This window comes from Lentzea xinjiangensis (assembly GCF_900110955.1).
Classification (GTDB): domain Bacteria; phylum Actinomycetota; class Actinomycetes; order Mycobacteriales; family Pseudonocardiaceae; genus Lentzea; species Lentzea xinjiangensis.
The window spans coordinates 337722-394005 of sequence record NZ_FOFR01000003.1 but is presented as its reverse complement, the minus strand read 5'-3'; the positions used below and the strand labels follow the sequence as shown (position 1 = coordinate 394005).

Sequence of the window (56284 nt, the reverse complement as noted above, 5' to 3'; positions counted from 1 at the left end):
AGTTGCGCGTCAGCTTGCTGGGCGCGCTCGCCGCGACGGTGGACGGTGAGGAGCTCACGCTCGGTCCGCCGCGGCAGAGGGCTGTGCTCGCGGTCCTCGCCCTGCGGGCCAACCACGTCGTGTCGCGCAGTGAGCTGATCGACGCGGTCTGGGGCGATGAGCCGCCGGCCAGCGCGGACAACGGCATCCACACCTACGTCGCCGGTCTGCGGCGGCTCTTCGAACCGGGCAGGGCCTCGCGCGCGCCCAGTTCCGTGCTGCTGTCCACGGACGCCGGCTACCTGTTGAAGCTCCCGCCGGACAGCTCGGACGTGGCGCTGTTCCGCACGTACCTCGACGAGGCCGGCCGGGTGCGCGACCGGCCCGCGGAGGCCGTCGCCGCGTTCGACCGGGCGTTGGGGCTGTGGCGGGGCGTCGCGCTGGACGGCGTGCCCGGCCCGTTCGCGGCGGTGGAACGCGCGCGCTTGGCCGAGTTGCGGCTCACGGCGGTGGAGCAACGTGCCGCGTTGATGTTGTCCTTGGGGCGTGAGGCGGAGGTGGCGGCCGAGCTCACGACGTTGGTGAGCGCGCATCCGTTGCGGGAGAGGCTGTACGGCCTGCTGATGTCCGCGCTCTACCGCGGCGGCAGGCAGGCGGAGGCTCTCGCGGTGTACGCGGACCTGCGGCGGCTGCTGGTCGAGGAGCTCGGCATCGAGCCCGGCCCCGAGCTGCGCGGGCTGCACGAGCAGCTCCTCGTCGGCCTGCCGGACCCGCAGCCGGAACCCGTCGCGCCCGCGCTGGTCCCGGTCCAGCTTCCGCACGAGGTCCGCGACTTCACCGGCCGGGAGAAGGAGCTCGCGCGGCTGGCGGACGCGGTGCCGGTGGACCACTCGCCGGTGCTGGTCGCCATCACGGGCACCGGCGGTGTCGGCAAGACCGCGCTGGCCGTCCGGTTCGCGCACCAGGTGGCTTCGCGGTTCCCCGACGGGCAGCTGCACGTCGACCTGCGCGGGTTCGACGCCTCAGCACCGCCGGTGCGGCCCGCGGCCGCGTTGCACCAGCTCCTGCAGAGCCTCGGCGTGCCGGCCGAACGCGTGCCGGAGGACCTGCCGGCGAAGTCCGCGCTGTACCGGAGCGTCCTGGCGAACAAGCGCGTGCTCGTGCTGCTGGACAACGCCCGGCTGGCGGACCAGGTCCGCCCGCTGCTGCCGGGGCGCTCGGCGTCGATGGTGCTGGTGACCTCGCGCAACCACCTCGGCGGTCTCGTCGCACGCGACGGCGCGCACTCGATGACGTTGTCGACCCTGACGCGCGACGAGGGGCTGGCGCTGCTCACCGCCGCGGTGGGCGCCGACCGCGTCGCCGCCGAGCCCGCCGCCGCGGCGAAACTCGTGGAGCTGTGCGGGCATCTGCCGCTGGCGATCCGGATCGCGGCGGAACGGGTGGTGACCCGGCCGCACCTGACCCTGGCCGACCTGGCCGGTGATCTCGCCGACGAACGCGACAGGCTGAACGTGCTGGCGACGGGCGATGACGAGGACACGGCCGTGCGCGCGGCGTTCTCGTGGTCGTACCTGGCGCTCAAACCCGATGCGGCCCGCACGTTCCGGCTGATCGGCCTGCACCCCGGCGCGGAGATCGGCCTGGCCGCCGTCGCCGCGCTGACCGGTGTGCCGGTGCCGCGGGCGCGGGCGCTGCTCGACGTGCTGGCGAGCGGGCACATGGTGGAGGAGGTCGCGCGCGGCCGGTTCCGCCTGCACGACCTGCTGCGCCTGTACGCGACCGAGCTCAGCGCCACCGAGGAGTCGTTCACGAGCCGGGACGAGGCCGTGGAACGCCTGCTGCGGTGGTACTTCGACAAGGCGAACGCGGCGGGCACCGTCATCGGGCCGCCGGACCACCCGGCCTTCCTGCTGCCGCCACTGTCCACACAGGACTTCGCCTCGCACGACGAGGCCTTCACCTGGTGCCGCGCGGAGTCCGCGAACCTGGCGGCGGTGGCGAAGCTCGCCGAGGACCAGCACTCGCCCACGGCGTGGCAGATCCCGGTGGCGTTGTGGAACTACTTCATCGTCTCCAGCGCGCTGGACGAGTGGACGGACACCTACCGCGTCGCCGAGCGTGCCGCCGCCCGTGACGGCAACCAGGCCGCACGCGCGTGGGCGATCCACGGTCAGGGGCTCGCGGCGTTCCGCGGCCAGCGCTTCGCCGACGCGCTGGAGCTCTTCGACCGCGCGCTGGCCATCCGGCGCGAGATCGGCGACCGCGTCGGCGCGGCGTGGAGCCTCACCGGCCTCGGCATGGCCTACGGCGGGCTGCGCCGGTTCGACCTCGCCGCCGACAGGTTCGGCGAGGCGCTGGAGCGGCACGCCGAGGTCGGCTCCTGGTTCGGCGAAGGCGGCACCCGGTTGTTCCTGAGCGACATCCTGCGGTCGGCCGGCCAGCACGAGGAGTCGCTGGCGTCCGCGCGCAGGGCTTTCGAGGTGATGGACTCGCACGGCGCGGTGCACGGCAAGGCGATGGCGTTGGTCAGCATCGGCTGGGCGCAGGCCAAGCTGGGGCACCGCGTCGAGGCGCGCGACTCGTTCCGGGACGCCCTGGGCTTCCTGCGCGTGCTCGGCGACCGCAAGAGCCTCGCGGAGGCGCTGCACGGCCTGGGGGAGATGAGCACGGGGCAGCCGGAGGTCGCGCGGACGCACCTGCTGGAAGCGCTGACGATCTACGAGGACTACGACCACCCCCTCACGCCCGAGGTGCGGGCGCGGCTGCACGAGCTCGCCTGAGCGGGAGATCGACCGCGCGGCCCACCGCGTTGCGCACCACGAGGCCTGCCATGGTGCTGGGCACCATGAGCCTGGAAAGCAGGCCGACGCGTCGCTGCCGCGGTCGCACCTCGCGGCGGAGCCGCGACTCGTAGGTGGCGAAGGCGCGGGTGTGATCGCCGTGGTGGGAGGCGAGTTCCTCCGCGAGGGCGTGCGCTCCTGCCATCGCCATGCTGGACCCGTCGCCCAGCAGGGCTGTGGCCGCCGCCGCGTCCCCGAGCAGTACGACCCGCCCGCGGGACCACGAGGGCATCCGGACGGTCGTCAGGGGGTCGAAGTACGGGGCCGGGTGGTCGAGGTACGCCGCCACGAGCTCCGGTGTCCGCCACCGCATGCCGGCGTACGCGTCGGCCACGGTTCGCTTGTGGAGAGCGGTGTTCTTGCGGTCGTGGGGCGCCGGCCGCGCGACCCGGAAGGTGAAGATCGCGAGCGGCGTGGTGCGCGAGGGGTGGATGACCAGCATCCGGTTCGGCGCGGTCAGCATGGTCAGCTCGCTCGGGTCGTCGACGGCATCGGGGTGCAGCGGGACGGTGGCGCCGTGGAGGCCCAGGTCGCTCACGAACTGCCGCTCGGGCCCGAACACCAGGCGCCTCGTGGTGGAGTGCATCCCGTCGGCACCGACCACCAAGTCGAAACGCCGTGGCGCGGACCGCCGGAAGGTGACGTCGACCCCGCCTTCGTCCTGGTCGAGCGCGGTGACCGTGTCGTCGAACACGAACTCGGCCTCGCCCCGCGCCGACCGGTGGAGCACCTCGGACAGGTCGGCCCGGGTCACCTCGACCGCCGGCGAGCCTTCCGGCGAGGTGGGAAGTCGCAGCACTCGTTCGCCGTCCGGGTCGAGCAGGGTCAGCGACCGGTTGCGGGTGGCGAGCTCGCGCAACCCCGGAAGGATGCCCATGCGCTCGGCGACCGGTATCGCGGGCCCCTTCACGACCACCGCGCTGCCACCCGAGCGCAGCTCGCGGGCGTGCTCGACGACGGTCGGCCGGTACCCGCTCCGGGCGAGCCAGTACGCGAGCGCGGGCCCGGCGACTCCGGCGCCGACCACCAGCACCTCGGGCTTCTTCATGACAGGACCTCTCAGCGCAGCGGTGACCGCGTTCCCGGTCGCCTAGGTACGATCGATTTCGTACTCGAGTAGAGCACGGCCCTCAGGTACGATGCAATACGTACCTGAGGGAGGTGCCCGTGGCCGGGAGGAACCTGGTCGGCCCAGAGGCCGACGCGCTCGAACTGGGCGTGGTGCTTCGCGCTCTCGCCGACGAGCACCGTCGTTCGGTGATGACGGAGTTGGCCGCCGATCGCACCGACAGCGAGCGGGGCTGCAACTCGTTCGCTCTCCCGATCTCGAAGCAGACCCAGACCCACCACTTCCGGGTCCTGCGCGAGGCGGGCCTCATCACCGAGATCGACTACGGCAACCGCAAGGGCATCCGCCTGCGGCGCACGGACGTGGAGAGCAGGTTCCCCGGCCTGCTCGCGCTCCTGGAAGCCGAACACCGGAACAGCACTGCTCCTCGGTGAACAGAGCCCTCGTCTCGCGGCCGGTGCCGGCCTAAGGGGAAATCCCCGATGTGCGCCGCGTGATACGTAGGCAAGCTACATGTCATGCAGAAGCGCGCTCGGACCCTGTTGGTGTGGTTGCACGTCGTCACGTCCGTCGGCTGGATGAGCCAGGCCGTGGCGCTGCTCGCCCTGCTGCTGTACGGCATGAAGACCGGTGACGTGAACGCGTTCAAGATGGCGCGGTTCCTCGACCACCGGGTGCTCGCGGTCATGGCGAACATCAGCGCGTTCAGCGGCATGATGCTGAGCGCGACGACTCCGTGGGGCTACTTCCGGCACTGGTGGGTGCTCGTGAAGTTCGTGATCACCGTCGTCCAGCTCTACGTCGGGATCTTCATCCTGAGCGGCAACCTCGAAGCGGCCGCCGACGGCCACGTCACGGCGTGGATGCCGGTGGGCACCGCGCTCATGATCAGCGCCATCGCCTTCCAGGCGTGGCTGAGCGTGGCCAAGCCGTGGGGGCGCACGCCGTGGGCGGACCCGAAGGTGAAACTGCCGACGGCGAGCGCGGTGACCTTCGTCGTCGCACTCGCCGTTCCCGCGATCGATGTGGCGATCAGTCTTCACACGGGCGGCCCGAGGCCGTTGTTCATGCTCGTCACGGTGATCGTGCACGCGATCACGCGGGCCGCCAGGGGGAGGAGCCGGTCGTCGGCCGCGTCGGGTCGTGGAACCGCGGCAGGTCCGGCTCGTCGAGACGCAGGGGCACCAAGCCCTCGGTGATGGCGCGCATGATCCGCTCGTGCGCGCGCCGGGCGTCGCCCATCGTCTCGCCGGACAGGTCCGACAGCTCGACCGGCTTGCCGAAGTGGACCTTGAACGTCGGCCGCCTGCGGACCGCGGACAGCCACGACGTCAGGTACGGCAGAAGATCCCGCCAGCCACCGACGCTGAGGTTGCCCCAGTACACGGCCTCGTGGGCGCCCCACTGGCTGATCGGGACCACCGGGATGCCGCCGCCCAGCGCCATGCGCGCGACACCGGTCTTCCCGCGCTCCGGCCACATGCCGGGGTCCAGGGTGATCTTGCCCTCGGGGTAGACGGCGATCGGGTCGCCGCCCTTGCGCAACGCCTCGACGGCGCGGTGCATCGCCTCGCCGACGTTCGCCGACCTGCGGTCGACGCGCAGGTGGCCGCACGCCTTGAGGATCGGGCCGAGCACGGGAGCGTCGAGCAGTCCGCCGGCGAGCATGAAGCGCGGGGTGACGCCGATCCGGTGGCAGGCCGCGATGAGCACCATCGGGTCGAGGTTGCCGATGTGGTTCGACGCGAGCAGCAACGGCTTGCCGAGCAGCTCCGGCGGGATGTCACCGGACACCTCGAGCTTGCCGGTCAGCGCGATGAAGCCCCGGTCGATCGCCATGAGCACGCGCCAGAAGAGCGGTGAGGACACGCGGGGCAGCGTACGGCGTGTCGGAACGACACTTTGCCCGATTGAGTGAACCATGGGGTTTCGCACGCGTCCCAGTTGCCAGCGGGGCTGGTGAGACGCGAGGGACTACCTTATACACATGGCCGGGCGCACAGGGACTTCGAGAAAGACCACGTCACGCGGCAAAGCACCAGCCAAGCCGCGGGCGCGGTCCACCGCGTCCAGAAAGCCCGCTCCGCGCAAGAGCGGTGGCGCTGTCAGCGCCGTGTGGGGAGCTTTGGGACGCGGTGTCGGCGGCCTCGTGCGCACCGTCAGCCGCACCAAGGACCTCGATCCCGAGCACCGCCGCGACGGGCTGGGACTGCTGCTGATCGCGCTCGCGTTCATCACCGGCACCGGTGTGTGGTGGCAGGCGGGCGGACCGGTCGGCCGGTGGGTCGACATCGCGGTGCGCAGCTCCGTCGGGTTCCCCGCGGTGATCGTGCCGGTCGTGCTGCTCGCCATCGGCATCGCTTTGATGCGCACGGACCCGCAGCCGGAAGCGCGGCCGCGGCTCATCATCGGCTCGCTGCTGATGATGATCGGTGTGCTCGGCATGTTCCACCTCATCGGCGGCCTGCCGATGGACCCGCTCCTCCGCCGCGACGCCGGTGGCGCGCTGGGCTACCTGGCCGGTGGGTTCCTCGCCCAGGGGCTCACGCCGTGGGTCGCCGGGCCGTTGCTGTTCCTGATCTTCGCGTACGGCCTGCTGGTCGTGACGCACACACCGATCCGCCAAGCGCCGGAACGGATCCGCTCGCTGCTGCACCCCGGCACGAGCCGGGACGAACAGCCGTCCGGCGAGGCGGAGGAGACTCCCGAGGAGCCGAAGCCCGTCCGGCTGCGCCGCCCGTCGCGCCGCCGCCAGGCCGCCGCGCCCGCCGAGCTCCCGCTGGAGGAGCCGCCCGCCGAGCTCCCGCTGGAGGAGCCGGAACCGGCGCCCGCCAAGCCCGCGGCCAAGGAGCCCAAGAAGGCCCCGGACATGGCCGTGCGCGCGGTCGAGGGCGACTACCGGCTACCGCCGCCGAACATCCTCAAGGACGGCGACGCGCCGAAGGCCCGCAGCAAGGCCAACGACCAGATGATCGAGGCCATCACCGGCGTGCTGGACCAGTTCTCGATCGACGCCCAGGTCACCGGCTTCACCCGCGGCCCGACGGTCACGCGCTACGAGGTCGAGCTCGGCCCCGGCGTGAAGGTCGAGAAGATCACCGCGCTGACCAAGAACATCGCCTACGCGGTCGCGACCGACAACGTCCGGTTGCTCGCGCCGATCCCCGGCAAGTCCGCGGTGGGCATCGAGGTCCCGAACAGCGACCGCGAGATGGTGCGCCTCGGCGACGTGCTGCGCGCGCCGTCGACGCTGAAGGACACGCACCCGATGGTGATCGGCCTCGGCAAGGACATCGAGGGTCACATGGTCACCGCGAACCTGACGAAGATGCCGCACCTGCTGGTCGCGGGCTCCACCGGTTCCGGCAAGTCGTCGTTCGTGAACTCGATGCTGGTGTCGCTGCTGACCCGCGCCACGCCGGACGAGGTCCGGATGATCCTCATCGACCCGAAGATGGTCGAGCTGACGCCGTACGAGGGCATCCCGCACCTGATCACGCCGATCATCACGCAGCCGAAGAAGGCGGCGGCCGCCCTGGCGTGGCTCGTGGAGGAGATGGAGCAGCGCTACCAGGACATGCAGGTCAACCGGGTGCGCCACATCGACGACTTCAACCGCAAGGTCAAGTCCGGCGAGATCACCGCGCCGCCGGGGTCCGAGCGCGTCTACCGGCCGTACCCGTACATCATGGCGATCGTCGACGAGCTCGCCGACCTGATGATGACGGCGCCGCGTGACGTCGAGGACGCCATCGTCCGCATCACGCAGAAGGCGCGTGCGGCGGGCATCCACCTGGTGCTCGCGACCCAGCGGCCGTCCGTCGACGTCGTCACGGGCCTGATCAAGACGAACGTGCCGTCGCGCCTGGCGTTCGCCACGTCCTCGCTGACGGACTCGCGGGTCATCCTGGACCAGCCGGGCGCCGAGAAGCTGATCGGCATGGGCGACGGGCTCTACCTGCCGATGGGCGCCGGGAAGCCGGTGCGCATCCAGGGCGCGTTCGTCGGCGACGAGGAGATCTCGCAGATCGTCGACTTCGCCAAGAACCAGGCGCAGCCCGAGTACACCGACGGCGTCACGTCGCAGAAGGCCGGCGAGAAGAAGGAGATCGACGCCGACATCGGCGACGACCTGGAACTGCTGGTGCAGGCGACCGAGCTGATCGTGACGTCGCAGTTCGGCTCGACGTCGATGCTGCAGCGCAAGCTCCGCGTCGGGTTCGCGAAGGCGGGGCGCCTCATGGACCTGCTGGAGACCCGCGGGGTGGTCGGGCCGTCCGAGGGCTCGAAGGCGCGCGAGGTGCTGATCAAGCCGGACGAACTCGACTCGGTGATCCACCTGATGCGTGGCGGCGCCCCCACCGACGATTCCTGAGGGAACGCGGGGGCCCCGCGTTCCCCTGGAGGAAACGCGGGGCCCCCGCGTTCCCTCCGTCAGGCGGGATCAGAGGCCGGCCTGGTGGAGGGTGGCGGCGGTGGAGGAGCCGCTGCCGCCGAACTCGCGCACCGCGGCGTAGTACAGGTCGGCGGTGCGCTTGCACGCCCAGTTGCCGCCGCACTGGTGGTACATGTCGGACTTGAAGTTGTCGTCGATGCGCAGCCGGTTCTCCTCGGTGAACCGGCTTTGGCGCTTGTAGTTGCGGTAGCCGAAGTCGTGCCGGTGGCAGGTGGGCAGGAACTTGAACCCGAAGGGGTTGTCCGGCGAGTACGAGCAGCCGTCGGAGGACCAGTCGAGCTCGGCGGCGTGGGGCTGCTGCGCGCGCAGTGCCGTGAACTCGCCGATGGACTTGGCGTACAGGTACTCGTCGGTCACCGCGACGATGTCCACGGCGTGCGCCGGGGCGCCGGTGAAGATCAGAGCCGCGGACGCGGCAGCACCCACGAACGCCGAGCGCAGGGTCTTCAACATGGCGAGCTCCTCGGGTTGTGAGCAGAGTCCCGCTCCCGTTGTAGCCGGTGATCGACTGTCGCCGGTAGACACGATCCGGTGAACGTCAGGTGATGATGTGCCCGCACGCGATCGCCGTCGCCACGCGCAGCTCCCGCGGCAGGCCGAGCGAGCGCAGCACCGCGTCGTCGGCCACGCCGCCGAGCAGGTGGCCGCCGAGCCCCTGCTCCGCCAGGCGCAGGCAGATGCTCTGCGCCGCGGCGCCGGCCTCGACCAGGCCGAAGCGGCCCGCGCGTTCGCCGTACTTCTCGAACGCCTCGTCGTCCTTCAGCACGAGCACAATGGCGAGCGGCGGCACCCCGGCCGTGCCGAGGACCTCCGCGAGGTTCGCCGGTGCCGCGGCGATGTCCTGCACCGCGTGCCGCCGGATGTCGTAGCGGACCGCGCGCCCGTTCGTGAACGCGTAGCAGCGCACCAGCCCCAGCCCGCCGGCCGACGGGAAGCTGTTGTCCTGCAACGCGCCCAGGACGGCGCCGAGTTGCTTGTCCGTCACCGGTTCGTCGGTGAACTCCCTGGTGCTCTTCCGCGCCCGGAACAGCTTCTGCAGCCGGTCCTGAGGCCTGGGCAGCGGCCGGGGTGGTGCGGGCAGTTCCAGCGGGTCGACCAGCACCGGCCGCGGCCGGTGGTCGCGCAGCCGTTCGCCGAGCCGGCGCCGGTGCAGCGGTGAGAAGCGGCTGGCGGCCCAGAAGTCGTCGAACATCGGCGTCACCCCAGCGGATGCGGTGCGGGATTGGGGAACACGCCCGGCGAGGCGTGCGGGTAGCGCCAGCCGAGCTCGCGGGCGCGCCCGCCGAGGTGCGGCCAGCGGTGGTCCGCGTGCAGCGGCGCGAGGTCGGGGGACAGCACGCGGACGCAGTGCAGGCCGACCGCGGCCAGCTCCGGCGTGGTCAGCTCCCGGTAGGCGAGCCGGAGGCCGGCCCTGTCCAGCGCGTGCACCAGTTCGGTCAGCTCCCCGCTCGTGCCGCGGGACTCGGCGTCGCGAGGAGGAGCGGCCTCGACCCCGCCGAACCACGGCAGCGAGTCCCACTCCGCCGGGTGCGTCGCGTAGTGGACCGCGTGCTCGTCGAAGCAGGTGACCTCCTCGACGGGCCGGTCGCCGTTGCGCGCCAGCCACACCTCGATGAACACCGTGCCCTGGGCCCACTCCTCGTAGGCCTTCCGCAGCGCCTCGGCGACCGTTGCCCGGCAGGCGAGGCCCAGCGTCGGCCGCGGCCGGCCGGCGATCGGCAGCGATCCCGCGACCGCGACCACCGGGTGCGGGCTGTAGGCGGGTGTCAGGTCGAAGGCCAGGGCGCCGTGCGGCAGGTCCGCCGCGAAGCGCGGGGGTGCGAGGGAATGCAGCCAGGTCGTCGTGAACGCGTCGCGCTCCACGAGTTCCTGGGTGGCCCGCAGCAGGGCGCTGGTCGTCGACGGACCGGCTGCGAGTCCCGACGAGGTCGAGGGCAGCCCGTGGGAAGCGTCGAGGCTGACGAGTCCGGCGGGGACGCGGATCGGTTCGTTGCCGGGCAACGTCCAGGCCCGCGTGTACCGGGTGTCGACGTATCCCTTGCGGTAGCGGTATTTCGGGTGCACGCGTTGCTCGACCGTGTGCAGGCTGAAGTGTTCCAACGGCCAGCACGGTCCGTCGGTGACGATCTCCAGCGGCGCCCGTGCGGCGGCGTGGCGTTCCAGCGCTTCGGCGATCGCCGCGACCTTCGACGTGCCACCGGAAGTGCCACCCGTCGCGAACGGCTCCGGCACCGCGGCCCAGCCCTCGACGTCCACATCGGACAGACTGCGCGGCACGGGGTGCAGCTGTGCCACCACACCCTGCCGCCAGCCGACCGCGCGCTCGGCCAGCGCCTCCGCGACGGTCCTCACCGCTCGCCCCGGTGGCGCCGGAAGAGCCAGCACCCGAACGCCACCGCGCCACCGAGGTAGACCACCGCGACGACGGAGATGTGCGTGTACTCGGCGACCACGCCCAGCGGGAGCAGCACGACGAACGGCTCGGCGCACCACAGCACCGCCCAGCCGAGCAGCCGGACCGCGCTCCTCCACGGCTTCGGCGACCGCGCGAGGAACCCGGCCACGACGGCCCAGCCCAGCGCGAGGGCGAAGCCGCCGGCCCACCAGCCCCAGTGCAGGCCGAAGACCTGGCCCATCGTGAGGAATGGCAGCACCAAGACGAGCAACGGGAAGATGGCGGAGGGCAGGACGAGTGCGCTGCGCGGTACGGGCAGCTCCTGGGTGTCCCGGTACAGCGCTTCCGGGATGTGCACGGCCGCGCCGATCGAGGAAACCGCGCAGCAGCAACAACAACAGCAACAGGTGGGCGTCGCGGCGTTCGCCGCGGCCGCGCCGGGCGAGAACTGGTCAGGTAACCGGACTGCCGTCGCTCTCATGGTCCCCCCAAGGAAGTGGCACGCGCCCGAACTCGGCCTTCGGGCAGACCTCGCAGCCGGCGGCGGGCAGCACGCTCTCGCGCGTCGTCGTGAACTCGTCGAGGTCGACGGTCACGACCGCGTCCAGCAGTGCCAGCGAGCCGGTGCGGATGTTCTGGAGCGCTTGCAGCGCGAGCGAGATCGGGAAGTCGCGGGTGAGCGCCGCCGGTCGCGGAGGGGGCGGCGGATCCCCCCACCGCCGCCCCGTCCGCACCGCGAGGCAGGCCAGGCACGCGCCGGAGCCGGGCACCACGAAGGGCCCGATCGCGGCGGTGTGGTGGTACGCGAGGTCCAGCAGCAGGTGCGGGACCTCCGTCTCGCGCGCCACCTCGACCAGGTCGGTCAGCGTGCCGGTGGTCCGCACCACGAGCAGCAGCTCCGGGTCGTCGTCGTGCGGCAACCGCTCCACCAGCCCGGCGGGTGCCTCGCCGACGACGCGCGTGCCGGCCCTCGCCGGCGTGACGTCGTCGACGGGCAACCCCGCCGGGCGGAGAGCGCCCAGGGTCCTCAGCTGGGCCAGGTGCCGGCGAACCGGTTCGGCCAACCGGTTCTCGTCGACCGTCCGAGCCGGCCCCCTCGACTCCGGCTCGAACAGGTCCGCCAGCGCCGCGGCCACCGCCCCGGGCAGGTCGGGTACCAGGTAGGCGAGGTCGGCCCCCGCGTACACGACGAGGCCTTCGTCCCGCACCTGGGCGCGCCAGGCGGGATCAGCGACCAGGCTCATCGTCGTCCCCCCGCTTCAGGAAGTTCTCGATCTCCTGCTCGCTCGGCAGGTCCCCGGCCGGGTCCACGAGGTTCTCGGCGATCGGCGGCAGCGGCTGCTCGGCCCACGCGGGCTGGTAGTCGTCGCTGGGCAGCAGCCCGTGCCGGGCCGCGAACTCCTCCGCCGCGTCCCGGATCGACTCCCGCAGCGTCCCCACCACCGCGGTCTCCGCCGTGTACGTCAGCTCGACCAGCAACGCCCGCACGTTCTCGAGCTGGTTCTCGTCACCGGCCTTCCTGGCGAGTTCGGGCCAGAACTGCCGCTCGAACAACCGCACGAAGTCCGCCGCCACCGCGTCGGTCGCCGTGCGCAGGCGCGTGAAGCTGTCCATGACGTCGTCGCTGGGCACCCGCAGACCGGCGAGCCTGCCGCCTGCCTCGAGCGCCCAGCGACGCGCGTGCGGCCAGCCGTACTTCCACCGCACCAAGCCCAACCGCATAGCCCGGAGGAGGAGTCGCGGTTGGACGTCTCCCATCGGGATCAGGTGCTTGATGTCGCGCACCTTGATCCGCACCCAGTCGTCGGGTCCCTCGGCCTCGCCCATGCCGAGGACGGCGGCGACCGACTCGCCCTTCTCCCGCGCCGCGATCAGCTCGGCGATCGCCGGCAGCGAGAACCCCCGCTGCTGCAACCGCTGCACCAGCGTCAACCGCTCGACGTGCGAGGCGTCGTAGTACGCCACGCGCCCCTGCCGTCGCGGCGCGTGCAGCACACCCTTCGTCTGGTACATGCGAATGGTGCTGCTGGGCAGGCCGGTCCGGGCGGCGAGCTCGTCGACGGTGAGCGATTCGGGCACGAACCGATCCTGGCGCGCACCGTTAGTCGAGTCAAGACTCTTCGAGTTTTCACTCGAAGAGTTACAGCTCCAGGAGCATCCGGCTGTTGCCGAGCGTGTTGGGCTTCACGTAGCTCAGGTCGAGGAACTCGGCGACGCCCTCGTCCACCGACCGCATGATCTCCTCGTACACCTCGGGGCTCACCGGCGTGCCCTCGATCTCGACGAAACCGTGCTTGGCGAAGAACTGGGTCTCGAACGTGAGCACGAAGATCCGCGCGAGCTGCAGCTCCCTGGCCGTGGCGATGAGCTGCGCCACGATCCGGTGCCCCACGCCCCGGCCGAGCGCGAGGGGGGAGACGGCGACGCTGCGGATCTCGGCGAGGTCCTCCCACATGACGTGCAGGGCCCCGCAGCCGAGCAGCTCGCCACCCTGTTCGGCCACCCAGAACTCCTGGACCGCCTCGTACAGCGTGACCAGCGGTTTGGCCAGCAGGACCTTCCCCGCGTACCCGTCGATCAACGCCTTCATGGCGCGCACGTCGCTGGTGCGGGCGCGCCGCACGACTACCCCACTGGTCACAACGGTCAAGTATGAGCGGCGCCCTCGTGCGGCCCGGCGGCGGTGGTCGTGGTGGCTCGAGAGCGCGATTCCAGGTGTGGGAGCTGGGCCGGTTACCCTGAGCGCCGTGTCTTCTCCCACCACTCCGCGACGCGTGTCGCTGCTGACCCTGGGCTGCGCCCGCAACGAGGTCGACTCCGAAGAGCTCGCCGGACGCCTCGGCGAGGGCGGCTGGGAGCTGGTGGACGAGGGCGCGGACGTCGTCGTCGTCAACACGTGCGGCTTCGTCGAGCAGGCCAAGAAGGACTCCGTCGACACCCTGCTCGCCGCGTCCGACACCGGGGCCAAGGTGGTCGCGGTCGGGTGCATGGCCGAGCGGTACGGCAAGGAGCTCGCCGAGAGCCTGCCGGAGGCGGCCGCCGTGCTGGGCTTCGACCAGTACAACGACCTGGCCGAGCGGCTCCAGGACGTGCTGCACGGCAAGCCCGTCGAGTCACACGTGCCGGTCGACCGCCGCACGCTGCTGCCGATCACGCCCGTGCAGCGCCAGGACGCCAAGAACGACGTCCAGGTGCCCGGGCACGGCTGGGGCCCCACCAAGACGCCCCGCAAGCGCCTCGACGACGCCCCCGTGGCCCCGTTGAAGATCGCCTCCGGGTGCGACCGCCGGTGCAGCTTCTGCGCCATCCCGAGCTTCCGCGGCGCGTTCGTGTCCCGCCACCCGGACGAGGTGGTGGCCGAGGCGATGTGGCTCGCCGAGAACGGCGTCAAGGAGCTGTTCCTCGTCAGCGAGAACTCGACGAGCTACGGCAAGGACCTGCCCCGCGAGCAGGGCGCCCTGGAGCAGCTGCTGCCGCGCCTCGCGAGCATCCCCGGCGTCGAGCGCGTGCGGGTCAGCTACCTGCAGCCGGCCGAGACCAAGCCGTCGCTGGTGGCCGCCATCGCGAAGACCGAGAAGGTCGCGAACTACTTCGACATGTCGTTCCAGCACTCCAGCGAGAAGGTGCTGCGGCGGATGCGCCGGTTCGGCGACACCGACAGCTTCCTCAAGCTCGTGTGGCAGATCCGCGAGCACGCGCCGGAGGCGGGCATCCGCAGCAACTTCATCGTGGGCTTCCCCGGCGAGACCGAGGACGACCTGCGGGAGCTGGAGCGGTTCCTCACCGAGGCGCGCCTCGACGCGGTCGGCATCTTCGGCTACTCCGACGAGGACGGCACCGAGGCCGAGGAGCTCGACGGCAAGCTCGACGCGGACACCATCGCCGAACGCGTCCAGCGGATCGGCAACCTCGTCGAGGAGCTCACGAGCCAGCGCGCCGAGGACCGGGTCGGCAGCGAGGTCGTGGTGCTGGTCGAGCACGAGGAGGACGACGAGAGCGACTGCGTCGGCAGGGCCGAGCACCAGGCGCCCGAGGTCGACGGCGAGTGCATCGTGCTCGACGCCGGCGAGCTCAGGCGCGGTGACCTGGTCCGCTGCCGCGTCGTCGACTCCGAGGGCGTCGACCTGGTCGTCGAGGTCGTCGAGGTGCTGGGGACATGACCGAGGCCAGGAAGGTCCCGCTGCTCAACGTCGCCAACGTCCTCACCATGGCGAGGCTGGCTCTGGTCCCGGTCTTCCTGTTCTCCCTGTTCGAAGCGGGCGGCTTCGACACCACGTGGCGGCTCATCGCGTTCGGGATCTTCGCCGTCGCGAGCTTCACCGACCACATCGACGGCACGCTCGCCCGCAAGCACGGCCTGATCACCGACTTCGGCAAGATCGCCGACCCGATCGCCGACAAGGCCCTGACCGGCTCGGCGCTGGTCGGGCTGAGCATCCTCGACGTGCTGCCGTGGTGGATCACGATCGTCATCGCCGTGCGCGAGGTCGGCATCACGCTGCTGCGGTTCTGGGTGATCCGCTACAGCGTCATCCCCGCGAGCCGCGGCGGCAAGGCCAAGACGCTGGCGCAGGTCATCGCCATCGGGCTGTTCGTGCTCCCGCAGAACGACGTGCTGGAGCTCTTCGCGTGGGCGAGCATGCTCGTCGCGCTGGTCCTCACGGTCGTGACGGGAATCGACTACGTCGTCCGAGCGTTCAAGATGAAGGCGAGAGCGGATCGGGCCGTCGCATGACGAACGTGGTCGAGCTGCTCAGAGCGAGGAAGGAAACCGTCGCCACGGCCGAGTCGCTGACCGCGGGTCTGCTGTGCGCGACGATCGTCGACACACCGGGGGCGAGTGCCGTGGTCCGCGGTGGGTTGATCGTCTACGCGACCGAGCTCAAGCACGAGCTCGCGGGCGTGGACCGGCAGTTGCTCGACGAGCACGGAGCCGTGCACCCCGAGGTGGCGATCCAGCTCGCCGAGGGTGCCAGGAACCGGTGCGGAGCGGACTGGGGAATCGGGCTGACGGGAGTCGCCGGACCCGATCCACAGGACGGAGCCGCTCCAGGGACCGTCCACATCGGCTTGAGCGGGCCTGGAGTGTCCACAGTGCGGACCGTCACTCTCAGTGGCGACCGGAAAGCGGTGCGTTTCACAGCCGTGGAAAAAGCGCTGGTCCTGCTGTCGGATTACCTGCTGGTGACCGGGGACGGGAACAAACGATGACCAACCGTTCGTTCGCCCTTGGCGGACGTGTTCGGAAGTCACTGCCCGTTGTCGGTGTCGATCGGTAACGTAGGGACACGGCCGGCCGGAAGGAGGCGCGCGATGACCGTGCTGCTGCGCGAGGCGATCGGTGATCGGCTTCGCCATGCCCGCACCAACCAACGCCGCACGCTGCGCGAGGTCTCTCGGACCGCCCGCGTGAGCCTGGGGTACCTGTCCGAGGTGGAGCGCGGCCGCAAAGAGGCGTCCAGCGAACTCCTCGCGGCCATCTGTGACGCGTTGGAACTGCCCTTGTCCGAGCTGCTGCACCACGTCGCCTCCGACATCGGCGCCGTCCAGCAGACGCCGGACACGGTGCCGGACACCGTCCCCGACGGTCGTGCGGAGCGCGGGAAGCTGGAGGGTGGCCGCCTGCTGCCGTCCACGCTGTCGGACGACCTGTCCGACCTGCGCCTGCAGCCGATGCTCAGCCACCGCCTCACGAGCAAGATCGGCGAGACGCCCAAGGCAGTCGTCGCGGCTTAGCACACCCATGTCGATCACGACCCCGCTCGCCGTACGACGAGCGGGGTCGCTTGCATTGCCTGGCCCTCCTGCCGGGGAACGCGGGGGCCCCGCGTTCCCCACAAGGAAACGCGGGGCCCCCGCGTTCCCGGCGGGAGGAGGGGTTGTGGCCGCCGCCACGTGACGGTCTGCAACAACACCGTGCCCTCGTACGTTCAACTGACAACGACGGCAGCGTGCCGGGCGACAGGCAACGGCTTGGCCACAGCACGCTGGGTCACCGCGTCCCGGGGCGCGGGTGCGGGCAGGATTGGCACGTCGTCAGGCGTGTACTCCAAAGTCCCGGGGTAGGTCGGGGTCTTCCCGGATATCTCCCCAGGTTGGTGGAACCGCCGACGCACAATTGAGACGATGGATCCAACACCGGCACCGAGAAGGCAGGCGTAGGAGATGGCCAGTCCGTTCGTGAAGTTCTGGAAGTACCTGATGGCATCGTTCTCGTCCAAGATCGACGAGCACGCTGACCCGAAGGTGCAGATCCAGCAGGCCATCGAGGAGGCGCAGCGTCAGCACCAGGCGCTCTCTCAGCAGGCCGCGGCCGTGATCGGCAACCAGCGGCAGTTGGAGATGAAGCTGAACCGGCAGCTCGGCGACGTCGAGAAGCTGCAGGCCTCGGCCCGCCAGGCGCTCGTGCTCGCCGACGAGGCCCGGTCGAAGGGTGACGAGCAGAAGGCCGCGCAGTTCGAGAACGCCGCGCAGGGCTTCGCCACCCAGCTCGTCACGGCCGAGCAGGGCATCGAGGACCTCAAGACGCTGCACGACCAGTCGCTGCAGGCGGCCGCGCAGGCCAAGCAGGCCGTCGAGCGCAACTCGATGATGTTGCAGCAGAAGCTCGCGGAGCGCACCAAGCTCCTCAGCCAGCTCGAGCAGGCCAAGATGCAGGAGCAGGTCTCCGCGTCGCTCACCCAGATGAGCGAGCTGGCCGCGCCGGGCAACGTGCCATCGCTCGAAGAGGTCCGCGACAAGATCGAGAAGCGCTACGCGACCGCGATCGGTTCCGCCGAGCTCGCCCAGAACTCGGTGCAGGGCCGCATGCTCGAGGTGCAGGCCTCGACCACCCAGCTCGCCGGCTCGTCGCGGCTCGAGCAGATCCGCGCGTCCATGCACGGCGGGCAGGCGAACACGCCGCCGCAGGTGACGGCGGGCAACAGCGCCGCGGCGCAGATCCAGGCCGAGATCGCGCAGCGCGTCCAGCAGGAGCAGAAGACCCAGCAGCAGCAAGTTCCGCCCGCCCAGAACTGACGTTCGCCGCGGGGGGAGCAGGAGGAGTCAGCAGGTGATCATGGAGCCCTGGAGAAACCGCCCCAACAACGAGATCGTCCGCAAGGTCGTCAACGAGTTGGGTGTGTCGCTCCAGGGCCACCCGCTGGCCGAGCAGGCGCGGTACCGCCTGCAGAAGTGGAACGACCCGGTCGCCAAGCTCGAGCGCAAGCGCAAGCGCACCAACGCGGTGCTCACGTTCTGGCTGGCGCTGATCACGATCTTCGGCACGCTCGCCGTCTTCGGCTACACCGGCGTGCTCGGCACGTGGGCCGCTGTCGGCGGCACCATCGGCGCGGCCGTGCCCGGCCTGCTCGCCGTCCGCAGCGGCTTCAAGCTGCGCGAGCTGGGTGCCGCCCGGCAGCGGCTGGCGTTGTCGCCGCCGCCCCCGCCCCGGCCGCCGCTGCCCGCGCACATCTCCGCCGCGCGCGTCCCGATGGAGCAGCTGCACAGGGCCGAGGACGCGATGAGGGACCTCCTCGTCCAGCTCGACTCGCCCGCGCTCACCACGATGCCGACCGAGTCCGTCCAGCACGCCCGGCAGACCGCCCAGGAAGCCGCCACGGCCATCCGCGCGGTGTCGGCACAGCTCCAGGCGGTCGAGCGCGCCCGGGACACTGCGCCGCCCCTGGAGCGCGCGCCGTTGGTCGAGGGCGTGCGGGCGCTCAGGGTCCAACTGGCGGACGGCGTGGACCGCTACTGTGCGTTGGTGGCGGAGGCGGGCAAGGCGCTCGCGGCCAGCACCCAGTTCCAGGATCCGCGCGCGGTCCTGGACGACGCCACGGACCACATGGCCGGTCTCGCATCCGCGATGCGCGACGTATCAGGCTATTCGGCGCACTGATTGTCACACGCTGTAATCGCGTGTGTCTATTCGGCGGTTCTCTCTGGGATCTTTACGGCGATCGTGTGATTATCAGACCGTTATCTAGCCGTGGCCACTACATGGCGTGGCAGGATTCCGGGGTCGGTCCGCGGGAAGACCGGCTGAATTGCCGGGAGGCAGTGCGTTGGCGTTGTGGACCGTGCACGGGGACGGTCGGATCACCGACAGTGAAACCGTCGCACCCCAGGAACGGGTGAGCTGGCCGCTCACCATCGGGTTCGGAGTGCAGCACCTGGTCGCCATGTTCGGCGCGACGGTGCTGGTCCCCACCGCCACCGGCCTTCCCGTCGCCACCACGCTGCTGTTCTCCGGCCTCGGCACGCTGCTGTTCCTCGTGATCACCAAGAACCGCGTCCCGAGCTACCTGGGCTCCTCCTTCGCCTTCGTGGCGCCGCTGGTGGCGGCCCGCGAGCAGGGCGTCTCCGCGCAGCTCGGCGGCGTCGTCGCCGCGGGCCTGCTGGTGATCGTCGTCGGCATCGCGGTCAAGGCGCTCGGCGTGCGGCTGCTGGAGTCGGTCATGCCGCCGGTCGTCACCGGCGCGGTCGTGATCATCATCGGCCTGAACCTCTCGCACCAGTCCACCTCGAACTTCGCCGAGCAGCCGCTGCTGGCCGCCGGCACGACCGCCGTGATCCTGCTGGCCGGCGTCCTCGGCCGCGGCCTGCTGTTCCGGTTCTCGGTCCTGGTGGGCTTCGCCGGCGTCTGGGCGGGTGGACTGCTGTTCGGCGCCGTGCCGTCCGACCGGATCACCGCGCTGCGCGACGCGGCGTGGGTGGGCCTGCCGCAACTGCACCAGCCGGAGCTCCGGCCGTCCGTCGTGCTGCTCATGCTGCCGGTGGTGATCGTGCTGGTGGCGGAGGTCGTCGGGCACGTCAAGGCGGTCGCCGCGCTGACCGGGCGCAACCTCGACGGCAGCGCGGGGGACGCGATCATCGCGAACGGCCTGTCGACCGCGCTGTCGGGCCTGGGCGGCGGCGTCGGGACCACGACGTACTCCGAGAACATCGGCGTGATGGCCGTGACGCGCATCTACACCACGGCGGCGTTCGCGTTCGCCGGTGTGTTCGCCGCGGCGCTCGCGTTCTCCCCGAAGGCCATCGCGCTGTTCGGCACCATCCCGCCGGGCGTGCTGGGCGGTTGTACGCTGGTGCTCTACGGCCTGATCGTGCTGATCGGCGTCCGCATCTGGATGGACCGCGGGGTCGACCTCGCGAACCCGGCGAACGCGATGGTCGGCGGCGCGGCGCTGGTGGCCGGCGTCGGCGACCTGACCATCGAGATCGGCGACCTGGAGATGGGCGGCATGGTGTGGGGCTCGCTGCTCGTCGTGATCCTCCACCCGGTGATGCGGTGGCTGCGCGCCGCGCGGCACAACTGACCGCACTCCACTCGGGACCGGACGCTGTTCCCGTTCCACGGAGCGGGTTTCCTGGTCCGCCTTGGACAGTCCTCCCCGGACCGGCTCACCGCAGCGCGCGGTTGATCCTCGACACGAGCCCCGGTCCCTCGTAGATGAACCCGGTGTAGATCTGCACCAGGCTCGCGCCCGCGTCGACCATGCGCTTGGCGTCGTCGGCGGTCGCGATGCCACCGACGCCGATGACCGGCAGCTCGCTGTGCCGGGTGATGAACCGGACCACGTCGTTGGCCCGCCGGGTGAGCGGCTTGCCGCTCAGACCGCCGGTCTCGCCCCGATGAACGCTCCTGAGGCCCTCACGGCTGAGCGTGGTGTTCGTGGCGATCAGCCCTTTGATGCCGTTGTCGACGCACACCTGGATGACCTCGGCGACGGCGTCGTCGGTGAGGTCCGGCGCGATTTTGACCAGCATCGGCTTGTCCGTGGCCCGCGTGAGCGCCTGGACGAGCTCGGTCAGCGCCCCCTTGTCCTGCAGGCTGCGCAGGCCGGGCGTGTTCGGGGAGCTGACGTTGATCGCGTAGTAGTCGCCGTGGTCCTTCAGGGCGTCCAGCGAGCTCAGGTAGTCCTGCACGGCGTCCTCGACCGGGGTGACCTTGGACTTGCCGAGGCTGATGCCCAGCGGCGCCTTCAGGGGCGTCCTGGCGAGCTTGGCGGCAAGCGCTTGCGCGCCCGCGTTGTTGAAGCCCATCCGGTTGATGATCGCCTCGTCCTCGCGGAGGCGGAACAGCCGCGGCTTCGGGTTGCCCGGCTGCGCGTGCCAGGTGACGGTGCCGACCTCGACGAAGCCGAAGCCCAGCGCGGCCCACGCCGGCAGCGCGCGCCCGTCCTTGTCGAGCCCCGCCGCGAGCCCGACGGGGTTGGGGAAGCGCACGCCGAAGACGGTGCGGGGGTTGTTCTGACCGCGGGCGAACCGCGCCAGCGGGCTCAGCCGCGCCATCGCGTTCAGCGTGGTCTCGTGGACCCGCTCCGCGTCGCCGCCGTGCATCCCGAACAACGCCCTGCGAACCACCTGCTTGTAGACCACGCGACCACCCTATAGCGCCAGCTCAGAGCGTCCGCGTGCCCCTGGTCGCAGCTCCGCCGTCACATCGGCTTCGGCACCTTGGTGGTCGCCTGCTCGTCCAGCGGCAGCCCGGGCCTCGTCCGGAACGTCACCGGCAACGTCCGCAGCCCCCGGCTGCCCAGCGACACCCGCCAGCCGAGCGGCCGCGAGGTGTCCAGGGCCAGCCCCGCACACCGCCCCAGCAGCGTCCTGAACGCCACGTCGCCCTCCAGCCTGGCCAGCGGCGCGCCGAGGCAGAAGTGCACGCCGTGGCCGAACGCGAGGTGCTGGCGGTCCGCCCGTTCGATGTTGAGCTGGTCGGCCCGCGGGTAGCGCGCGCTGTCGTGCTCGGCGGAGGCCAGCGACAGCAGCACCACGTCACCGGCGGGGATCCGCACGCCGCCGATCGCCAGCGGCCGCGAGGCGAACCGCAGCACGTGCGAGGCCGGGCCGTCGAACCGCAGGAACTCCTCGATCGCGCCGGGCAGCAGGGACGAGGAGCGTTGCAGCAGCTCGAGCTGCTCCGGGTCGCGCAGCAACGCGAGCATGCCGTTGCCGACCAGGTCGACGGCGGTCGGGTAACCGGCCACGAGCAGCAGGAACGCCAGCGACGCCAGTTCGCCGTCGGTCAGGGCCGCCTCGCCGGTCGCGCGGGCCAGCCCGCCGATCAGGTCGTCGTCGCCGGAGGTCCGCTTGTGCACGACCAGGTCGCGCAGGTAGCCGGAGGTCTCCTCGCGGGCCGAGGCCGCGTCGCCGTCGCGCAGGCCGGTGACCACGTCGGCCCAGTAGCGGAAGTTCTCCTGGTCGACGGCCGGGACGCCGAGCAGCTCCATGATCACGACGATCGGCAGCGGCGCGGCGAAGTCCGCGATCAGGTCGCACCGGCCCGAGTCGGCGAAGGAGTCGGCGAGCGACGTCGCGAGCTGCTCGATCCGCGGGCGCAGCGCGGCGATGCGGCGCGGCGTGAGCTGGCTCGACACCGCGCGGCGCAGGCGGGTGTGGTCCGGGGCGTCGCTGTTCATCATGTGGTCGGACAGGTCGCCGAACCACCACGACGCGAAGTGCGGGTGGCCGCGCAGCGGTTCGGCGAGCGCGGAGCCGTGCGAGGACAGCAGGGGGTTGTCCAGCGCGGCGCGCACGTCGGCGTGGCGGGTCACGAGCCACATCGGCACGCCGAGGGTCTCGACCCGGTGCACGGGACCTGACTCGCGCAGGCTTTTGAGCACCGAGTACGGGTCGTCGGTGAAGCCCGGGCGCAACGCATCCAGATTTACCGCCATGTCGAAGGACACGGCCGGGAGGGCGTCTCGGTTCAACCGGACTGGCATTTCGGGCAGAAGTACACGAATCTGCCGTCCATCTCGCCCGATCGGACTCTCGTGCGGCACCGCAAACAAGGCCTGCCCGTGCGCTCGAAAACGTAGTGCTGCACGCGCAGGTCGCCCGTCGTGGACTGTTCGGGCCGCCACTGGTTGGCCTGCAACAGCTTCCTCGACAACGCAACCGCACGCGAGGCGTCCACGGACGACACCGGGGCCGTCGGCAGAACGCGCAACAGGAAACACACTTCCGCGCGGTAGAGATTGCCGACGCCGGCCATCACCCGCTGGTCCAGCAATGCGATCCCGATAGGTCGCGAAGGATCCGCGGTCAACCGCCGTACGGCCTCAGCGGCGTCGAAGTCGTCCGCGAGAAGATCAGGCCCGAGGTGCGAGATGAGTTCGTCCTCGCGCACGGTGGGAACGAACTCCATGTCGTGCAACGCGAATCCGATGGCCTGCCGGTCGTCCACCTCGAACACCGCACGGGCCTGGTGCGCGGGACGGCGCCAGCGCTCGCCCGGCCGGTAGAGGTGCCACGCGCCGTCCATCCGGAAGTGGCTGCGCAGGCTGTTGCCGTCGGAGAAGTGGGTGAACATGTGCTTGCCGTAGGTGCGCACGCCGAGCACGTCCAGGCCGGCCAGGTCGATCGTGGCCAGCCTGGGGTGGCGCAGCTCTCCCCGCAGCAGCGTCTTCCCGGCGAGCGCGTCGTGCATGCGCTTGCCCGCCAGGAAGACGGTGTCGCCCTCAGGCATCCACCGCTTCCTGGATCTCGTCGTCGTCGAAGTCGTGGTGCACGGCCCGGCGCCGGCTGCGGGAGATGCGCTGGATGCGGGCGAGCAGCAGGTTGAACGCGAGCGCCACCTCGCGCGCGCCTGGTGTGCCCCACTCGTGGATCGGCATGCACGCGCCCTGCGCCTGCTGCACCGCGAGCCGGTCCGGCAGCGCCACCGGCATCACCAGCGGGCCGAAGATGTCGCGCAGCTCCTCGATGCGGAACTGGTGCTCGTGCGAGCGGGGCCGCACCCGGTTCACCACGACGCCCAGCGGCTGCAGGTCGGCGTTGTTCTGCTCGCGCTCGTTCTGCACCGCCTCGAACGCCCGCTGCACGCCCGCGACCGCGAACATCGTGGGCTCGGTGACCAGCAGCGCGCGGTCGGCCGCCACCAGCGCCGAGCGGGTCAGCTGGCCGAGCGACGGCGGGCAGTCGAGCAGCACGAGGTCGTACGGGAACTCGTCGTACATGTCCCGCAACGTGCGCAAGGCGTCCTTCAGCCGGTGCAGCCGCGACTCGTTCGGATCGGGGTGGTTGAGCAGCTCGGCGTCCTCGGACCCGGACAGCACGTCGATGCCGTCGCCCCACCTGCTCGGGCGGATCGCCTCCTCCAGGTTCTCCTCGGACGGGTCCTGCAGGACGTCGTAGATGCTGGCCTTGGACTCCTCTGGCTCCAGCGTCGACGTGGCGTTGCACTGCGGGTCGAGGTCGATCACCAGCGTGCGGACGCCACGGCGGAGGGCGGCCGACGCGAGGCCGAGCACCACCGTCGTCTTGCCGACGCCTCCCTTGAGGCTGAGCACGGACACCGTATGCACAGACCTACTCTAGGGTCTCCTACTCTGTGTGCCATGCGACCGGACGCCGTACACAGGGTGCTCGACGCCGAATTGGCCGCCGTGCGTGCCCGCAAGGGTGGGGAAGCGCCGCGTGTGCTCGACGTCGGCGGTGGCAGTGGTGTCTGGGCTGTGCCCCTCGCCGCGGCGGGGTGCGTGGTCAAGGTCGTGGAGCCCTCACCGAACGCATTGGCCACGCTGCACACCCGTGCGCGCGAGGCCGGTGTGACGATCGACGCGGTTCAGGGCGACACCGACTCGTTGGGCGTCGCCGCCGGTGAGGCGGACCTGGTGCTGGCGCACGGCCTGCTGGAGGTCGTGGACGACGCACCGGCCGCGCTGGCCGCGCTGGCCGCCGCCGTCACGCCGGGCGGGGCGGTGTCGGTGCTGGTCGCGAACAAGTTCGCGGCGATTCTGCACCGCGCGATCGCGGGCCGGATCGTGGACGCGCGCAGGTTGCTGGACGACGACGCGGGCCAGCTCGCGGGCACCCGCGACCCGTTGCAGCGCCGCTTCGACGTCGCCGGGCTGGAGGAACTCGTCGTCGAGTCCGGCCTCACTGTCGAAATCCTGCAAGGTCACGGCGTAGTTTCTGAGCTGGTGCCCGGTGTCGTGCTGGATGCGAACCCTGGCGCCGCCGACGCGCTCGCCGAGCTGGAACTGGCCGCCGCCACGCGGTCTCCCCTGCGCGACGTGGCCGCCCGGCTGCACGTGCTCGCCCGCCGATCCGCCTGAGAAGCGTTTGCAATCGGGACGTTCCTGGTCCCGATAAGTGGTCCCAAACGAGTCTGCGGCGAAAGATAGAGTCTCCGCTGTCGACGTAGGGACCAACGCCATGGAGAGTTCCGACCTGCTGGCCTCGCTCGTGAACGAGGCCGTCGCGGGTGACCGGCATGCCGTCGAACGGTTGCTGGCCTCTGTTCGCCCGCTCGTGGCGAAGTACTGCCGTGCGCGCGTTGGACGCAACGAGCGCGCGTACGCGTCGGCGGACGACGTGGCGCAGGAGGTCTGCCTGGCGGTGCTGACGGCGTTGCCCACCTACCGCGAGCAGGGAAGACCGTTCCTGGCGTTCGTGTACGGCATCGCCTCGCACAAGGTCGCGGACGCCCACCGGGTGTCGGCGCGCAACCGGTCCGAGCCCGTCGCCGAGGTGCCGGACGGGCCGTCGCGGGCCGTCGACCCGGAGGAGAACGCGCTGCTCGGGTCGCTGTCGGCGCGGCTGGGCCAGTTGCTGCGAGGCCTGCCGGACAAGCAGCGCGAGATCCTGCTGCTGCGGGTCGTGGTCGGCCTGACGGCGGAGGAGACCGCCGAGGCGATCGGCTCGACGCCGGGAGCCGTGCGGGTGGCTCAGCACCGCGCCCTGGCCAAGCTGCGGTCGTCCGTGGGGATCGACGAGCTGATCTGACCGGCGCGGTGTGGTGGACAAGACACGGCATGGTTCGGTTACCAGTCATGAAATCACCGGATTGGCGGAACGCGCCGGTTTCGGTTACGTGCCGTGGTCGCCCCATACCCAGTGATTCGCGCCGCGCGTTGCAACAAACGGGTGACGTTCGAAGGTTCCCCCTACTTTCCGCATAAGGAGTGACGCTCCGCACGTCTCCTCTCCGGGATGGAGACGAGGGGACGTTTCGGATGGAGACTTCGGCGTTGTCCGCGGAGCTGGTCAAGCTCGCTGTGGACGGGGATCGCAGGGCAGTTGACCAGCTACTCCGCTACCTGAGGCCACTGGTGGTGAAGTACTGCCGCGCTCGCGTGGGCCGTTCCGCGACGACCGCGGACGACGTTGCTCAGGACGTCTGCCTGGCCGTGCTGAAGGCGTTGCCGAGCTACCGGGAGCAGGGGCGGCCCTTCCTGGCGTTCGTCTACGGCATCGCGGCGCACAAGGTCGCCGACGCGCACCGCGCGCTGGCCCGCAACCGCGCGGAGTCGATGGCCGACGTTCCCGACCAGCCCGTGCGGGGCGCCGGACCCGAGGAGTTCGTGCTCCGGGACGAGCTGAGCGGAACCCTCGGGCGGCTGCTGCACGTCCTTCCCGGCAAGCAGCGGGAGATCCTCGTGCTGCGCGTCGTCGTGGGCCTGTCGGCGGAGGAGACCGCGGAGGCCGTCGGGTCGACGCCGGGTGCCGTTCGTGTTGCCCAGCACCGCGCTCTGGGACGACTTCGCAAGGAAATCACCGCTCTGAGTGTCCCGATCGGGTGACATTCGTTTGCATTTGTGACTAGTCGTGTGGAGTGCGTGGGGTGGACGCACCCAAACGACATACCTATGGGCAGGAAGACGCCGACATAAGGACCAGGGGGCATGGGAAGCTCGGACTCAGCGCTTGCCGCCGAGCGGCTGCGCGTCGACGGGGTGCTGGTGCAGCACTTCCGCGAGTCGGGGCTGTCCGGGCCGCTCTGGGACCAGTTCCACCGCCAGCTCCTCGCGCGTGGTCTCCAGATCGTCGCCCGCCTCGTCAGCTCCGGAGCGATGTTCTCCCGCTGCGGGCAGCAGGGGCGGTACCTGCAACGGCAGGACATCCCGCCGCAGGAGGCCGAGGAACTGGCGAGCGACGCGGTGTTCGAGGGGTTCGTCTACTTCCGCGACCGGGGACTGCTCGGCAAGGAGTGGTCGGTCGACCACGAGCTGCCGTTGACCGAGTACTTCGTCAACGCCTGCGTGCTCGCGTTCCCGAACGTCTACCGGCGCTGGCAGACGCGGGTGAACGGCTGGCAGGACGTGCGGCTGGTGGACACCCTCGCCTCGCTCGAGAACGTGGTGGCCGAGGGCACCCCCGAGGACGCGGTCATCGAGCAGCAGGCGGTCGACGCGGCCTTCGCGGCGTTGAGCGAGGACAGCAGGCGGTTGCTCTTCCTCCATGACCAGGGCTACTCGCACGCGGAGATCGGTGAGCTGCTGCGGCTCACCCCGCGCGCGGTCGAAGGACGGATCCGGCGGGCGCGGCTCTCCGCGCGTCGGCATCCAGACGAGGAACGGTGATCTGCGTGGACTTCACACCCGGCCTGCACCGCAAGGTCCCTGCGGACGCCGTTCAGCGCTCGTCCGTCGGCGGGCCGGTCAGCGCGCCGAGCGGCACTCTCGACGCGCTGGTGGAGCGGACCGGGGGCGGCGCACGGGAACCGGTCGACCCGCCTCCGCCCACCTACTACTCACGGCGGCCCGAAGCCGCTGATGACCACGTTGCGCGCGCGGTCGCCGGTGATCGACAGGCGATCGAACGGCTGCTGGGCACGATCCGGCCGTTGGTCGTCCGGTACTGCCGTGCGCGCGTCGGTTCGTTCGCGTCGGCGGACGACGTCGCGCAGGACGTCTGCCTCGCCGTGCTCACGGCGTTGCCTTCGTACCGCGACCAGGGACGTCCGTTCCTGGCGTTCGTCTACGGCATCGCGGCGCACAAGGTCGCCGACTCGTTCCGCAGCTTCGCGCGCAACCGCGCCGAGGCGGTGCCGGAGCTGCCGGAGTCGATGGACACCGCGGCCGGGCCGGAGCAGCGGGCGATGCAGGGCGAGCTGTCCGACCGGATGGCCGCGCTCCTGCGGGTGCTGCCCGAGAAGCAGCGCGAGATCGTCGTGCTGCGCGTGGTGGTCGGGCTGTCGGCGGAGGAGACGGCGGAGGCCGTCGGCTCGACGCCCGGCGCGGTGCGGGTCGCTCAGCACCGCGCGTTGGCGAAGCTGCGCAAGGAGATCAATGGCGCCAGCGGGTGACGTTGGCGATCCCCTGGGCGCTGGCGTCCTTGTACCGCTCCATCTCGCCGCGCCGCACGTCCGCGATCGTGCCCGCGAGCTCCTTGCCGAACGCCTCGACGAGCACGGCGTCCTTCTCGAACTCGTCGACGGCCTCCCGGAGGGACGTGGGCAGGCGCGGGACGCCGTCGAGCAGCGCCGGGTCGACGGTGAGGCCCTCCGGCAGGCTCGCCCGCGTCGCGATGCCGTCCAGACCCGCCGCGACGACGCCCGCGACGACGAGGTAGGGATTCGCGGTCAGGTCGAAGCACTTGATCTCCAGGTTGTCCCGGACCAGGCGCAGCGCCGTCTCGCGGTTCTCTTCGCCCCACGCCACGAACGGTGCTGACCATGTGTGCGGCACGAGCCTGAGGTAGCTCGCAAGAGAAGGACAGCCGACAGCGCACAACGCGCGTATGTGGTTGAGCACGCCCGCGGTGAACTGCCTGGCTTCGTCCTGGAAACCCTCGAAGAGGTTCGCGCCGTCGCGCCAGAGGCTGAAGTGCAGGTGGCCGCCGTTGCCCACACCGCCGTTGATGACCTTGGGGGAGAACGACGGGCGCATGCCGTGCCGGATCGTGACGGCGCGGACGGTCTCCTTGACCAGCACGGCGGTGTCCGCCGCCGCGAGGGGGTCTTCGGGCGCGGTCGAGACCTCGAACTGGCCGGCGGCGTACTCGGGGTGGAACTGGAGCACCTCGACGTCCTGCCGGTCCAGCGCGGTGAGCAGGTCGACGCAGTAGTCGGACAGCTCGACCTGGCGCGCGTGGCCGTACGCGGAGCCGGAGGTCGCAGGCACCCAGTCGTCGGTGTCCGGCCTGCCGACGCACCACTCGACCTCGAAACCCGCCTTGGCGGCGAGGCCCTGACCCGCGAGGGCCCGCACGGCCTTGCGGGCCTGCAGGCGCTGGTCCATCGGGTAGGGGACACCGCTCTGGAAGTGGCGGTCCGCGGGCGCCCACGCCCAGCCGGGCTGGCCCGCGAGCACGGTGAGGCGGTCGAGGTCGGGGTGCAGCCTCAGGTCGCCGACCGGCCCGCCGGCGAACCGGCCCTGGATGATCCAGTCGTCGAAGAGGAAGACGTCGAACACCGGTGACGCGCCGACGCCGTGTGCCGCCGCGTGCGCCAGCCTGCGCAGGGGCACCGACTTGGTGCGCGCGATGCCGCTGTTGTCGACGAAGGTGAGCGCGACCACGCTCACGCCCTTGGCGTTGAGCCCGTCGAAGAGCTCCGTCGCCCGGTCGAACCGCTGGTCCCGCTCCGCAGAGTCCACGATCGTAAGGTTATGGGCATCTTGCCGTTCGTCGCCGAAGCCGGGCTGATCGACCACCACTGCCACGGTGTGCTGCGCACCGACAGCACACGCGCGGAGTTCGAGTCGTTGTTGCTGGAAGCCGACGAGGTCTCCGTGCTGGGCGGGTCGTTCTTCGACTCGGCGGTCGGTTTCGCGGTGCGGCGGTGGTGCGCTCCGCTGCTGGACCTGCCCCGGCACGCCTCGGCCGAGGAGTACCTCGAACGGAGGAACTCGCTGCACATCACCGAGGTGTCGCGGACCTTCCTGATGGCGTCGGGGATCCACACGTTCCTGGTGGACGGCGGGTTCCAGCCGGAACGGCTGCTGTCGGGCGCCGAGCTGGCCTCGTCGTCGGGAGCGGACGCGCACGAGATCGTGCGGCTGGAGCACCTGGCCGAGTCGGTGCGGCCGTCGGTCTCGCCGTCGGGCTTCCTCGCCGAGGTGCGCTCGCGGCTGGCTTCCTCGTCGGCGGTGGGGGCGAAATCCGTCGCCGCCTACCGGGTCGGGCTCGACCTGCCGGGTGCGCGCCCCGCCGACCCGGACGTCGTGCGGGCGGTCTCGGCGTGGGGCTCGGGACGGTTGGCGGACCCCGTGGTGATCGCTTGGCTGGCGTGGGAGGCGCTGGACGCCGGGCTGCCGTTGCAGTTCCACGCCGGCTACGGCGACTCGGACATCGATCTGCACCGCTGCGACCCGTCGTTGCTGACGCCGTTCCTGCGCGCCACGGCTTCGTTGGGCGTGCCCGTGCTGCTGTTGCACAACTACCCGTTCCACCGGCAGGCCGGGTATCTCGCGCAGGTGTTCCCGCACGTGTTCTGCGATCTCGGGCTGGCGACGCACGGGCTCGGGCACCAGGCGTCGCGCGTCCTCGCCGAGGCGCTGGAGATCGTGCCGTACGGCAAATTCCTGTTCTCGACCGACGCGTTCGGTCTGCCCGAGTTGTACTACCTCGGCGCGTTGATGTTCCGGCAGGCGTTGTCCGACTTCTTGGCCGATGGGATGCACCGCGAGGCGTTCCTCGACGATGACGCGCATCGCATCACACGACTCATCGCGTCGGAGAACGCGACGCGTGTGTACAAACTGTAGGATTTGACTCGAACGGGAGTTCGAAAGGGGTGTTCATGGGTCGCAGTGCGAACCTGCCACGCGGCCTGGTCGACCGGTTCCGTGCACGTGACGGTGTGTGGCCTGACGACACGGGCTGCCGGATGCTGCACGTCGACATGGACGCCTTCTACGCGTCGGTGGAGATCCGCGAACGTCCTGAGCTCGCCTCCGTGCCGGTCGTCGTCGGCGGCGTCAACGGACGCGGTGTCGTGTGCTCCGCGAACTACCTCGCCCGTGAGTACGGCGTGCGTTCCGCGATGCCCACCGCCCATGCCCGCCGCCTGATCCCCGACGCCGTCTACCTGCCGCCGCAGTTCGACCTCTACCAGGAGGTGTCGCGCGGAGTCATGGCGATCTTCCGCGACATCACGCCGCTGGTGGAGCCGCTGTCGCTGGACGAGGCGTTCCTCGACGTCGGCGGGGCGCTGCGCCGGCTGGGCCTCACGCCGGGCGGCGTGGGGGAACTGGTCAGGTCGCGCGTTCTCGCTGATCACGGCGTGACCTGTTCGGTCGGTGTGGCGCCGACGAAGTTCCTCGCGAAGCTCGCCTCCGGCATGTGCAAGCCCGACGGCATGATGGTGGTGCCTTCTTCTTCCGTGCTGGAGTTCCTCCACCCGTTGCCGGTGTCCGCTCTGTGGGGCGTGGGCGCGAAGACCGCTGCGCGCCTGGAGGAACTCGGACTGGGCACCGTCGCCGACGTCGCCGCGACACCCCTGCCCCGGCTGCGCCGCCTGATCGGCGTGGCCCTCGCGGAGCACCTGCACGCGCTGGCCTCGGGCGTCGACGACCGCGCGGTGGTGCCGACCTCGCGCGAGAAGTCGATCGGCGCGGAGGAGACCTTCGAGGTCGACCACCTCGACCGCGCCGTGCTCCGCCGCGAGCTGCTGCGCCTGTCGGAACGCTCGACGGGGTCGCTGCGGGCGAAGGGCCTGCGCGGCCGGACGGTGTCGATCAAAGTCCGCTTCGCCGACTTCACCACGATCACCCGCTCCCGCACCCTGCCGGTCGCCACCGACGTGACCCAGGAGGTCTACCGCACCGCGGCCGAGCTGCTGGACACCCAGGTCCCACCCGGCGCGGTCCGCCTGATCGGCGTCCGGATAGAGGGCCTTGACAACGCCGACTCCGCCCAGCAACTGATCTTCGACGCCCCGGAACGCGGCTGGCGCGAAGCGGAGCAAGCCGCTGACCAGGCCCGATCCCGCTTCGGCTCGCTCGCCGTCCGCCCGGCCTCCCTGCTGAGCGAAGGGGCGGAAAGGACAGCGGAGCCGCAGCCGAAGCCCGAGTGATCGCGACCTGTCCACAACCCGCGAGTTGTCCACAACTTTCCCGCGCCCCCACCTCCCACCCCCTCCTCCCGCGCACCATTGACCCATGCGCCACCCCATCGACCTCGAAGCCCTGGGCACCCTCTTCGTCCACCGAGTGGCCCCAGTGGCCGCACTGCTCCACATAGGACTGTCCGCCGCGCTGATCGACCAGCGCTCCCGCCCCGGCGGCCCATGGCAGCGCCTGTTCCCCGGCATCTTCCTGCTGTCCAGAGCCGGTCCTTCCCGGGAACAGCTGGTGCAGGCAGCCCTCCTGCACGCGGGCGAGCGCTCCATGCTGACGGCCTTCGACGCCCTGTACCTGCACGGCATGAGATCGGTCCTGCCCACCGCGGACGCGATCCACGTCCTCGCGCCACGCCACTGCCGGGCCTGGGGTCACGCCGCCCTGCGCCTGGAGCGAACAGACCGCCTCCCCAGACCGGCACTCCGCAGAGGCTTCCACGTGGCACCCCTCGAACGCGCGGCGGTGGACGCCATCCGCCGGACCCGCTCGATCCCCGACACCAAAGCCATCCTCGAGGAGGCGATCCACTTCGTGGGCGTGCAAGCCCTCCGCGCGGAGCTGGCCCTGGCTCCGCGCAAGGGCACCACCCTGGCCCGCACCCTGCTGGGCGAGTCGCCGGCACGCCAGTTGGAGCTGGCCGTGATGAACCGCCGCCCGGCTTCGGCACCGCAGTCCCGCGTACCGCTGACGGTCAGCTGAATTGCAGGCGCTGCAACGCATCCAGCGCCTCGCACACGGTGGTGCCGTTTGCGTTGTGCTGGGGCGTGAGCGGCAATGCTCTGTGGTGCCACGAGATTGAGCTGGGCACTGATTGCTGTGCCGGTGTCTGTGGCGGGCGGCCTCCGCATGCCGGGCTGTGCTGGGCGCGTGAGCGGCAAGGCCATGTCGCTCAAGGCAGCGCAGCTCGGTATCCGCGGTGCTGGTGAACCAGGTGCCCGTGGCGGCTGGCCTGCCGGAGAACGACCAGACGAGCCTGCATGACGCGCTGGCCGCAGCCGTCGTGCCCTGAGCCTCCTCGAAGACGGAACGCTGACGTCTCAGCTCAGTCCCCGGGCCTCGGTGGGCTCAGCTCCGCGGACTGACTCGTCGGGCGGAACGTTTCCGGCGGATGGTCCGATGCTTTCGTCAGGTCGAACTCGGTGACGAGGACGGAGACTTCGTCACCGACTTGAACCACCTCTTCCGGTGCTGTCACGGGATTTTCGTCGAGCTCGCCGAGGGGGACGAGTCCCTCGACTCCGTCGGCGACCTCGACGAAGGCTCCGACCGCGGCCAACTCGGTCACCCGTCCCCGGAGTCGTCGGCCGGTGGTGAGGCGGTCGGCGAAGACGTGGAACGGGTCCGGCTGCGTCGCGCGCAGCGACAGCCTCGCCTCGCCGTTCGACGTGTCGAACTGAAGCATCTTGCGCGAGACGCGCTGCCCTACCCGCACGACGTTGGAGACATCGTTGAGGTGTCGCCAGGACAGCTCGGGGATGGTGATGAAGCCACCGCCGGGGAACACCGGGTGCGGGGGTCCGTCGTCGAGCGCCACGAACACGCCGAACCGCTCGATCGCCGCCACTTCGCCGGAGAGGATCTGACCAGGGGACAGCGATTTCAAGAACGCCCAGAGTTCCGGGTTCTCGGTCGCGGCCATCGACAGCCGGACTTCGCCCGCTTCCAGGTCGACGGCCACCGCCTCGGCGGTCATCCGTTCGCCGACCCGCACAGCCGAAGTCGCGGGCTGACCCCACGACAGGTCCAACCGTCCCACGGCTCCCAACGGACGTGCGGGGAATCCGTCCAGGGTGACCGCCACGCACGATCGCGTGATCTCCGAGACGATCCCGCCGCACAGATCACCGACTCACACCGTTGCCAGAAACGCTTGTGCAGCCTGGTCGTCCGACGCTTCGTCCATGGTGTCCAGCCACCCACGTGGAGTCGTGACCGACGTCGAGAAGGGAGATGTGACTGCCTGGAGAGGTGGTTCGTCGTCCCGTCGAGGCGTCGTTCGACGACGGCGTGACCTGGAAGCCGGTGCCGGTGGCCGGCCAGAAGGCGGCTGTGCAGAATGCCGCTGTGCAGAAGGCGGTCGTGCGGCACCCGAAGGGCGCGAAGCCCGCTTCACTGCGCGCGAGGACCACCGACGCGATGGGTGGCGCGAGTGCGGTGACGATCTCCCGCGCCTACCGGATCGCGAGCCGGCCGGAGGTGTGCGGGCCGGAGGTGTGCGGGCGGGAGGTGTGCGGGCGGGAGGTGTGCGGGCGGGAGGTGTGCGGGCGGGAGGCGTCCCGCCCGCACACCGCTGCCTCACGGGCGCCGGTACTGCGCGGGAGAGCCGGCGGTGGCCGGGTCCTCGTAGCTTCCGGCCTTCCCGCGGTCGACGTGGAACGTCGTCAGCGTCGTCACCGGCGAGGCGGCGTCCCGCCGGTCACCGATCACCCGCATGTGCGTGGTGAAGCGCCGCGGCGTCACCTCGTACACGTCGTAGCCGTACCTGTTGCCCTCGAAGTACTTCAGGTGCGGGTTGGCCGCTCCCATCACCGGTCCGTTCACCGCGTTCCACTCCGGCGAGTAGGCCCCGGAGGTGATCGAGTGCGCGGTGAACTCCGTGCCGATCACCGGCGAGGACAGGTCGTCGAAGTCCGGCCGGATGTCGTCGACGAAGGCCGAGTGCCAGTCGCCGGTCAGCACGACGAGGTCCTGCATCCCCTCGGCGGCCACGTGCCCGAGCACCTCCCGGCGTTCCTGGAGGAAGCCGTCCCACTGGTCGGTGAAGTAGTAGCCGCCGCCCTGGCGTGCCAGCTGCGACAGCATGATCGAGTTGAGCCACACCTGCCACGCCTCGCGCGCGCCGGAGATGCCGTCCAGCAGCCACTGCTTCTGCTCGGCGCCGAGGATCGTGCCGCCGGCGATGTTCTGCGCCGAGCGGTACTGCCGCAGGTCCAGCACGGTGAGGTCCACGAGCGATCCCCACTGCCGCCGCCGGTGGATCTGCGGTTCCAGCGCACTGCCCGAACGGATCGGCATGTGCTCGTACCAGGCCTGGTAGGCCGCCGCACGGCGCTTCACGAACGGCGCCGAACCCTCCGAGCCGCTGTAGTCGTTCACGACCTCGTGGTCGTCCCACGTGAGGAAGAACGGGTGCGCGGCGTGGGCGTCGCGCAACGAGGGATCGCCCTTGTAGAGCGCGTGGCGCCGCCGGTAGTCCGCGAGGGACAGCACCGCCGGGCCCTCGTGGTCGCGCACGTGCGCGCCGCCGACCTGGCCGTGCTCGTAGATGTAGTCGCCCAGGTGCACGACGAAGTCCAGGTCCTCCCGGGCGATCCCGCGATGCGCCGCGTAGAAGCCGTCGTGGAACGCCTGGCAGTTCGCCGTCGCGAACCGCACCTTGGACACCGGTCCGACCGGGGCCGTGCGCGTACGGCCGACCCGGCTGCGCTTCCCGAGCGCCGTGAACTGGTAGTAGTAGGTGCGGCCGGGACGCAGGCCCTGCACGGGCACGTGCACGCTGTGCCCCAACAGGTTCGACGCCGCGATGGTGCCGGACGCGATCCGCGAGCGCATCGTGCGGTCCAGCGCCACGGTCCACTCGACCTCGACGACCTCGGGCAGCGGCTGCTCGAACGCGAGCGGTTCCGGGGCGAGCCGCGTCCACAGCACCACGCTGTCCGGCAACGGGTCCCCCGACCCGACGCCCAGGGTGAACGGCGCCGGGTCCCAGGACGCGCCGAGGTCGAGCGCGGCCGCGTGCGCCTCGGCGGGCGACAAGCCCGCGGACAACGGCCACACCGTGCCGAGAGCGCCGGCGGCGGCCGCGGCGCGCAGGAGATCACGTCGGTTCAGCATCAGCGGGCCTCCACCGTGAACGAGATGTTGTCCGCGTAGCCGTCGTTCGACGTACCACCACCGGACCGGGTCATCTGCAGCGTCACCACGGCGGTGCGGCTGCCCGGCGGCACCGTGCCGCGCGCGGACCGCTCCACGAGGCCGGTGCGGCCGGAGCGCTCCTCCGCGGTCACCGGCCCGAGCACGACGAGACCGCGCGGGGTGCCGCCGGAGTCCAGGAACTCGACGGACAGGCGGGCGCCGTCCTGCTGCGCGGCGTAGCCGCCGAGCCAGGCGGAGATCGCGAACTGAGACGCGCGGCGCGGCAGCGTCACGCTCTGTCGCAGAGTGCTCAGGGGCGTGTCGCCACCGCCGAAGAACGCCGCGCCGCGCCGGGCCGGACCCGGATCACCAGGCCCCGGGTACCCCTGGCCCGTGTCGTACCGCAGTACGACAGGAGCGCCCGCGACGGTCAACCAGCCGTGAAGGCCCTGCTCCGCGTCGCCGTTCACGATGAGATCGGTCATGCGGTCGATCCGAGCAAGCGCGGCTTGCGCGGGCGGATCACGCGGCCGAACGCGGTGTGAACGGAAGGCCACAAGGGCTGTGGAGGTGCCTCACGACAGCCTCACCGCTGCCCCAGGAGGATGATGGTGACAGAACCGACCGTATGAGAGGGCCGACTGGGTAGTCGCCGGGCCGCGCGGATCGTATCCTGGAGGGTGACGTCCCCAGGGTGGGTCGTCCGCCGGGTTCGGCGGAAACCGAGAACACCCGGCGCCCGCGACCGCTGTGCCGGAGGAGGAACGATGCCACTCTCCGAGCACGAGCAGCGACTGCTCGACCAGATCGAGCGCGCGCTCTACGCCGAAGACCCGAAGTTCGCATCCACCGTACGAGGCGCCAAGTTGCGGCGGCCGTCCAAGCGGCGCCGTGTACAGGGCATCGTGCTGTTCGTGGTCGGTGTGGCCGCGCTGATCACCGGCGTGATGCTGCCGCAGCTCGCGATTGCCAGCATCCCCGTGGTGAGCGTTTTCGGCTTCCTGCTCATGTTCTTCGGTGTCCTCATCACCCTGACGACGTTGCGTCGCGGTGACCAGGTCGCCGAGGGCGCGCAGGAGGACGGCAAGCCAGCGCGCAGCCGCAGCTCGTTCTCCGAAAAGATGGAAGAGCGCTTCCGTCGTCGCTTCGACGAGGAGCGGTAAGCCTTCGGACCTACGACAACGGGCCCGCCCCCCGAGGGGAGCGGGCCCGTCGCTTTGCCCCAGCCAGCTCCCGGACCAGCCGGGAGGCGCCCAGAGCGGGTCCCGCGAGTCTCGGCCGCGACAGGCGCGGCCGAGGGCTGCGGAGGCGGCACCGCCGCACCACACCCGGTACGAGGGTTCCGGAGGCGGCACCGCCTCCGGAACTCCCGGCCGTGACTCTCGTCGAGCGGACCTGGGGGAAGCCTCCTAGACCGGGACGGGCTCCCGGTCCGGCGTCTCGGCCACCGGCGCGGGTGCCGGCCGCAGCACCGACTTCGGCAGCAGCCGCGCCCGCAGCGACAGCGGGGCGTTCTGCCGCAGCGACTGCCGCACCGCCGCCAGTGCCGCGGGCAGCGCGGGGTCGGCGAGGGGGTTCGCGCTGTACCAGGACCGCTCGATCGCCCCGATGACCGTCCGCAGGCCGTTCTTGCCCGCGTCGTCCAGGTTGTGCTCGCGCGCCAACCGGCGGGCGGCGGCCCTGATCGTCTCGGCCGCGGGCACGGGCGCGCCGCGGTCGATCGACTCGGCCATCAGCTCGCTCCAGGCCGCGGTGGAGGCGCCCGGGCCGAGCTTCGCGACCTCGCGCAACCGGTTGCGGCGCCGCAACGCGCGGATCGCCGCGGGCGTGGTGGCGACGAGCAGCGCCAGCACGACCGCCATGAGCACGTACGACAGCCATGCCACGGCCAGCAGCAGCACGGCCGCCCACAGGGCGACCGAGACCAGCCCGCCCCAGCGCCGCAGCGCCGTCGGGGAGTCCTTGCGGATCAGCCCGGGGGCCATCGGATACCCCTCCCGCGTCAGCGGGGACTTCTCGCGTTTGAGCTGGCTCTGGTACACCAGCTGCATGGCCAGTGCGAGGAGGAAGGCACCGAGCAGCGCGTTCGGGATCCAGTTCTTCGACGTGTCCTCCGGCGTGCCTTGCAGCACGGCGCTGTCGTCGCCTTCCTCGCCGTCGGGTGAAGCGGACTGCTGGACCGACCCGGTCGCGGACGGCGCCGTGGACTCGGTCGTCGTCTCGGCGGTCGGCTGTTCCTCCTCGCCCTGCGGGTTCTCCTGCATGTACGGCGGCATCACCCCGCGGCCGTCGCTGACCGGGGTGGGGTCGAAGGTCATCCAGCCGTGGTTCGGGAAGAAGATCTCGACCCACGCGTGCGCGTCGTCGGTGCTGATCACGCGGTGGGTGTTGTCCGCGGCCTCGACGCCGGCGGTGAAGCCGATCGCGACCCGCGACGGAAGGCCGACCACGCGGGCCATGACGGCCATCGCGGAGGCGTACTGCTCGCAGTAGCCGACCTTGCCCCTGGTCACGAAGTCGGTCAGCGCGTCCTTGGTGACATCGCCCTGGGTCTTGAGGTCGTACTTGAAGTCGCTGGTGGGGCTGTTGAAGAACTCGGACAGCTTCGCGGCCTTGTCGAAGTCGTTGGTGGTGTCCTTCACGACCTCGTTCGCGAGGTCGACCACCTCCTGCTCGACGCCCTCGAACTTGTAGTACTCGCCGTCGACCAGGTTCTTCTGGCCGGACGCCAGGCGCAGCGCCTGCTTGGTGGGCGTCGACAGCACCGTGTCGATCTCGTAGGGCTTCGGCTCGCGCTCCCGCTGTGAGAAGATCACGCCCTTCTTCGCGTCGAAGCGGTAGTCGTCCTCGGGGGTGTCGATGCGGCGGACCGAGCCGTAGGTCGGCAGCCAGAAGCTCTTCCAGTCGCGCGGCTCGATGTTGATCCGCGTCGTCTTGCCCTCACCGCGGTCACCCGGCTGCAACGGGAGCTCGCCGCGCGCGGGCTGGCCGCCGGGGTCGGTGCCGCGCTCCCAGCCCTTGTTCGGCACGTACCTCGCGAGCGTGGTCGCCCGCAGGTACGTCCGGTCCGGCAGGCCGCGCACGTAGAACACCTCGGCGGTCTTGCCGCGGTTCAGCATGCCGCGCAACGACGTCATCTCGCTCAGGCCGATGCCGCCCTTGCCGCCGCCACCACCGGAACCGCCGCCGGGCAGCCTGCCGACGGTGCCGACGATCGTGACGCCCGCGCCGACGACCAGCGCGATCACCATCGCGATGCCCGCCACCGTGGTCGCGGAGCCACCGGACCCGCTCGCCGACCCGGACCCGAGCCGGCCGCGCCACGCCTCGTGCCGGTGCTGGCCGTCCACCGCGAGCAGCATCGCGAACGCCGCCGCGCCCAGTACGAACGTCCAGAACGGCAGCATCTCGTCGGCCAGCGACGCGGGCACCGCGAAGACGCACAGCAGCACCAGCCCGGACGCCGCCGGCGCGCCCGCCGCGACGGCGAGCGTGTCCACCAGCACCGCGACCAAGCCGATCGCCAGCACCACGAGCGCCTGGATGGCCGGTGTCGCGTGCACCGGCGGCACCCCGGTCTGCACCTGCGTCACGGAGTCGGCGAGCACGCCGCCCAGCTCGCTCAGCGCGTCGGGGCCGGGGAGGAACAGGAAGATGCCCGACCGCGTGTGCAACGCGGTGAGCAGGCACAGCAACACGAAGACCTGGGCGATCGCGACCAGCGGCGGGGTGAGCCGGGTCGCCCGCAGGAACGCGCCGGTCACGGTGATCGCGACGATCACCACGCCGATGCGCAGGAGCCACAGGTCGCCCTCGATCACGCCGGAGAGCGCGGTCGACGCGCACAGCACGGCCAGCGCCGCGATCCACGGCGTCGCCGACGTGAACCACTCGGGCTCCGCCCCCTTCGCGGGAGCGGCGGAACGGGTCCCCATCTCAGCCCACCTCCGAGCGAACCGACGGTCCCCGGTTACCCGCCGAGGCGCACAACTCCTGCCACACCTGCTGCATCGACGCGGAGGGCCGCGCGATCACAACGCCCCAGCCCGCGCCGGTCAGCAACCGCCGTGCGTCCTCGGGGTCGGGCGCGGAGGCGTCCGACCCACCGGCCCACGCGTTCACGTCGAGCAGCACGGCCAGGCTGCGCATGCCGCGCGGCCGGTACCGGATCAGCTCCTCGACCGACGCCGGGGACACGGCACCGAGCACCGCGACGACCTCCTGGCCGGCGCCGGGGTCGATCCCCGCGCTCAGCTCCCGCCGGTGCGACGCCTGCAGCGCCGCGAGCGAGTCCAGCACCACGTGGTCGCTGTGCCCGCCGTCGGCGGAACCGCCCGCGAGCACCCGCCCGTCCTCGGAGACCAGGCGCACCTGGTGGCCGAAGTGGTGCAGGTGCAGGCAGAGCGACGCCACGAACGAGATCGCCCATTCGAGCGACGCCGTCGGTCCGCTGCCACGGTGCGCATGCACCCGGTGGTCGAGCAGCACGGTCGTGCCGCCGCGCCACGGGCGTTCCTCGACGCGCACCATCAGCTCGTCGCGCCGGGCCGTGGACCGCCAGTGGACCTTCCGCAGGTCGTCGCCCTGGCGGTACTGCCGCACGATCGCGTCGTCCTCGCCCTGGCCCGCCCGCAGCCGCACCGAGCCGTCGTCGCCCGCGCCCATGCCGGACCCGCCGGGCAGCCCCGCCAGCCGGACGACGCGCGGGACCACGACCAGGCGGGAGCGGCCGGCGAGCTCGCGGTCGAACTCCGCCAGCCCGAACGGGTCGGTGATCCGCGCCATCAGCGGCCCGACCTGCTGGATGCCCCGCATCACCGGCTTGAGCGGGTAGCGCAGCGCAGTGGGCGTGTTGCGCGGCAGGCGCTCCACCAGGAACCGCGGCCGCGCGCCCAGCGCGTACGGCACGGTGTCCTCCAGCATCAGCCCGCCCGTGGGCAACCGGCCGGTGCTGCGCAGGTCGAGCTTCACCTCGGCCGCCGCGCCGACCGGCACGCGGCCCGGCGCGAGGAAGCGGGCGGCGTGCAAGCCCACCCTGGCCCTCGTCGCGAGCCACGCGGCCAGCAGCGGCAGCGCGATCACGAAGGCCGCGACCCGCAGCAGGTCGCGCTCGTTCAGGACCGCGGCGCACACCCCGGCGGCGAAACCCGCGGCCAGCAAGCATCTTCCGCGCGTGGTCAGGCCGGAGAGTGCGGTGCGCATCGTCAGCGTGGCATCCCTGCGTTGTTGTTGTTGTTCATGCTCCGGACGAACGCCGCACTCGGGTCCAGCGCCGCCGTCGGCACCGGTACCCGTTGCAGCAGCACCCTGATCAGCTCGGCGGGTGACCGGCGGGCGGCCTGCGCCTCCGCGGTCATCACGAGCCGGTGGGCGAGCACCGGGATCGACACCGCGTGGATGTCGTCCGGCACCACGAAGTCACGGCCCGCGAGCGCGGCTTGCGCGCGTGCGGCCCGCACGAGGTGCAGAGTCGATCGCGGCGACGCGCCCAGTCGCAGCTCCGGCAGGCGGCGCGTGGCGGACACCAGTTCGACGGCGTACCGGCGGACCTCGGGGGAGAGGTGCACCCGGCGCACGGTCTCGATCAGCCGCAGGATCTGCGCCGCGTCCGAGACGGGCCGCAGGTCGTCGAGCGGGTTGTGGCCGGCGTGCTCGTCGACCATCGCGAGCTCGGCGGCCGGGTCGGGGTAGCCGATCGAGACGCGCGCGGTGAACCTGTCCCGCTGCGCCTCCGGCAGGGCGTAGGTGCCCTCCATCTCGATCGGGTTCTGCGTCGCGATCACCATGAACGGCGAGCCCAGCGGGTAGGTGTTCGCGTCGACCGTGACCTGGTGCTCCTCCATGCACTCCAGGAGCGCGGACTGCGTCTTCGGGGAGGCTCGGTTGATCTCGTCGCCCACGACGATGTTCGCGAAGATCGGCCCGGGGCGGAACTCGAAGTCGTTCTCCTGCCGGTTGTAGATCGACGAACCGGTGATGTCGCTCGGCAGCAGGTCGGGCGTGAACTGCACGCGGCTCACGGTGCAGTCGATCGAGCGGGCCAGCGCTTTCGCGAGCGAGGTCTTGCCGACACCCGGCACGTCCTCGACCAGAAGGTGCCCTTCGGCGAGCAGTGTCACGAGGGCGAGCCGGACCACGTCGGGTTTGCCGACGAGCACCCGTTCGACGTTGGCGGCGATCCGCTGGACGGCGCCGTGCAACTCCCCGAGGACCTGATCGACCGGCGCGTGGTTGCTCGCGCTTGGGCTTCCCGGTGTCACTGAACCTCCAGCAGCCGTGTCCGGAACACGGACGTGTGAGCGTTTCACGCAGTGTGTCAAACCACGGCTAAGTGCCCTACACGTGCGGGCCACAGCGGGGTTCGCTCCACCAGTGTCCACGTTCCCCCACCGATCCGTCCCAACCCGGCGATTCGACCGGATTTTCTAGGCCGTTCGAGTGCTGAACCGGGGCTGAACCCTCACTCGGCAAGGTGGTGGCTGATCTCGCTCCCCACCGTCCCCCCACGTCGCCCCACGGCTTCTACCAGGGCAAACAGGTTGCAAGCAGGTGTGTGAGCACCTGTTTCAGCGTTGACTGTGGTGAAAAGTGGGGTACTGTGGCGGCCGGTGGGGCAGACGGGGGCTCCACTGCCGGTCTTGCCGCCCGGCGAGGGAGGTGGTTGCCGATGTTCCTCGGCACTCACTACCCGCGCCTGGACGACAAGGGTCGGCTGACACTGCCTGCGAAGTTCCGGGACGAACTGGCGGGAGGTCTGATGGTCACCAAGGGCCAGGACCACTGCCTGTACGTGTTCCCGCGAGCGGAGTTCGAGCAGATGGCGAGGAAAGTCGCCGAGGCGCCGTTCACCAACGACGCCGTACGCGCCTATCAGCGCTACCTGTTCGCAGGAACGGACGAGCAGCGTCCGGACGGTCAGGGTCGGGTACTGATCGCGCCGGAACTGCGCCGGTATGCCGGGCTGACCAAGGAGTGCGTGGTCGTCGGCGCGTTCACCAGGCTCGAGATCTGGGACGCGGCGGCCTGGCAGACCTACCTCGAGGAGCACGAGGACGGCTACGCCGAGGCTCGCGAGGAGGTCATACCGGGCGTCTTCTGATGGCGGTCAGCCGAGCAACAGGCCGGATGTTCCACACGCGATTCGGGTGCCGTGAGGCCTCGGTCCGCTCGACTACGGCCCTGGCGCACCTTCCCCGGCGCCAGGTTCGACGGGCGGGCGGGGACCTGACGTCACCCGACACGCGCATCAGGGGAGTCGAGGGACGATGGATCAGCCGCGGCACGTTCCGGTGCTGCTGGACCGCGTCCTGGAGCTCCTCGCCCCCGCGCTGTCCGGCAAGCCCGCCGTCGTCGTCGACACGACGCTCGGCATGGGCGGCCACTCCGACGCGCTGCTGAGCGCCCACCCGGAGCTCACGCTGATCGGGCTCGACCGCGACCCGCAGGCCATCGAGATGGCCGGCAAGCGCCTCGCCCACCACGGCGACCGCGTTCACCTCGTCAACGTCACCTACGACCACATCGACGAAGCCGTGCGGGACCTCGGCCATCCGCGCGTGGACGGTGTGCTGATGGACCTCGGCGTGTCCTCGTTGCAGCTCGACGAGGAGGAGCGCGGGTTCGCCTACTCGAAGGACGCGCCGCTCGACATGCGGATGTCCAAGGGCACGGGCATGACGGCGGCGGACGTGCTGAACACCTACTCGCACGGCGACCTCGCGCGGGTCCTCTCCACCTACGGCGAGGAGCGGTTCGCGGGCAAGATCGCCTCCGCGGTGCTCAAGGAGCGCGAGAAGGAGCCGTTCACCAACTCCGGCCGGCTCGTCGAGCTGCTCTACGCCGTGGTGCCCGCGGCGTCGCGGCGCACGGGCGGCCATCCGGCCAAGCGCACGTTCCAGGCGTTGCGGATCGAGGTCAACGGCGAGCTGGAGTCGCTGCGGCTGGCGCTGCCCGCCGCCCTGGGCGTGCTGGGCGTGGGCGGCCGGATCGTCGTCGAGTCGTACCAGTCGCTCGAGGACCGCATGGTCAAGCACGCGTTCGCCGAGCTGGCGAAGTCGAGAACACCGCCGGGACTGCCGGTGGAGCTGCCGGGTCACGGGCCGGAGCTCAGGTTGCTGACGAAGGGCGCGGAGCTCGCGTCCGAGCAGGAGATCGAGGACAACCCGCGCGCGGCGCCGGTGCGGCTGCGGGCGGCCGAACGGATCGGAGAACCGAGATGACGGCACCCGCACGGGTCGGTGGGCCGTCGCCCCGCGACCCCGCCAAGGCCGGGGCCAGGACCGGGGAGCGCGACAAGGCCCGGCGGCGCTCCGCCGGAGCCGAGCGCGCGTACGCGCGGCGGGCCCAGCGCGACCGCAACCTGCGCAACGGCACCCCGGCACCGCAGCAGAGGCAGGTGTCGAAGGCGCCGTTCGTCGTGCTGGTGATGCTCGTGCTGGGCGCGGGCGTCGCCGGGATCATGTACTTCTCGACCCAGGCCGCCGCCGACACCTACCGCCTGCAGGAGGCGAGGTCCGAGGCGGAGAAGCTGACGTTGCGGATGGAGCAGCTCCGCCGGGAGGTCGCGCTGCTCGAGTCGCCGACGGACCTCGCGCGCCGGGCCACCGAGATGGGGCTCGTCGAGCCGTCGAACCCGGCGCGGCTGCGGCAGAACCCGGACGGCACGATCGAGGAGTTCGGCAAGCCGAGCGCGCCGACCAAGTCGACGCCGCCGCCCCCGCCTCCGCCGCCCTCGTCCGAGCCACCCGCCGGTCAGACACCGCCCGCCGGTGAGCAGCAGCAGGGCCAGAACCCTCCGGCTCCTCCGGCGGGTGGCTGATGCCGGGTCCGCAGAACAGGGCGCCGCGCCGCCCGTTGTCGGTGCGCGGCCCGCGCCCCGCCGCGCGCATCGGTGACAACAGCAGGCTGCGCATCGCGGTCGGCCGCATCCTGCTGATCGGCGCGTTGCTCATCGCGGGCGTGAAGCTCGTGCAGGTGCAGGGCATTCAGGCGGAGGAGCTGTCGGCGCAGGCGCAGAAGCAGCGCACCACCCGCCAGAACATCCCCGCCGAACGCGGCTCGATCCTCGACCGCAACGGCAACCAGCTCGCGTTCTCGATCGAGGTGCGGGCGCTGTACATCCTGCCGCAGCGGGCCCGCAAGACCTGGGACGACGCCCGCGCGAAGGACCCGGAGAAGTACCCGCTGTCCTACGAGGACCACTCGCGCGAGGTGGCCAGGTTCATCTCCTCGACGCTCGGGCCGGAGGTCAACGGGGAGAAGACCGACGAGGAGTCGGTCTACCAGCAGCTCGTCAAGGACATCAGCTACGAGGTCCTGGTGAGCGAGGCGGAGCCGGAGAAGGCCGCGAAGATCGTCGCGAAGTACCCGGCGGAGATCGGCTCGGAGTACCGCTCCAAGCGCATCTACCCCAACGGCGACCTGGCCTCGAACATCATCGGCGCGGCGAACTGGCGCCAGGACGAGAAGCCGCCCACCACCCAGGGCATCCTCGGCCTGGAGAACGCCCAGGACAACGTGCTGGCCGGCCGCATGGGCCGCCGCGTGGTCGACACGATGTCCGGCGACGACACGCTCGTCATCCCGAACACCGAGCGCGAGCTCGTGAAGCCCGCGCCGGGCAAGAGCCTCGAGCTGACGATCGACATCGACACCCAGTACGCCGTGCAGCGGATGGTCACCGACTACGCCGCGAAGTCGGGCGCGAAGAACGCGTCCGCCGTCGTGCTGGACAGCCGCACCGGCGAGATCGTCGCGATGGCCAACGACAAGACCTACGACCCGACCGAGTTCGGCAAGGCCTCCGAGGACCAGAAGCGCAACGGCGCGGTCAGCTCGCTGTTCGAGCCGGGCTCGGTGAACAAGATCGTCACCGCCGCGGCCGCCGTCGAGTACGGCCTGTTCAAGCCGGACGACGTGCTGTCGGTGCCGGGGTCGATCAAGGTCGCGGACCGCATCATCAGGGACGCGTGGAACCACCCGACCGTGCCCATGTCCTTCACCGGCGTCTTCGCCAAGTCGTCGAACGTCGGCACGCTGCTCGCCGCGCAGGAGGTCGGCAAGGAGCGCTACGCCGAGATGCTGCAGAAGTTCGGCCTCGGCAAGCGCACCCAGTCCGGCGTGCCCGCCGAGGAGGCGGGCGTCGTGCCGCCGCTGGGCCAGTGGTCCGGCTCGACCTTCGGCAACCTGCCCATCGGCCAGGGCCTGTCGATGACGTTGTTGCAGATGACCGGCATGTACCAGGCCATCGCGAACGACGGCCTCCGCATCCCGCCGCGCCTGGTCCGGGCGGAGATCGGCGAGGAGGGCGCCCGCTCGGAGAAGCAGCGCCCGGAGGGCGTCCGCGTCGTCTCCCCGGAGACCGCGAAGACGGTCCGCGACATGTTCCGCTCGGTCACCCAGTCCGACCCGCGCGACCCGAACCAGAGCGGGACGGGCAGGCAGGCCGCGCTGCCCGGCTACCAGATCGCCGGCAAGACGGGCACGGCGCAGCAGATCGACCAGACCTGCAAGTGCTACTCCCAGTCGCAGTACTGGATCACGTTCGCCGGCATCCTCCCGGCCGACAACCCGCGCTACGTCGTCGGCATCATGCTCGACGCGCCGAGCGGCACCCCGTTCAGCACCTCGGCCGCGCCGCTGTTCCACGACATCGCGACCTTCCTGACCCAGCGCTTCCAGATCCCGCTGTCGACCGAGCAGACGCCGTACGTGCAGCTGCAGAAGTAAGTGACTTGGGACACCTCGCGGCGCGACCGCACGCCTGCAATTGTTTACTGTGAATAGTTCCCCGTAGTAAAGCGCAATCCGTCACGTCTAATGCTCTCGAAACCTGAGTGCAAGGCGAGATGGGGTTCGGCGTGCTTTCGATCGGAAATGTGATCTTGGCGGGCGTCCTGGCGGTGACCTCGGTTCCCGCAGCTCAGAACCAAGAGGAGGAATGGACTACGAAGTCCTACTGGCTGCACATGAACAGCACGCCCGCGTCCGATGAAATGATCACGGTCGAGGCGCGCCGGCGTTCGTACGTCGTTCTGAACGCCTGGGAAACCGATCTTGCCGCGAAGTTCAAGGCGGCGAACCCGAAAATTCAGACGTTCGTCTACAAAGACCTCTCCTCGACGCGCAGCTACGCCTGTTCCGGCGGCGTCGACGATTCCGACCTCCCCACCGGCGTCGGTTACTGCGCGGCCGATCCGTCGTGGTTCCTGCTCGACCCGGACGGCCGCCGCCTCGAGTACGACGGCTACGCGGGCCATTGGCAGATGGACGTCGGCAACCGCGAGTACCAGAACGCCTGGGCCGACAACGTGATCGCGTCGAGCAAGGCCTTCGACGGCGTGTTCATGGACAACGCCCTGTTCGCCTGCGACACCTACCACCCCGGCGTCTGCCCCGCGGCGTACCGGACCGACGCGGCGATGCGCGACGCCTACCTCTCCCTGCTCGCCGGCACCAGGCAGAAGTTCGTCGCCGCCGGCCTCGAGACCGTGGCGAACCTGTCCAACGCCCGCCTGCACGAGGGCGCGTGGGACAGCTACGTCGAGCACCTCGACGGCGGCTTCGACGAGTGGTGGCTGACCTTCGGCGACCACGACCTGCTCTCCGAGTACCCGCAGGGCTGGAGCCGTCAGGTCGCCGAGATCACCGCGAACGAGGCCAAGGGCAAGATCACCTGGGTGCAGCCCCACCACAGCGGTGCCGAGCAGCCGTTCCGCTACGCCTTCGCGAGCTACCTGCTGGCCAGGGGGGAGCGCGCGGCCATCTCCGAGATCGAGCAGACCGACCGCTACGACGACGCCTCGCCGTGGCGCGCCGAGTACGACTGGGACCTTGGCGCTCCCCTCGGAGACCACCACGAGGTCGCGACGAACGTGCACGTGCGCGAGTTCGCCTGCGGCACCGTGGTCGTCAACGCGAACAGGACCGGCAGCGCGCCCGTCACCGTGCCGCTCTCGGGCGTCCACACGAACGAGAAGGGCGACTCCGTCGGCAGCGTCTCGCTGCCGGGCACGTCCGGCACCGTGCTGCGCAAGTCCTGCCGGACGTCCCTTCCCTAGGGAGTCCCGTCGTCGGCCCGCGGTTCGGTCCGGGCCACCAGCACGGGGCACGAGGCGTGGTAGAGCGCCGCACGCGTGATCAACCCGACGCCCTCGTGCTGCCCGCCGCGCCCCACGACGACGACGTCGGAGTCCAGCGCGGCCAGGGCCTCGTGCGGATGCCGGGACTCGACGACGACCTCCGGCGTCAGTTCGGGAGCCGTGGTGCGCAGGAACAGCACGGCACGGCGGACGGCGGCCTCGTCGCGGGGGACGGACGCGCCGTGCTGGGCCGGCGGGTGCACGTGCAGCAGCTTCAAGGACGCGCGGCGGGTGCGGCAGAGCTCGACCGCGCGCCGCAGCACGACCGCGTCCTCGCACCCGCCGACGGCGGCGGTGATCCAGCCGTACTCGCCGCGGATCGCCCCGGGGCGGCCGCGGACGACCACGACGCCGCACCGCGCGCGGCGCAAGACCGGGAGGACGAGGGAGCCCAGACCCAGGCTGCGGTGCTGTTCGCCTTTGCACCCCAAGACCAAGGTTCCGCTGGAGTCCGACGCCCTCACCAGCGCGGCCACCGGATCGTCGCCGCTCGGGCGGAAGTGCGCGGTGAGCATGGGAAGCCGTTCCAGGACCCGCTGGACCGTCGTGTCGCCGGGGTCCGCCAGGTAGACCTGGAGGTCCGTCCGCAACGACCACGCGTGGCGCGCCGCCCACTCGAAAGCGTGGTACGCGCAGTCGGAGGCGTCCACCCCGACCGTCACCGAACGACTGAAGTCCGGTGCCGAGAAGGAGAACCTCCCGGGTCGTACCGCCGTGCCTGTTCTCATCGCCGCCTCCTGCCCACGTCCACCTCACCGCGCCCGCACACCCGCTCACAGGGCCGGAAGTCACAAAGCGGGCAGGAACCTGTGCGCCCGGACGGGCTCGCCCCGCCGGACCAGCGGGCCCCGGCCACTCGAACGGCGTATCGGCGCTGATCATCACCCGATTGCCAACGCGCCGCCCGGCCGTCGCGCGCACGCCGGTAGCCTCTTGCCCGTGCCTGCCAAGCTCGAGGGCAAGGTCGCGACCGCCCCGCCCCGCCCCAACGCCATCCGCCCTGCTTCCGTGGCTGCTCTCGCCGCGGTCGCCGACGTGCACCTGACCAGGCCAGCACATGCCGACGTCCAGGTGACGGGCGTGACGCTGCGTGCGCAACACGTGGTCCCCGGCGACCTCTACGCCGCGCTCCCCGGCGCGCGTGCGCACGGTGCCGACTTCGCCGAGACGGCGTTGGCCAACGGTGCCGTCGCCGTGCTCACCGACGAGGCCGGCGCCGCCCGCGAGGCGCTCAAGGACGTGCCCGTGCTGATCCACCCGCGGCCGCGCGAGGTCGTGGGCCTGCTCGCCGCGCACGTCTACGGACGTCCGTCGACCAAGATCAGGTTGTGGGGCGTCACCGGCACGTCGGGCAAGACGACCACCACGTACATGATCGAGTCCGTGCTCAAGGCCGCCGGCAGGCGGACGGGCCTCATCGGCACGGTCGGCACCCGCATCGGCGACGAGCAGCTCGACAGCTCGCACACCACGCCCGAGGCGCCGGACCTGCAGGCGCTGTTCGCCGTCATGGCCGAGCGCGGCATCACCGACGTGGCCATGGAGGTGTCGAGCCACGCGCTCGAGCTGGGCCGCGTCGCCGCCACCGGGTTCGAGGTCGGCGCGTTCACCAACCTCAGCCAGGACCACCTCGACTTCCACGCGTCGATGGAGGAGTACTTCGAGGTCAAGGCGCAGCTCTTCGACGGCCGCGCGCGCAAGGAGATCGTCTGCGTCGACGGCGAGTGGGGCCCGCGCCTGGTCAAGCCCGGCACCGTCACCGTCGCCACCACCAAGCCCGCCGACTGGACCGCGAGCGACGTCGTCGTGAGCCAGACCGGCGAGCAGACGTTCACCGCGCACGGCCCGGACGGCGACATCGAGGTCCACCTGCCGCTGGCGGGCAGCTTCAACGTCGCCAACGCGCTGCTGGCCATCGCCTGCCTGCACGCGGAGGGCATCGGCGCCGACGCCATCGCGGCGGGCCTGCGCACCGTCCAGGTGCCCGGCCGCATGCAGCGCGTCGACGAGGGGCAGGACTTCACCGCCGTCGTCGACTACTCCCACAAGCCCGCCGCCGTCGCCCTCGCGCTGGACGCCGTGCGCGCCAAGACCGACGGCCGGGTGATCGTCGTGCTCGGCTGCGGCGGCGACCGCGACCGGGCCAAGCGACCGCTGATGGGCGAGGAGGCCGCGCGCCGCTCCGAAGTGTTGATCATCACCGATGACAACCCGAGGAGCGAGGACGCGTCCTCCATCCGGGCCGCCATGCTCGAAGGCGCCCTCGCGGCCGCGGACCGGGGCGAGGTGCTGGAGATCGGCGACCGCGGGCTCGCGATCCGCAAGGCCGTCGAGCTGGCGGGTCCCGGCGACGTCGTCGTCGTGGCGGGCAAGGGACACGAGACGGGACAGGAGATCGCCGGCGTGATCCACCCGTTCTCGGACGTCGAGACGCTGACCGCCGCGATCAGAGAGGCACACCGTTGATCGCACTCACGCTCGCCGAGATCGCCAAGATCGTCGGCGGACGCCTGCACGCAACCGATGGCAGCCAGGTGGTCACGGGCACCGTCGAGTTCGACACCCGCAAGATCACCGAGGGCGGCCTCTTCCTGGCGCTGCCCGGTGAGCGGGTGGACGGGCACGACTTCGCCGCCCAGGCCGTGGCGGCGGGCGCCGCCGGGGTGCTGGCCGGCCACGAGGTCGACGCCCCCGCGGTGATCGCACCGCCGGTGGACACCAGGCACAGCAACGCCTACGTGCTCGCGGGCGACAAGACCGGCGAGGGCGCCGCGGTGCTCGAGGCGCTGGCCAAGCTGGCCCGCCACGTCACCGACCGGCTGGCCGACCTCACGATCATCGGCATCACCGGCTCCGCGGGCAAGACGTCCACGAAGGACCTCATCGCCCAGGTGCTGCGGCCGGTAGGCGAGGTCATCGCACCACCGGAGTCGTTCAACAACGAGCTGGGCCACCCGTGGACCGCGCTGCGGTCCGGCGAGGACACCAGGTTCCTCGTGCTGGAGCTGTCCGCCCGCGGCATCGGCCACATCGCGCACCTCTGCGAGATCGCCCCGCCGAAGTTCGGCGCGGTGCTCAACGTCGGCACGGCGCACCTGAGCGAGTTCGGCTCGCGCGAGGGCATCGCGCGGGGCAAGGGCGAGCTGGTCGAGGCGCTGCCCGAGGACGGCGTCGCCATCCTCAACGCCGACGACCCGCTGGTCGCGGGCATGGCGAGCCGCACGAGGGCCAAGGTCGTCCTGGTCGGCGAGCACCCGGACGCCGACGTCCGCGCCGAGGGCATCGAGCTGGACGAGCAGGCCCGCGCGAGCTTCACGCTGAAGACCGCGCGGGGCGACGCCCGCGTCAAGCTCGCGCTGAACGGCCCGCACCAGGTGGGCAACGCGCTCGTCGCCGCCGCGATCGCGCTGGAGCTGGGCGCCACGCCCGCCGAGGTCGCGCACCGGCTCGGTGGCGCGCAGCGGGTCTCCGCCCACCGCATGGTGATCACCGACCGGGCCGACGGCGTCACGGTCATCGACGACGCGTACAACGCGAACCCGGACTCGGTGCGAGCGGCGCTGAAGGCGCTCGCGACGATCTCGCGCGCCACCACGCCCGCCCGCCGCAGCTGGGCCGTGCTCGGCCCGATGGCGGAGCTGGGCGACGACGCGGTGCGCGAGCACGACGAGATCGGCCGCCTCGCGGTGCGCCTCGACATCAGCAAGCTCGTCGTCATCGGTGACGCGGCCCGCGCGATGCACCAGGGCGCGCACCTGGAAGGATCCTGGGGAGACGAATCGGTCCTGGTGCCGGACGCGGACGCGGCCATCGCGTTGCTGCGCAAGGAAGTCCGGCCTGGTGACGTAGTGCTGGTCAAGGCATCCAACGCCTACCGCCTGTGGCGCATCGCCGAGGCCCTGCTGGAGGCAGGAACCAAGTGAAGAGCATCCTGATCGCGGCAGCGATCGCACTGGCAGTGTCGATCCTGCTGACGCCCTACCTGATCAAGATCTTCTCCCGCCAGGGCTTCGGCCAGGAGATCCGCGAGGACGGACCGCAGCACCACAAGACCAAGCGCGGCACGCCGACCATGGGTGGCCTCGCCATCCTGGTCGCGATGTGGGCCGGCTACCTCGGCACGCACCTGGTGAACTCGATGTCGGCCTCGGCGTCCGGGCAGACCCCGACGGCGTCCGGCCTGCTCGTGCTGATGCTGACGACGTCGCTCGGCATCGTCGGCTTCCTCGACGACTTCATCAAGATCCGCAAGGCCCGCAACCTGGGCCTGAACAAGACGGCGAAGCTGGTCGGCCAGTTCATCGCGACCATCACGTTCGCGATCCTGGTGCTGCAGTTCCCGAACAAGGACGGCCTGACGCCCGCGTCGGTCAACCTGTCGTTCGTCCGCGACATCACCGTGGTCTCGTTCGGCGTCGTCGGGTTCATCGTCTTCTGCTACGGCATGGTCGCCGCGTGGTCGAACGCCGTGAACCTGACCGACGGCCTCGACGGCCTCGCCGGCGGCTCCTCGGCGATGGTGCTCGGCACGTACGTGGTGATCTCGTTCTGGCAGTTCCGCTACAACTGCTCCAGCTACGCCGTGTCCGGCTGCTACGACGTGCGCGACCCGCTGGACCTGGCGGTGGTGGCCGCCGCGGCGATGGCGGGGTGCATCGGCTTCCTCTGGTGGAACGCCGCCCCGGCCAAGATCTTCATGGGTGACACCGGCTCGCTCGCGCTCGGCGGCCTCGTCGCCGGTCTCGCGATCGCGACCCGCACCGAGCTGCTGATGATCGTCATCGGTGGTCTGTTCGTGGTCGAGGCGCTGTCGGTGGCGCTGCAGGTCGCGGTCTTCCGCACCTCACGACGGCGGCTGTTCCGCATGGCGCCGTTCCACCACCACTTCGAGCTCGCCGGCTGGGCGGAGACCACGGTCATCATCCGGTTCTGGCTGATGGCCGGCATCTGCTGCATGTTCGGGCTCGGTGTCTTCTACAGCGAGTGGCTGACGGGCGGGTTCTAGGGATGACGAAGCTGGCCGGTTCGAAGGTGCTGGTCGCCGGTGCTGGAGTGACCGGCCGGTCCGCCGCGGAGGCGTTGCTCGCGGCGGGCGCCGAGGTCGTGGTCACGGACTCGTCGCGGGAACGGCTGGCGGCGCTCGAGACCCTGCTCGAAGGCGTGGAGCTGGTGGCGGGTCTGGTGCAGCCGCCGGCCGGCACGTCGCTCGTCGTCACGAGCCCCGGCTGGCAGCCGTCGAGCCCGCTGCTCGCGGCCGCCTCGTCGGCGGGCATCGAGGTGATCGGCGAGGTCGAGCTGGCCTGGCGGATGGCGGCCGAGCTGGCCGACCCGCCGGTCTGGCTCGCGGTCACGGGCACCAACGGCAAGACCACGACGGTCGGCATGCTGGAGTCGATCCTGCTGGCCGCCGGTGCGGATGCCGTGGCCTGCGGCAACGTCGGCCTGCCCGTCGTGGACGCGCTGCTGGCCGGCCGCCGGGTGCTCGCCGTGGAGCTGTCGAGCTTCCAGCTGCACTGGGCGCCGTCGGTGCGGCCGCAGGCGGGCGCGCTGCTCAACCTCGCGGAGGACCACCTCGACTGGCACGGCGGCATGGACGCCTACGCCAGGGCGAAGGCCGGGATCCTCACCGGTGACGTGGCGATCGGCTGGCTCGACGACGACCTCGTGGCGGACCTGCTGGAGGCCTCGCCCGCCCGTGACCAGGTCGGCTTCACCCTGCACGAGCCGCAGGAGGGCCAGCTCGGCGTGCGCGGCGGCTGGCTCGTCGACCGCGCGTTCGCCGACGACGAGCCGTTGGTCGAGGTCGCGAAGATCCGTCCGGCCGGTCCGCCCGGCATCGCGGACGCCCTCGCCGCCACGGCGCTGGCGCGTGCGTACGGCGTGCCGTCGGAAGCCGTCCGCGAAGGCCTGGAGGCGTTCGAACCGGCCGCGCACCGCGCCGTCGTCGTCACCGTCGACGGCGCGAACGTCCGGTACGTCAACGACTCGAAGGCGACGAACCCGCACGCCGCGGTGGCGTCGCTGCGGGCGTTCGACAGCGTCGTCTGGATCGCCGGTGGCCTGCTCAAGGGCGCGTCGGTCGACGACATGGTGCGGACGGAGGCCCACCGGCTGCGCGGCGCCGTGCTGATCGGCCAGGACCGGCAGGTCATCGCGGACGCGCTGGCGCGCCACGCGCCGGACGTGCCGGTGCGCCTGCTCGACGTCGCGGACGACGAGGAGCCGATGCGGACCGCGGTCCTGGCCGCGCAGGACCTCGCGCACCCCGGCGACACCGTGCTGCTCGCACCCGCGGCGGCGTCGATGGACATGTTCCGCGACTACGCCCACCGCGGGCAGGCCTTCACCGACGCCGTCCGGCTGCTGACGGGTGATCGGTAGGTTTCGCGGCGCGACACGCCTCAGGAATCCCCGTTCGAGCGCTTGACACAGGAGACGATGATCTGGTGACCGTCGTCGCCGACAAGCCGAGAAGCAAGCGGAAGGTTCGTCCAGCGGGCCGCGTCGCGTCGTTGCGCGGCGGGATGACCGCGTGGCTGAGCCGTCCGCTCGCCGACTTCCACCTCCTGCTCGCGATCTTCGGCATGCTCACCGTGCTCGGCCTGGTGATGGTGCTGTCGGCGTCGGCACCGGGGCAGGTCGCGTCCGGCGTGTCGGCCTACAGCGTGTTCCAGAAGCAGCTGATCTACGTCTGCATCGGCTCGGTGCTGTTCTGGCTGGTGCTGCGGTTCCCGCTGCGGCGGCTGCGGCACCTGTCCACGGCCGCGATGGGCATCGGCGTGGTGCTGCTCGCGCTGGTGCTGACACCGCTGGGCGACGTCCGCGGTGGCGCCCGCTCGTGGTTCACCGTCGGGCCGATCTCGTTCCAGCCGATCGAGGCCGTGAAGCTCGCGCTGGCGTTGTGGGGCGCGCACGTCCTGGTCACCAAGCGCGCGTTGCTCTCGCAGTACCGGCACCTGCTGGTGCCCGTCGTGCCGGTCGCGATGCTGGTCTTCGCGCTGGTCATGCTGCAGCCCGACCTCGGCGGCACGATCACGCTCGGCGTGGTGCTGATCAGCCTGCTGTGGTTCGTGGGCGCGCCGATGCGGTTGTTCGGCGTGATCGCCGGCGGCGCGGTGGTGGGTGCCGTCGTGCTCGCGATCGGCGCCGCGTACCGGTTGCAGCGCGTGACGACGTTCCTCAACCCCGAGGCCGACCCGCTGGGAGCCGGTCTGCAGGCGCGGCAGGCCATGTACGCGCTCGCCGAGGGCGGCCTGTTCGGCCGGGGCCTCGCGCAGGGCAGCTCGCAGTGGCGCTACCTGCCCAACGTCGAGTCGGACTTCATCTTCGCCGTGATCGGCGAGGAGCTCGGCTTCGTCGGGTGCGCGCTGGTGCTGGCGCTGTTCGGCGGGCTCGCGTGGGTCGGGCTGCGGATCGCCTCGCGCAACACCGACCCGTGGATCAGGATCGTGTCCGCGACGCTCACGGTGTGGCTCGTCGCGCAGGCCGCGATCAACATCGGCTACGTCGTGCGGCTGCTGCCCGTCACGGGCATCACGCTGCCGATGATCTCCTCCGGCGGCACGTCGATCGTCACGACCATGGTCGTGTTCGGCATCCTCGCGAACTGCGCCCGGCACGAGCCGGAGGCCGTGTCGGCGCTGCGCTCGCTCGGTCCCGGCCGGGTCGGCGGGCTGCTCAGGCTGCCCGCGCCCGAGGCGTACCGGCCGCCGCCCAAGCGCAAGCCCGTCCGCCCGTCCACCCCGCCGCGCGCACCGGGCAGGCGGACGCAGCAACTTCCGGTGGTCGACGAACGTCGTATGGCTGGACGGTCCGCTCCGCCTTCGGAGTACCGTCGCCGCGAAACGCGGCGGGTGAACCAGAGCCGTTCGGAGCTCGGCCGGTCGACCCGTGGCCGCGGTCGCTACAACTGATGTGACTGCCCCAGCAGTCTCCGCACACCAACACCGGAGGAAGTCTTGACCGGGCACCCTGCCCCCAGTGGTCCGTGCGTCGTGGTCGCGGGCGGTGGCACCGCCGGCCACATCGAGCCGGCACTGGCGCTGGCCGACGCGGTCATGCGGCTGCGGCCGGACGCGCGCGTCGTCGCGCTCGGCACCGCGCGCGGCCTGGAGAACAAGATCGTGCCGGCCCGCGGGTACCCGCTGGAGCTGATCCCGCCGGTGCCGATGCCGCGCAAGCCCACGCTCGACCTGCTCAAGCTGCCGCTGAACGTGCGCGGCGCGGTGAAGCAGACCCGTGAGGTGCTGGAGCGCGTCGGCGCGGACGTCGTGGTCGGCTTCGGCGGCTACGTGGCGCTGCCCGCGTACCTGGCCGCGCGTGGCCGCGTGCCGATCGTGGTGCACGAGGCGAACGCCAAGGCCGGGCTCGCGAACAAGGTCGGCGCCAAGTTCGCCGAGCACGTCGCCGCGGCCGTGCCGGACTCCGGCCTGGCGGACGCGCAGATCATCGGCATCCCGCTGCGCCACTCGATCACGACCCTCAACCGCGCCGCGCTGCGCGACGAGGCCCGCCGGTTCTTCGGCCTGGACCCGCACGCGCCGACGCTGCTGGTGTTCGGTGGCTCGCAGGGCGCGCGCTCGATCAACGAGGCCGTCGCGCCCGTCGCCGCCGAGTTCGCTCGCGCCGGCGTCGGTGTGCTGCACGCGTACGGCCCGAAGAACACCGTTGCCGTGCAACAGGTTCCGGGAGCGCCCGCGTACGTGACGGTGCCCTACCTGGAGCGGATGGACCTCGCCTACGCCGCCGCGGACGCCGTGTTGTGCCGCTCGGG

The 56284-nt window shown here is 71.1% G+C and carries 52 protein-coding genes (2 of these 52 only partly in view); 31 read left to right on the top strand and 21 right to left on the bottom strand.

From position 1 onward, the window contains the following. Nucleotides 1–2762: the 3' portion of an AfsR/SARP family transcriptional regulator gene (locus BMW88_RS11495; RefSeq protein WP_177221053.1), read on the top strand. 10 nt of this gene lie to the left of the window's left edge; only the last 2762 of its 2772 coding nucleotides appear in the window; the start codon falls outside the window, past its left edge; it ends in the stop codon at nt 2760–2762. Here the strand turns inward: BMW88_RS11495 and BMW88_RS11490 are convergent. Continuing rightward, nucleotides 2722–3870: an FAD-dependent monooxygenase gene (locus BMW88_RS11490; protein ID WP_089950623.1), complete on the bottom strand. Its 1149-nt coding sequence runs from the start codon at nt 3868–3870 to the stop codon at nt 2722–2724. The genes BMW88_RS11495 and BMW88_RS11490 overlap by 41 nt on opposite strands. Before the next feature lie 119 nt (nt 3871–3989). On the opposite strand from BMW88_RS11490, the gene BMW88_RS11485 reads away from it, so the two are divergent. Together BMW88_RS11485 and BMW88_RS11480 are read left to right on the top strand one after the other, a co-directional pair. Beyond that, a complete protein-coding gene (locus BMW88_RS11485; protein ID WP_089950622.1) occupies nt 3990–4325 on the top strand; it encodes an ArsR/SmtB family transcription factor in 336 nt (111 codons plus the stop codon). 84 nt (nt 4326–4409) lie between these two features. Beyond that, a complete protein-coding gene (locus BMW88_RS11480) occupies nt 4410–5090 on the top strand; it encodes a hypothetical protein (RefSeq protein WP_177221052.1) in 681 nt (226 codons plus the stop codon). On the opposite strand, the gene BMW88_RS11475 is transcribed toward BMW88_RS11480, so the two are convergent. Further along, nucleotides 4987–5730, bottom strand: coding sequence for a lysophospholipid acyltransferase family protein (locus tag BMW88_RS11475; protein ID WP_245777724.1), 744 nt, complete (start codon nt 5728–5730; stop codon nt 4987–4989). The two genes, BMW88_RS11480 and BMW88_RS11475, sit on opposite strands and share 104 nt — an antisense overlap. A gap of 148 nt (nt 5731–5878) precedes the next feature. Here BMW88_RS11475 and BMW88_RS11470 point away from each other — a divergent pair, with 148 nt between their 5' ends. Next, nucleotides 5879–8266, top strand: a complete 2388-nt coding sequence (locus tag BMW88_RS11470; protein WP_089950620.1) for an FtsK/SpoIIIE family DNA translocase — start codon at nt 5879–5881, stop codon at nt 8264–8266. A 69-nt stretch (nt 8267–8335) separates the two neighbouring features. Here BMW88_RS11470 and BMW88_RS11465 read toward each other — a convergent pair whose 3' ends face one another. From BMW88_RS11465 to BMW88_RS11440, 7 genes are all read right to left on the bottom strand, one after another. Then, nucleotides 8336–8800, bottom strand: a complete 465-nt coding sequence (locus BMW88_RS11465) for a phospholipase (RefSeq protein ID WP_089950619.1) — start codon at nt 8798–8800, stop codon at nt 8336–8338. A gap of 85 nt (nt 8801–8885) precedes the next feature. Further along, nucleotides 8886–9539 carry a nitroreductase family protein gene (locus tag BMW88_RS11460; protein ID WP_089950618.1) on the bottom strand — a complete coding sequence of 218 codons (654 nt, stop codon included), beginning with the start codon at nt 9537–9539 and terminating at the stop codon, nt 8886–8888. A gap of 5 nt (nt 9540–9544) precedes the next feature. Then, nucleotides 9545–10699, bottom strand: a complete 1155-nt coding sequence (locus BMW88_RS11455; RefSeq protein WP_177221051.1) for a YcaO-like family protein — start codon at nt 10697–10699, stop codon at nt 9545–9547. Continuing rightward, entirely contained in the window at nt 10696–11223 is a 528-nt protein-coding gene (locus tag BMW88_RS41780) for a hypothetical protein (RefSeq protein ID WP_177221050.1), read from the bottom strand. The genes BMW88_RS11455 and BMW88_RS41780 overlap by 4 nt, the downstream gene beginning before the upstream one ends. Beyond that, nucleotides 11195–11986 (bottom strand): TOMM precursor leader peptide-binding protein, encoded by a 792-nt coding sequence (locus BMW88_RS11450; protein ID WP_089950616.1) that lies wholly within the window; start codon nt 11984–11986, stop codon nt 11195–11197. Before BMW88_RS11450 ends, BMW88_RS41780 begins: the two co-directional genes overlap by 29 nt. After that, entirely contained in the window at nt 11970–12821 is an 852-nt protein-coding gene (locus BMW88_RS11445; protein ID WP_089950615.1) for a MerR family transcriptional regulator, read from the bottom strand. Before BMW88_RS11445 ends, BMW88_RS11450 begins: the two co-directional genes overlap by 17 nt. 61 nt (nt 12822–12882) lie before the next feature. Continuing rightward, entirely contained in the window at nt 12883–13383 is a 501-nt protein-coding gene (locus BMW88_RS11440; protein WP_089950614.1) for an amino-acid N-acetyltransferase, read from the bottom strand. A gap of 106 nt (nt 13384–13489) precedes the next feature. Here BMW88_RS11440 and rimO point away from each other — a divergent pair, with 106 nt between their 5' ends. The 7 genes from rimO (at nt 13490) to BMW88_RS11405 (ending at nt 20041) form a co-directional block, all read left to right on the top strand. Further along, on the top strand, nt 13490–14902 hold the full coding sequence (rimO, locus tag BMW88_RS11435; protein ID WP_245777715.1) for a 30S ribosomal protein S12 methylthiotransferase RimO: 1413 nt from the start codon (nt 13490–13492) through the stop codon (nt 14900–14902). After that, nucleotides 14899–15477: a CDP-diacylglycerol--glycerol-3-phosphate 3-phosphatidyltransferase gene (gene pgsA, locus BMW88_RS11430; protein WP_089950612.1), complete on the top strand. Its 579-nt coding sequence runs from the start codon at nt 14899–14901 to the stop codon at nt 15475–15477. Before rimO ends, pgsA begins: the two co-directional genes overlap by 4 nt. Next, a complete protein-coding gene (locus tag BMW88_RS11425; RefSeq protein ID WP_089950611.1) occupies nt 15474–15953 on the top strand; it encodes a CinA family protein in 480 nt (159 codons plus the stop codon). The genes pgsA and BMW88_RS11425 overlap by 4 nt, the downstream gene beginning before the upstream one ends. Nucleotides 15954–16055: 102 nt before the next feature. Then, a complete protein-coding gene (locus BMW88_RS11420) occupies nt 16056–16478 on the top strand; it encodes a helix-turn-helix domain-containing protein (protein ID WP_089950610.1) in 423 nt (140 codons plus the stop codon). A 429-nt stretch (nt 16479–16907) separates the two neighbouring features. Continuing rightward, nucleotides 16908–17759 (top strand): PspA/IM30 family protein, encoded by an 852-nt coding sequence (locus tag BMW88_RS11415; RefSeq protein ID WP_089950609.1) that lies wholly within the window; start codon nt 16908–16910, stop codon nt 17757–17759. 40 nt (nt 17760–17799) lie between these two features. Continuing rightward, nucleotides 17800–18621: a phage shock envelope stress response protein PspM gene (gene pspM / locus BMW88_RS11410; RefSeq protein ID WP_089950704.1), complete on the top strand. Its 822-nt coding sequence runs from the start codon at nt 17800–17802 to the stop codon at nt 18619–18621. A gap of 166 nt (nt 18622–18787) precedes the next feature. Further along, complete coding sequence (locus BMW88_RS11405) at nt 18788–20041, top strand: uracil-xanthine permease family protein (RefSeq protein WP_089950608.1); 1254 nt, start codon at nt 18788–18790, stop codon at nt 20039–20041. Nucleotides 20042–20126: 85 nt separating this feature from the next. On the opposite strand, the gene BMW88_RS11400 is transcribed toward BMW88_RS11405, so the two are convergent. From BMW88_RS11400 to BMW88_RS11385, 4 genes are read right to left on the bottom strand one after another with little or no spacing between them, the layout of a single operon-like run. Next, entirely contained in the window at nt 20127–21104 is a 978-nt protein-coding gene (locus BMW88_RS11400) for a quinone-dependent dihydroorotate dehydrogenase (RefSeq protein ID WP_089950607.1), read from the bottom strand. 59 nt (nt 21105–21163) lie between these two features. Then, nucleotides 21164–22414 carry a cytochrome P450 family protein gene (locus BMW88_RS11395; RefSeq protein WP_177221049.1) on the bottom strand — a complete coding sequence of 417 codons (1251 nt, stop codon included), beginning with the start codon at nt 22412–22414 and terminating at the stop codon, nt 21164–21166. A 20-nt stretch (nt 22415–22434) separates the two neighbouring features. Then, the gene (locus BMW88_RS11390) at nt 22435–23196 is read right to left on the bottom strand and encodes a DNA-formamidopyrimidine glycosylase family protein (protein ID WP_089950605.1); all 762 of its coding nucleotides are present in this window, start codon (nt 23194–23196) and stop codon (nt 22435–22437) included. Continuing rightward, nucleotides 23189–24034, bottom strand: coding sequence for a ParA family protein (locus BMW88_RS11385; RefSeq protein WP_089950604.1), 846 nt, complete (start codon nt 24032–24034; stop codon nt 23189–23191). The genes BMW88_RS11390 and BMW88_RS11385 overlap by 8 nt, the downstream gene beginning before the upstream one ends. 33 nt (nt 24035–24067) lie before the next feature. Between BMW88_RS11385 and BMW88_RS11380 the strand changes: the two genes are divergently transcribed. The 5 genes from BMW88_RS11380 (at nt 24068) to BMW88_RS11360 (ending at nt 27759) form a co-directional block, all read left to right on the top strand. Next, on the top strand, nt 24068–24787 hold the full coding sequence (locus tag BMW88_RS11380; RefSeq protein ID WP_089950603.1) for a class I SAM-dependent methyltransferase: 720 nt from the start codon (nt 24068–24070) through the stop codon (nt 24785–24787). Nucleotides 24788–24887: 100 nt separating this feature from the next. Further along, nucleotides 24888–25457: a sigma-70 family RNA polymerase sigma factor gene (locus tag BMW88_RS11375; protein ID WP_089950602.1), complete on the top strand. Its 570-nt coding sequence runs from the start codon at nt 24888–24890 to the stop codon at nt 25455–25457. Between the two features lie 230 nt (nt 25458–25687). Beyond that, a complete protein-coding gene (locus BMW88_RS11370) occupies nt 25688–26254 on the top strand; it encodes a sigma-70 family RNA polymerase sigma factor (protein ID WP_089950601.1) in 567 nt (188 codons plus the stop codon). Between the two features lie 102 nt (nt 26255–26356). Further along, nucleotides 26357–27034 (top strand): RNA polymerase sigma factor, encoded by a 678-nt coding sequence (locus tag BMW88_RS11365; protein ID WP_089950600.1) that lies wholly within the window; start codon nt 26357–26359, stop codon nt 27032–27034. 107 nt (nt 27035–27141) lie between these two features. After that, nucleotides 27142–27759: a sigma-70 family RNA polymerase sigma factor gene (locus tag BMW88_RS11360; protein ID WP_177221055.1), complete on the top strand. Its 618-nt coding sequence runs from the start codon at nt 27142–27144 to the stop codon at nt 27757–27759. Here the strand turns inward: BMW88_RS11360 and BMW88_RS11355 are convergent. After that, nucleotides 27740–29050: a type I glutamate--ammonia ligase gene (locus BMW88_RS11355; RefSeq protein WP_089950599.1), complete on the bottom strand. Its 1311-nt coding sequence runs from the start codon at nt 29048–29050 to the stop codon at nt 27740–27742. The two genes, BMW88_RS11360 and BMW88_RS11355, sit on opposite strands and share 20 nt — an antisense overlap. Nucleotides 29051–29062: 12 nt before the next feature. On the opposite strand from BMW88_RS11355, the gene BMW88_RS11350 reads away from it, so the two are divergent. From BMW88_RS11350 to BMW88_RS11340, 3 genes are all read left to right on the top strand, one after another. Then, entirely contained in the window at nt 29063–30160 is a 1098-nt protein-coding gene (locus tag BMW88_RS11350; RefSeq protein ID WP_089950598.1) for an amidohydrolase family protein, read from the top strand. Nucleotides 30161–30195: 35 nt separating this feature from the next. After that, nucleotides 30196–31470 carry a DNA polymerase IV gene (dinB, locus tag BMW88_RS11345; protein ID WP_089950702.1) on the top strand — a complete coding sequence of 425 codons (1275 nt, stop codon included), beginning with the start codon at nt 30196–30198 and terminating at the stop codon, nt 31468–31470. Between the two features lie 85 nt (nt 31471–31555). Further along, a complete protein-coding gene (locus tag BMW88_RS11340) occupies nt 31556–32215 on the top strand; it encodes a hypothetical protein (RefSeq protein WP_089950597.1) in 660 nt (219 codons plus the stop codon). 343 nt (nt 32216–32558) lie between these two features. Here the strand turns inward: BMW88_RS11340 and BMW88_RS11335 are convergent, their stop codons facing one another. The 3 genes from BMW88_RS11335 to BMW88_RS11325 form a co-directional block, all read right to left on the bottom strand. After that, the gene (locus tag BMW88_RS11335; protein ID WP_218148034.1) at nt 32559–33272 is read right to left on the bottom strand and encodes a S1 RNA-binding domain-containing protein; all 714 of its coding nucleotides are present in this window, start codon (nt 33270–33272) and stop codon (nt 32559–32561) included. Nucleotides 33273–33811: 539 nt separating this feature from the next. Then, nucleotides 33812–35350 carry an alkaline phosphatase D family protein gene (locus BMW88_RS11330; RefSeq protein WP_245777714.1) on the bottom strand — a complete coding sequence of 513 codons (1539 nt, stop codon included), beginning with the start codon at nt 35348–35350 and terminating at the stop codon, nt 33812–33814. Beyond that, nucleotides 35350–35856: a phosphoesterase gene (locus BMW88_RS11325; protein WP_089950595.1), complete on the bottom strand. Its 507-nt coding sequence runs from the start codon at nt 35854–35856 to the stop codon at nt 35350–35352. The genes BMW88_RS11330 and BMW88_RS11325 overlap by 1 nt, the downstream gene beginning before the upstream one ends. A 282-nt stretch (nt 35857–36138) precedes the next feature. On the opposite strand from BMW88_RS11325, the gene BMW88_RS11320 reads away from it, so the two are divergent. Beyond that, complete coding sequence (locus tag BMW88_RS11320; protein WP_089950594.1) at nt 36139–36534, top strand: DUF3040 domain-containing protein; 396 nt, start codon at nt 36139–36141, stop codon at nt 36532–36534. Between the two features lie 246 nt (nt 36535–36780). Here BMW88_RS11320 and BMW88_RS11315 read toward each other — a convergent pair whose 3' ends face one another. The 3 genes from BMW88_RS11315 to BMW88_RS11305 are packed head-to-tail and all read right to left on the bottom strand — an operon-like array spanning nt 36781 to nt 41631. Continuing rightward, entirely contained in the window at nt 36781–39306 is a 2526-nt protein-coding gene (locus BMW88_RS11315) for a transglutaminase TgpA family protein (protein WP_089950593.1), read from the bottom strand. A 1-nt stretch (nt 39307) separates the two neighbouring features. Beyond that, nucleotides 39308–40573, bottom strand: a complete 1266-nt coding sequence (locus tag BMW88_RS11310; protein ID WP_089950592.1) for a DUF58 domain-containing protein — start codon at nt 40571–40573, stop codon at nt 39308–39310. A 2-nt stretch (nt 40574–40575) separates the two neighbouring features. After that, on the bottom strand, nt 40576–41631 hold the full coding sequence (locus tag BMW88_RS11305; protein ID WP_425434646.1) for an AAA family ATPase: 1056 nt from the start codon (nt 41629–41631) through the stop codon (nt 40576–40578). 407 nt (nt 41632–42038) lie between these two features. Between BMW88_RS11305 and mraZ the strand changes: the two genes are divergently transcribed. From mraZ to BMW88_RS11280, 5 genes are all read left to right on the top strand, one after another. Next, a complete protein-coding gene (mraZ, locus tag BMW88_RS11300) occupies nt 42039–42470 on the top strand; it encodes a division/cell wall cluster transcriptional repressor MraZ (protein WP_089950590.1) in 432 nt (143 codons plus the stop codon). A 166-nt stretch (nt 42471–42636) separates the two neighbouring features. Beyond that, a complete protein-coding gene (gene rsmH / locus BMW88_RS11295) occupies nt 42637–43590 on the top strand; it encodes a 16S rRNA (cytosine(1402)-N(4))-methyltransferase RsmH (protein ID WP_089950589.1) in 954 nt (317 codons plus the stop codon). Then, nucleotides 43587–44189 (top strand): cell division protein FtsL, encoded by a 603-nt coding sequence (ftsL, locus tag BMW88_RS11290; RefSeq protein WP_089950588.1) that lies wholly within the window; start codon nt 43587–43589, stop codon nt 44187–44189. The genes rsmH and ftsL overlap by 4 nt, the downstream gene beginning before the upstream one ends. After that, on the top strand, nt 44189–46099 hold the full coding sequence (locus BMW88_RS11285; RefSeq protein WP_089950587.1) for a peptidoglycan D,D-transpeptidase FtsI family protein: 1911 nt from the start codon (nt 44189–44191) through the stop codon (nt 46097–46099). Before ftsL ends, BMW88_RS11285 begins: the two co-directional genes overlap by 1 nt. Before the next feature lie 239 nt (nt 46100–46338). Continuing rightward, nucleotides 46339–47430 (top strand): putative glycoside hydrolase, encoded by a 1092-nt coding sequence (locus BMW88_RS11280; protein WP_177221047.1) that lies wholly within the window; start codon nt 46339–46341, stop codon nt 47428–47430. Here BMW88_RS11280 and BMW88_RS11275 read toward each other — a convergent pair. Then, complete coding sequence (locus BMW88_RS11275; protein WP_177221046.1) at nt 47427–48173, bottom strand: universal stress protein; 747 nt, start codon at nt 48171–48173, stop codon at nt 47427–47429. The genes BMW88_RS11280 and BMW88_RS11275 overlap by 4 nt on opposite strands. Nucleotides 48174–48450: 277 nt before the next feature. Between BMW88_RS11275 and BMW88_RS11270 the strand changes: the two genes are divergently transcribed. From BMW88_RS11270 to murG, 6 genes are all read left to right on the top strand, one after another. Next, nucleotides 48451–49977 carry a UDP-N-acetylmuramoyl-L-alanyl-D-glutamate--2,6-diaminopimelate ligase gene (locus BMW88_RS11270; RefSeq protein ID WP_089950584.1) on the top strand — a complete coding sequence of 509 codons (1527 nt, stop codon included), beginning with the start codon at nt 48451–48453 and terminating at the stop codon, nt 49975–49977. After that, complete coding sequence (locus BMW88_RS11265) at nt 49974–51434, top strand: UDP-N-acetylmuramoyl-tripeptide--D-alanyl-D-alanine ligase (RefSeq protein ID WP_089950583.1); 1461 nt, start codon at nt 49974–49976, stop codon at nt 51432–51434. Before BMW88_RS11270 ends, BMW88_RS11265 begins: the two co-directional genes overlap by 4 nt. Next, on the top strand, nt 51431–52516 hold the full coding sequence (mraY, locus tag BMW88_RS11260) for a phospho-N-acetylmuramoyl-pentapeptide-transferase (RefSeq protein ID WP_089950582.1): 1086 nt from the start codon (nt 51431–51433) through the stop codon (nt 52514–52516). Before BMW88_RS11265 ends, mraY begins: the two co-directional genes overlap by 4 nt. A gap of 2 nt (nt 52517–52518) precedes the next feature. Continuing rightward, nucleotides 52519–53892 carry a UDP-N-acetylmuramoyl-L-alanine--D-glutamate ligase gene (gene murD, locus BMW88_RS11255; protein WP_089950581.1) on the top strand — a complete coding sequence of 458 codons (1374 nt, stop codon included), beginning with the start codon at nt 52519–52521 and terminating at the stop codon, nt 53890–53892. Nucleotides 53893–53957: 65 nt separating this feature from the next. Continuing rightward, entirely contained in the window at nt 53958–55424 is a 1467-nt protein-coding gene (gene ftsW, locus BMW88_RS11250; RefSeq protein ID WP_425434645.1) for a putative lipid II flippase FtsW, read from the top strand. Nucleotides 55425–55469: 45 nt separating this feature from the next. Further along, nucleotides 55470–56284 carry the 5' portion of an undecaprenyldiphospho-muramoylpentapeptide beta-N-acetylglucosaminyltransferase gene (gene murG, locus BMW88_RS11245; RefSeq protein WP_089950580.1) on the top strand. 289 nt of this gene lie beyond the right edge of the window, so only the first 815 of its 1104 coding nucleotides appear in the window; the start codon lies at nt 55470–55472; its stop codon lies beyond the right edge, outside the window.

What these genes read in the sequence shown, in the direction of transcription:
- mraZ (WP_089950590.1), top strand. Translation starts at nt 42,039, where the DNA reads ATGTTCCTCGGCACTCACTACCCGCGCCTGGACGACAAGGGTCGGCTG.
- BMW88_RS11375 (WP_089950602.1), top strand. Translation starts at nt 24,888, where the DNA reads ATGGAGAGTTCCGACCTGCTGGCCTCGCTCGTGAACGAGGCCGTCGCG.
- murD (WP_089950581.1), top strand. Translation starts at nt 52,519, where the DNA reads ATGACGAAGCTGGCCGGTTCGAAGGTGCTGGTCGCCGGTGCTGGAGTG.
- dinB (WP_089950702.1), top strand. Translation starts at nt 30,196, where the DNA reads ATGGGTCGCAGTGCGAACCTGCCACGCGGCCTGGTCGACCGGTTCCGT.
- ftsL (WP_089950588.1), top strand. Translation starts at nt 43,587, where the DNA reads ATGACGGCACCCGCACGGGTCGGTGGGCCGTCGCCCCGCGACCCCGCC.
- BMW88_RS11460 (WP_089950618.1), bottom strand. Translation starts at nt 9,539, where the DNA reads ATGTTCGACGACTTCTGGGCCGCCAGCCGCTTCTCACCGCTGCACCGG.
- BMW88_RS11280 (WP_177221047.1), top strand. Translation starts at nt 46,339, where the DNA reads ATGAACAGCACGCCCGCGTCCGATGAAATGATCACGGTCGAGGCGCGC.
- BMW88_RS11480 (WP_177221052.1), top strand. Translation starts at nt 4,410, where the DNA reads ATGCAGAAGCGCGCTCGGACCCTGTTGGTGTGGTTGCACGTCGTCACG.
- BMW88_RS11330 (WP_245777714.1), bottom strand. Translation starts at nt 35,350, where the DNA reads ATGCTGAACCGACGTGATCTCCTGCGCGCCGCGGCCGCCGCCGGCGCT.
- BMW88_RS11425 (WP_089950611.1), top strand. Translation starts at nt 15,474, where the DNA reads ATGACGAACGTGGTCGAGCTGCTCAGAGCGAGGAAGGAAACCGTCGCC.
- BMW88_RS11325 (WP_089950595.1), bottom strand. Translation starts at nt 35,856, where the DNA reads ATGACCGATCTCATCGTGAACGGCGACGCGGAGCAGGGCCTTCACGGC.
- BMW88_RS11490 (WP_089950623.1), bottom strand. Translation starts at nt 3,870, where the DNA reads ATGAAGAAGCCCGAGGTGCTGGTGGTCGGCGCCGGAGTCGCCGGGCCC.
- BMW88_RS11320 (WP_089950594.1), top strand. Translation starts at nt 36,139, where the DNA reads ATGCCACTCTCCGAGCACGAGCAGCGACTGCTCGACCAGATCGAGCGC.
- rsmH (WP_089950589.1), top strand. Translation starts at nt 42,637, where the DNA reads ATGGATCAGCCGCGGCACGTTCCGGTGCTGCTGGACCGCGTCCTGGAG.
- BMW88_RS11415 (WP_089950609.1), top strand. Translation starts at nt 16,908, where the DNA reads ATGGCCAGTCCGTTCGTGAAGTTCTGGAAGTACCTGATGGCATCGTTC.
- BMW88_RS11380 (WP_089950603.1), top strand. Translation starts at nt 24,068, where the DNA reads ATGCGACCGGACGCCGTACACAGGGTGCTCGACGCCGAATTGGCCGCC.
- pspM (WP_089950704.1), top strand. Translation starts at nt 17,800, where the DNA reads ATGGAGCCCTGGAGAAACCGCCCCAACAACGAGATCGTCCGCAAGGTC.
- BMW88_RS11310 (WP_089950592.1), bottom strand. Translation starts at nt 40,573, where the DNA reads ATGCGCACCGCACTCTCCGGCCTGACCACGCGCGGAAGATGCTTGCTG.
- BMW88_RS11470 (WP_089950620.1), top strand. Translation starts at nt 5,879, where the DNA reads ATGGCCGGGCGCACAGGGACTTCGAGAAAGACCACGTCACGCGGCAAA.
- BMW88_RS11390 (WP_089950605.1), bottom strand. Translation starts at nt 23,196, where the DNA reads ATGCCTGAGGGCGACACCGTCTTCCTGGCGGGCAAGCGCATGCACGAC.
- BMW88_RS11285 (WP_089950587.1), top strand. Translation starts at nt 44,189, where the DNA reads ATGCCGGGTCCGCAGAACAGGGCGCCGCGCCGCCCGTTGTCGGTGCGC.
- pgsA (WP_089950612.1), top strand. Translation starts at nt 14,899, where the DNA reads ATGACCGAGGCCAGGAAGGTCCCGCTGCTCAACGTCGCCAACGTCCTC.
- BMW88_RS11450 (WP_089950616.1), bottom strand. Translation starts at nt 11,986, where the DNA reads ATGAGCCTGGTCGCTGATCCCGCCTGGCGCGCCCAGGTGCGGGACGAA.
- BMW88_RS11370 (WP_089950601.1), top strand. Translation starts at nt 25,688, where the DNA reads ATGGAGACTTCGGCGTTGTCCGCGGAGCTGGTCAAGCTCGCTGTGGAC.
- BMW88_RS11420 (WP_089950610.1), top strand. Translation starts at nt 16,056, where the DNA reads ATGACCGTGCTGCTGCGCGAGGCGATCGGTGATCGGCTTCGCCATGCC.
- BMW88_RS11350 (WP_089950598.1), top strand. Translation starts at nt 29,063, where the DNA reads ATGGGCATCTTGCCGTTCGTCGCCGAAGCCGGGCTGATCGACCACCAC.
- BMW88_RS11315 (WP_089950593.1), bottom strand. Translation starts at nt 39,306, where the DNA reads ATGGGGACCCGTTCCGCCGCTCCCGCGAAGGGGGCGGAGCCCGAGTGG.
- BMW88_RS11365 (WP_089950600.1), top strand. Translation starts at nt 26,357, where the DNA reads ATGGGAAGCTCGGACTCAGCGCTTGCCGCCGAGCGGCTGCGCGTCGAC.
- BMW88_RS11340 (WP_089950597.1), top strand. Translation starts at nt 31,556, where the DNA reads ATGCGCCACCCCATCGACCTCGAAGCCCTGGGCACCCTCTTCGTCCAC.
- BMW88_RS11475 (WP_245777724.1), bottom strand. Translation starts at nt 5,730, where the DNA reads ATGGCGATCGACCGGGGCTTCATCGCGCTGACCGGCAAGCTCGAGGTG.
- BMW88_RS41780 (WP_177221050.1), bottom strand. Translation starts at nt 11,223, where the DNA reads ATGAGAGCGACGGCAGTCCGGTTACCTGACCAGTTCTCGCCCGGCGCG.
- BMW88_RS11465 (WP_089950619.1), bottom strand. Translation starts at nt 8,800, where the DNA reads ATGTTGAAGACCCTGCGCTCGGCGTTCGTGGGTGCTGCCGCGTCCGCG.